This is a genomic window from Paraburkholderia phosphatilytica (assembly GCF_003443895.1).
Classification (GTDB): domain Bacteria; phylum Pseudomonadota; class Gammaproteobacteria; order Burkholderiales; family Burkholderiaceae; genus Paraburkholderia; species Paraburkholderia phosphatilytica.
In genome coordinates this window covers 1-43390 of sequence record NZ_QQOA01000055.1, presented here as the reverse complement: position 1 = coordinate 43390, position 43390 = coordinate 1, and the positions used below count along the sequence as shown (strand labels likewise).

General features: G+C 66.4%; 43 protein-coding genes. 12 read left to right on the top strand and 31 right to left on the bottom strand.

Annotation, left to right across the window (positions count from 1 at the left end):
* Positions 1-411: 411 nt before the first annotated feature.
* The 7 genes from DVS29_RS33565 to msuE all read right to left on the bottom strand — a co-directional run bounded on the left by DVS29_RS33565 (position 412) and on the right by msuE (position 7174).
* Positions 412-1191: an ABC transporter ATP-binding protein gene (locus tag DVS29_RS33565; protein ID WP_118185068.1), complete on the bottom strand. Its 780-nt coding sequence runs from the start codon at positions 1189-1191 to the stop codon at positions 412-414.
* Positions 1188-2564 carry an ABC transporter substrate-binding protein gene (locus DVS29_RS33560; RefSeq protein ID WP_118185066.1) on the bottom strand — a complete coding sequence of 459 codons (1377 nt, stop codon included), beginning with the start codon at positions 2562-2564 and terminating at the stop codon, positions 1188-1190. Before DVS29_RS33560 ends, DVS29_RS33565 begins: the two co-directional genes overlap by 4 nt.
* An 84-nt stretch (positions 2565-2648) precedes the next feature.
* On the bottom strand, positions 2649-3728 hold the full coding sequence (locus tag DVS29_RS33555; protein ID WP_118185064.1) for a branched-chain amino acid ABC transporter permease: 1080 nt from the start codon (positions 3726-3728) through the stop codon (positions 2649-2651).
* 8 nt (positions 3729-3736) lie between these two features.
* Complete coding sequence (locus DVS29_RS33550) at positions 3737-4618, bottom strand: branched-chain amino acid ABC transporter permease (RefSeq protein WP_118185062.1); 882 nt, start codon at positions 4616-4618, stop codon at positions 3737-3739.
* Positions 4619-4645: 27 nt separating this feature from the next.
* On the bottom strand, positions 4646-5431 hold the full coding sequence (locus DVS29_RS33545) for an ABC transporter ATP-binding protein (RefSeq protein ID WP_118185060.1): 786 nt from the start codon (positions 5429-5431) through the stop codon (positions 4646-4648).
* Complete coding sequence (gene sfnG, locus DVS29_RS33540; RefSeq protein WP_118185058.1) at positions 5428-6531, bottom strand: dimethylsulfone monooxygenase SfnG; 1104 nt, start codon at positions 6529-6531, stop codon at positions 5428-5430. Before sfnG ends, DVS29_RS33545 begins: the two co-directional genes overlap by 4 nt.
* Positions 6532-6580: 49 nt before the next feature.
* Positions 6581-7174, bottom strand: a complete 594-nt coding sequence (gene msuE / locus DVS29_RS33535) for an FMN reductase (protein ID WP_118185056.1) — start codon at positions 7172-7174, stop codon at positions 6581-6583.
* A 492-nt stretch (positions 7175-7666) separates the two neighbouring features.
* On the opposite strand from msuE, the gene DVS29_RS33530 reads away from it, so the two are divergent.
* Entirely contained in the window at positions 7667-8794 is a 1128-nt protein-coding gene (locus DVS29_RS33530; RefSeq protein ID WP_118185054.1) for a sigma-54 interaction domain-containing protein, read from the top strand.
* Between the two features lie 23 nt (positions 8795-8817).
* Here the strand turns inward: DVS29_RS33530 and DVS29_RS33525 are convergent, their stop codons facing one another.
* From DVS29_RS33525 to DVS29_RS33515, 3 genes are all read right to left on the bottom strand, one after another.
* Positions 8818-10068: an acyl-CoA dehydrogenase family protein gene (locus DVS29_RS33525; protein WP_118185051.1), complete on the bottom strand. Its 1251-nt coding sequence runs from the start codon at positions 10066-10068 to the stop codon at positions 8818-8820.
* 252 nt (positions 10069-10320) lie between these two features.
* Complete coding sequence (locus DVS29_RS33520; protein WP_118185049.1) at positions 10321-11307, bottom strand: zinc-dependent alcohol dehydrogenase family protein; 987 nt, start codon at positions 11305-11307, stop codon at positions 10321-10323.
* A 39-nt stretch (positions 11308-11346) separates the two neighbouring features.
* A complete protein-coding gene (locus DVS29_RS33515; RefSeq protein WP_118185047.1) occupies positions 11347-11847 on the bottom strand; it encodes a hypothetical protein in 501 nt (166 codons plus the stop codon).
* 288 nt (positions 11848-12135) lie between these two features.
* On the opposite strand from DVS29_RS33515, the gene DVS29_RS33510 reads away from it, so the two are divergent.
* The 3 genes from DVS29_RS33510 to trpS all read left to right on the top strand — a co-directional run bounded on the left by DVS29_RS33510 (position 12136) and on the right by trpS (position 15245).
* Positions 12136-13524, top strand: a complete 1389-nt coding sequence (locus DVS29_RS33510) for a PAS domain-containing sensor histidine kinase (RefSeq protein WP_118185045.1) — start codon at positions 12136-12138, stop codon at positions 13522-13524.
* Between the two features lie 131 nt (positions 13525-13655).
* A complete protein-coding gene (locus DVS29_RS33505; protein ID WP_118185043.1) occupies positions 13656-14171 on the top strand; it encodes a chemotaxis protein CheW in 516 nt (171 codons plus the stop codon).
* A 54-nt stretch (positions 14172-14225) separates the two neighbouring features.
* Positions 14226-15245 (top strand): tryptophan--tRNA ligase, encoded by a 1020-nt coding sequence (gene trpS / locus DVS29_RS33500; protein WP_118185041.1) that lies wholly within the window; start codon positions 14226-14228, stop codon positions 15243-15245.
* Positions 15246-15288: 43 nt separating this feature from the next.
* Here trpS and DVS29_RS33495 read toward each other — a convergent pair whose 3' ends face one another.
* From DVS29_RS33495 to DVS29_RS33450, 10 genes are all read right to left on the bottom strand, one after another.
* Complete coding sequence (locus DVS29_RS33495) at positions 15289-16569, bottom strand: type II toxin-antitoxin system HipA family toxin (RefSeq protein WP_118185039.1); 1281 nt, start codon at positions 16567-16569, stop codon at positions 15289-15291.
* Positions 16566-17054, bottom strand: a complete 489-nt coding sequence (locus tag DVS29_RS33490; protein WP_118185037.1) for a helix-turn-helix domain-containing protein — start codon at positions 17052-17054, stop codon at positions 16566-16568. The genes DVS29_RS33495 and DVS29_RS33490 overlap by 4 nt, the downstream gene beginning before the upstream one ends.
* Before the next feature lie 148 nt (positions 17055-17202).
* Entirely contained in the window at positions 17203-19248 is a 2046-nt protein-coding gene (locus tag DVS29_RS33485; RefSeq protein WP_118185036.1) for a family 2A encapsulin nanocompartment cargo protein cysteine desulfurase, read from the bottom strand.
* Positions 19223-20155 (bottom strand): family 2A encapsulin nanocompartment shell protein, encoded by a 933-nt coding sequence (locus tag DVS29_RS33480; protein WP_118185035.1) that lies wholly within the window; start codon positions 20153-20155, stop codon positions 19223-19225. The genes DVS29_RS33485 and DVS29_RS33480 overlap by 26 nt, the downstream gene beginning before the upstream one ends.
* A 143-nt stretch (positions 20156-20298) precedes the next feature.
* Positions 20299-20544: a helix-turn-helix domain-containing protein gene (locus DVS29_RS33475; RefSeq protein ID WP_118185033.1), complete on the bottom strand. Its 246-nt coding sequence runs from the start codon at positions 20542-20544 to the stop codon at positions 20299-20301.
* Positions 20541-21503: a serine O-acetyltransferase gene (locus DVS29_RS33470; protein WP_118185072.1), complete on the bottom strand. Its 963-nt coding sequence runs from the start codon at positions 21501-21503 to the stop codon at positions 20541-20543. The genes DVS29_RS33475 and DVS29_RS33470 overlap by 4 nt, the downstream gene beginning before the upstream one ends.
* 102 nt (positions 21504-21605) lie before the next feature.
* Positions 21606-22073 carry a rhodanese-like domain-containing protein gene (locus DVS29_RS33465; protein WP_118185031.1) on the bottom strand — a complete coding sequence of 156 codons (468 nt, stop codon included), beginning with the start codon at positions 22071-22073 and terminating at the stop codon, positions 21606-21608.
* A gap of 165 nt (positions 22074-22238) precedes the next feature.
* Positions 22239-22445, bottom strand: coding sequence for a hypothetical protein (locus DVS29_RS33460; RefSeq protein ID WP_118185029.1), 207 nt, complete (start codon positions 22443-22445; stop codon positions 22239-22241).
* Positions 22446-22458: 13 nt separating this feature from the next.
* Positions 22459-22806 carry a hypothetical protein gene (locus DVS29_RS33455; protein ID WP_118185027.1) on the bottom strand — a complete coding sequence of 116 codons (348 nt, stop codon included), beginning with the start codon at positions 22804-22806 and terminating at the stop codon, positions 22459-22461.
* Between the two features lie 156 nt (positions 22807-22962).
* On the bottom strand, positions 22963-26502 hold the full coding sequence (locus tag DVS29_RS33450) for an ABC transporter ATP-binding protein/permease (protein ID WP_118185025.1): 3540 nt from the start codon (positions 26500-26502) through the stop codon (positions 22963-22965).
* Positions 26503-26619: 117 nt separating this feature from the next.
* On the opposite strand from DVS29_RS33450, the gene DVS29_RS33445 reads away from it, so the two are divergent.
* Positions 26620-27570, top strand: a complete 951-nt coding sequence (locus DVS29_RS33445) for a LysR family transcriptional regulator (RefSeq protein ID WP_118185023.1) — start codon at positions 26620-26622, stop codon at positions 27568-27570.
* 43 nt (positions 27571-27613) lie between these two features.
* On the opposite strand, the gene DVS29_RS33440 is transcribed toward DVS29_RS33445, so the two are convergent.
* The 3 genes from DVS29_RS33440 to DVS29_RS33430 are packed head-to-tail and all read right to left on the bottom strand — an operon-like array spanning position 27614 to position 29992.
* On the bottom strand, positions 27614-28315 hold the full coding sequence (locus DVS29_RS33440) for an ABC transporter permease subunit (RefSeq protein ID WP_118185021.1): 702 nt from the start codon (positions 28313-28315) through the stop codon (positions 27614-27616).
* Positions 28315-29055: an amino acid ABC transporter permease gene (locus DVS29_RS33435; RefSeq protein ID WP_118185019.1), complete on the bottom strand. Its 741-nt coding sequence runs from the start codon at positions 29053-29055 to the stop codon at positions 28315-28317. Before DVS29_RS33435 ends, DVS29_RS33440 begins: the two co-directional genes overlap by 1 nt.
* A gap of 37 nt (positions 29056-29092) precedes the next feature.
* Positions 29093-29992: a glutamate/aspartate ABC transporter substrate-binding protein gene (locus DVS29_RS33430; RefSeq protein WP_118185017.1), complete on the bottom strand. Its 900-nt coding sequence runs from the start codon at positions 29990-29992 to the stop codon at positions 29093-29095.
* 327 nt (positions 29993-30319) lie between these two features.
* On the opposite strand from DVS29_RS33430, the gene DVS29_RS33425 reads away from it, so the two are divergent.
* Positions 30320-31147, top strand: a complete 828-nt coding sequence (locus tag DVS29_RS33425) for a MetQ/NlpA family lipoprotein (protein WP_118185015.1) — start codon at positions 30320-30322, stop codon at positions 31145-31147.
* Between the two features lie 56 nt (positions 31148-31203).
* On the opposite strand, the gene DVS29_RS33420 is transcribed toward DVS29_RS33425, so the two are convergent.
* The 3 genes from DVS29_RS33420 to DVS29_RS33410 all read right to left on the bottom strand — a co-directional run bounded on the left by DVS29_RS33420 (position 31204) and on the right by DVS29_RS33410 (position 32732).
* Positions 31204-31347: a hypothetical protein gene (locus DVS29_RS33420; RefSeq protein WP_205962571.1), complete on the bottom strand. Its 144-nt coding sequence runs from the start codon at positions 31345-31347 to the stop codon at positions 31204-31206.
* 13 nt (positions 31348-31360) lie between these two features.
* Positions 31361-31975, bottom strand: coding sequence for a type IV toxin-antitoxin system AbiEi family antitoxin domain-containing protein (locus DVS29_RS33415; RefSeq protein WP_118185012.1), 615 nt, complete (start codon positions 31973-31975; stop codon positions 31361-31363).
* A gap of 100 nt (positions 31976-32075) precedes the next feature.
* Complete coding sequence (locus DVS29_RS33410; protein WP_118185010.1) at positions 32076-32732, bottom strand: GntR family transcriptional regulator; 657 nt, start codon at positions 32730-32732, stop codon at positions 32076-32078.
* A gap of 32 nt (positions 32733-32764) precedes the next feature.
* Here DVS29_RS33410 and DVS29_RS33405 point away from each other — a divergent pair, with 32 nt between their 5' ends.
* Entirely contained in the window at positions 32765-33922 is a 1158-nt protein-coding gene (locus DVS29_RS33405; RefSeq protein ID WP_118185008.1) for a pyridoxal phosphate-dependent aminotransferase, read from the top strand.
* A 117-nt stretch (positions 33923-34039) separates the two neighbouring features.
* Entirely contained in the window at positions 34040-34402 is a 363-nt protein-coding gene (locus DVS29_RS33400) for a hypothetical protein (protein WP_240655948.1), read from the top strand.
* A gap of 18 nt (positions 34403-34420) precedes the next feature.
* Here DVS29_RS33400 and cynR read toward each other — a convergent pair whose 3' ends face one another.
* The gene (gene cynR / locus DVS29_RS33395; protein WP_240655947.1) at positions 34421-35347 is read right to left on the bottom strand and encodes a transcriptional regulator CynR; all 927 of its coding nucleotides are present in this window, start codon (positions 35345-35347) and stop codon (positions 34421-34423) included.
* A gap of 187 nt (positions 35348-35534) precedes the next feature.
* On the opposite strand from cynR, the gene DVS29_RS37100 reads away from it, so the two are divergent.
* Positions 35535-35846 carry a hypothetical protein gene (locus DVS29_RS37100; protein ID WP_124800749.1) on the top strand — a complete coding sequence of 104 codons (312 nt, stop codon included), beginning with the start codon at positions 35535-35537 and terminating at the stop codon, positions 35844-35846.
* A gap of 42 nt (positions 35847-35888) precedes the next feature.
* On the opposite strand, the gene DVS29_RS33390 is transcribed toward DVS29_RS37100, so the two are convergent.
* The 3 genes from DVS29_RS33390 to DVS29_RS33380 form a co-directional block, all read right to left on the bottom strand.
* Entirely contained in the window at positions 35889-36209 is a 321-nt protein-coding gene (locus DVS29_RS33390) for a DUF1840 domain-containing protein (protein WP_118185004.1), read from the bottom strand.
* A 141-nt stretch (positions 36210-36350) separates the two neighbouring features.
* The gene (locus tag DVS29_RS33385) at positions 36351-36782 is read right to left on the bottom strand and encodes a MarR family winged helix-turn-helix transcriptional regulator (RefSeq protein WP_118185002.1); all 432 of its coding nucleotides are present in this window, start codon (positions 36780-36782) and stop codon (positions 36351-36353) included.
* A 69-nt stretch (positions 36783-36851) separates the two neighbouring features.
* Positions 36852-37289, bottom strand: coding sequence for a universal stress protein (locus DVS29_RS33380; RefSeq protein WP_118185000.1), 438 nt, complete (start codon positions 37287-37289; stop codon positions 36852-36854).
* A 161-nt stretch (positions 37290-37450) separates the two neighbouring features.
* Between DVS29_RS33380 and DVS29_RS33375 the strand changes: the two genes are divergently transcribed.
* The 3 genes from DVS29_RS33375 to cysM all read left to right on the top strand — a co-directional run bounded on the left by DVS29_RS33375 (position 37451) and on the right by cysM (position 40800).
* Positions 37451-39247, top strand: coding sequence for a chloride channel protein (locus tag DVS29_RS33375; RefSeq protein ID WP_118184998.1), 1797 nt, complete (start codon positions 37451-37453; stop codon positions 39245-39247).
* A 112-nt stretch (positions 39248-39359) separates the two neighbouring features.
* Positions 39360-39821 (top strand): universal stress protein, encoded by a 462-nt coding sequence (locus DVS29_RS33370; RefSeq protein WP_118184995.1) that lies wholly within the window; start codon positions 39360-39362, stop codon positions 39819-39821.
* Positions 39822-39897: 76 nt separating this feature from the next.
* A complete protein-coding gene (gene cysM / locus DVS29_RS33365) occupies positions 39898-40800 on the top strand; it encodes a cysteine synthase CysM (RefSeq protein WP_118184993.1) in 903 nt (300 codons plus the stop codon).
* A 35-nt stretch (positions 40801-40835) separates the two neighbouring features.
* On the opposite strand, the gene DVS29_RS33360 is transcribed toward cysM, so the two are convergent.
* Positions 40836-43112: a two-partner secretion domain-containing protein gene (locus tag DVS29_RS33360; RefSeq protein ID WP_240655946.1), complete on the bottom strand. Its 2277-nt coding sequence runs from the start codon at positions 43110-43112 to the stop codon at positions 40836-40838.
* Positions 43113-43390 lie beyond the last annotated feature (278 nt).

Here is a 43390-nt window from a genome sequence, read left to right as displayed (position 1 = left end):
GGCGCCGAACAGCCAACCCGAGCCGATGATCGACCCGAGACCCGTCAACATCAGCGCGACCGGCCCGATGTTGCGTTGAATAGAACTTTTCACGTCGTCTCCTTCTAAATGGCGAACTCAACAACGTCGCTGCGTAGTTCTTTTATCGCTGCGACGTTGCGGTTGTCTCCCTCCAGGTGATAGCACCGCAGCGCAAGGTAAGGCAGTGCCCAGCCAGGCTTCGCTGCGGAGTGCGGATAGTCCTGTGAGGAGGCCTTGGGCGTCCAATGCCGATTGCGCATGGGGCCATACCGTTATGACATAACGGCAGGTGGAAGTAGACGAGACGGGAGATTCGGGGCGGCCGTCAGCGCAATCGCAGCGGCACGCCCTTCGCGTTTCCGTTCACGCGTGCGCGGCTTCGCGCCCAGCTCAAGCCGCGGTTTCGGCTTCGGCGAAAGCCCGCCCCGTGCCGCCAAGATATGCGTCACGCAACACGTCGGCACTGGACAGTTGCTGTGCGTCGCCCTCCGCGACCACCCGTCCGCTCTCCAGCACATAACCGTAATGCGCGTGCCGCAGCGCGACCATCGCGTTCTGTTCGGCCAGTAGCACGCTGAGGCCTTCGTCGCGATTCAGCGTCGCGACCACGTCGAATATCTCGTCGACGACAGCCGGCGCGAGTCCCATCGATGGTTCGTCGAGCAGGATCAGCGACGGCCGTGCGATCAACGCGCGGCCGAGCGCGACCATCTGCTGCTCGCCGCCCGACGTGTGTCCCGCGAGCGCGCGGCGCCGCTCCTTCAGGCGTGGGAAGATCGCATAGATGCGCTCCAGCTCGGCATCGAGTTCACTCCGTGCCGGCCTGCGCACGAACGCGCCGAGCCGCAGGTTGTCTTCCACCGTCAGATGCGCGAAACAGCGCCGCCCCTCCAGCACCTGCACGAGGCCGCGAGCGGCGAGCGTCCACGGATCCGCGCCGGTCACCGGCTCGCCCCGATAAACGATGCGGCCTGCGCTGAGTTCGCCGCGTTCGACGCGTAGCAGGTTCGAAATCGCCTTCAGCGTCGTCGTCTTGCCCGCGCCGTTACCACCCAGCAGCGCGACGATACCGCCCGCCGGAACCGTCAGCGATACGCCGCGCAGCGCCGGCACGAGCCCACCATAAGCCGCGTGGATCGCGTCGACCTCGAGAATCGACGCGGCACTCATGCGCCGGTGTCCTTGCTGCAGTCGCGCGGCGTGATGCCCTTCTCCTTCGCGTACGCATTCGCGGACTGCTCGATAATCGGCCGAAGCAGCGCGCGATCCGCCTGTACCCAGCCGCTCACCACCTTCCACTTCGTGCCGTCCCATTGCTGGAAGCGCACCGCGCCGCCGCCTTCGTGATCCGCGCACGACAGCTTCAGCGGCTGCACGAGCCCGTATGCGCCGAGCTGCTTCAGGCGCGCGTCGTCGAGATTCAGATGCTCGAAGCCCCAGCGCACCTGTTCGCCCGTCAGCGGCTTGTTGCCGAAGTGCGCCTGCGCGACGCGCACCGCCTCCACGTTGAGGATGCCGTTGACGACACCGAGGTTGTAGTACACCGTACCGAAGCGCGCCGGATCCTTCAGGTTGCCATTACCCGGCTTGATCACGTACTGGTCGATCGCCTGCAGCACCGGGAAGTCGGTGCCCGACGGATGCGTGGTGATCGAGATGAAACCCTTCGCCGCGTCGCCCGCGGGCCGCACGTCCTCTTCCGAATTGCTCCAGATGTTGCCGATGATGTGGTCGGCCGGGTAGCCCACTTTCTGCGCGGACTTCAGCGCCACCGGATTCATCACGCCCCAGCCGCGCAGGATCACCCAGTCCGGATTGATACGGTGAATCGTCAGCCACTGCGAGCCCTGCTCGTTGCCAGGGTGCGGCACCTCGATCTGCGTGAGTTCGAAGCCATACTTCTTCGAGAGAATGTCGAGCACCGGAATCGTCTCGCGTCCATACGGCGAACCGTGATAGAGCACGACGACCTTCTTGCCCTTCAGCGCGTTCAGTCCGCCCGACTGCCGGCCGATATAGTTGACGATCGCGGACACCTCGCTATACGGGTTCAGTTGAAGCGGGAACACGTACGGGAATACAGCGCCGTCCGTCGAATCGGTGCGGCCGTGGTTGATCGTGATGAGCGGCAGCTTGTCGGCCGTCGAACGGTCGATCGTCGCGTACGCGATGCCGACGGACAGCGGATTGGTCGCTGCCGCCGGCGCGCCGTTCAAGCCATGCTTGAGCCGCTCGTAGCATTCAACGCCCTTCTCGACCACGTATTCCGTTTCGCACTCGCTCCACGTCAGCTTGACGCCGTTCACGCCGCCGTCGCGCGCATTGATCAGCTGCAGATAGTCGATGAAGCCGCCGAAGAAGCCGCTGCCGCCCGCGGCATATGGGCCGACGCGATAACTCTGCAACGGGAAGTACTCTTCGCCTGCCGCATTTGCGTGCGGCGCTGAGCCGACTGCCAACGTGAGCCCGATGCCCACCGCCGCGAGCGCGTGAAAGAATCGCAAGCTGAAGCGACGTCGCCGGGAAGAAATGGTCTTTTCCATACCGTATGTAATCCTTATCTATCCAGATTCGAAAATTGATGTTTGAAGCGGTTTTTGGTTTGACTGTCAGTTAGAGCGCGATTGCTATCGCGTCGACCCAGCGCTCGCGCTGCTGGACCGCGACCGGGAGCGCAACAACACCGTCTGCACAAGTCGCGCGAGGCCATCCGGTTCGCGCACGAGAAATACGATGATCAGCGTGCCAAGCACGATCTTCTGCAGGTTCTGCAACTGTCCGGCTTCGATGCCGGCATGCGCGAACGCTCCAGCCGCGTTCGAGAGCAGGATCGGCAGCAGCACCATGAATGCAGCGCCGAGCAGATTGCCGACAACGCTGCCCATCCCGCCGATGATCACAATGAACAGCACCTGAAACGACAGATCGAGATCGAACCCGTGCGGCTCGACCGTGCCGAGGTAAGCGAACGCCCATAGCGCGCCCGCGATGCCGGTCACGAACGAACTCACTGCGAACGCAAGCAGACGCGAGCCCGCCACAGGAATGCCGATCACGCTCGCGGCCGTGTCCATGTCGCGCACGGCCATCCAGCGTCGCCCCAGTTCGCTGCGTACCACGCGCGCTGCGAATACGTACAGCAACGTGACCGTGCCGAGCGCGAACAGGTAGCGCGACGCGGGCGTGTCGATGGTCCAGTGACCGATCGCGAGACGCGGTGCGACCAGCACGCCGGAGGTATCGTCGTTCGAGAACCAGCTCACGCGCGTGAAGAGCCACTCCACGAAGAACTGCGCGGCGAGCGTCGAGACGATCAGATAGAAGCCCTTGATCCGAAGTGCGGTGATACCGAACAGCGCACCGGTCGCCCCCGCAACGAGCCCACCGCCCAGCAGCGCAATCGGCAACGGCAGCGCCGGAATACGCACAACGAGGTTGTAGGTCGCGTACGCACCCACCGCCATGAATGCGGCCGAACCGAGCGAAATCTGGCCGGCGTAGCCCGTGACGAGGTTGAGCCCGAGCGCTGCCGCGGACAGCACGAGAAACGGAATCAGCACCGCGCTCAGCCAGTATTCGCTCGCAAAGCGCGGTACGGCAACGAACAGGACCGCGGCAACGACGATCGCGCCAGCCACACGCAACGGATGCTGAAAGCCGGATGCAGACACCGGCGAACCAGGAGAAACCACAGGACGAGTCGACATGCGTCACCTCACACGCGTTCGACGGCGGGTTCGCCGAACAGCCCGACGGGACGCGCGAGCAGGCACAGCATCGCGAGCACGTACGGAAACCAGTTTTCGATACCGCCGCCCAGTGCAGTGCCCACGTACACTTCGGCGAGCTTCTCGGTACCACCCACCAGCAGCCCGCCGACGATCGCGCCGACGATCGAAGAAAAGCCACCGATGATCAGCACCGGCAGCGCCTTCAGCACGACCAGCGACAGCGAGAACTGCACGCCAAGCCGCGCGCCCCACAGCAGACCTGCGACGAGACTCGTGAAACCGGCGAGCGCCCACACCGTCGCCCAGATACGCGGCAGGCGCACGCCGATCGCGAGCGCGGCGAGCGGGTCGTCCGCCACCGCGCGTAGCGACAAACCGAAGCGCGTGGTTTTCGCGAGCAGCGCGAGCGCCGCGACCAGCACGCCAGCGGTTGCCGCCGCGAACAGATCGAACTGGCTGACCATCACGCCGGCGATCGCGAGCGGTTTGTCGTCGATGCCCAGATCGAGGCCGTGCACCTGCGCGCCCCACAGCAGTTGCGCCGCACCTTCGAGGATGTAGCTCAAGCCGAGCGTCGCCATGAACAGCACGATCGGCGCGCGGTTCACGAGCGGCCTCAACACCAGTTGCCCGACCGCGAGTGCGATCAGCACCAGCGCCGCGAGTGTGATCGCGAACGCGAGCCACGGCGCGATATGCCGTTCGACGAGACTCACGAACGTCAGCGCGCCGAACAGCACGAGCGCGCCGTGCGCGTAGTTGAACACGCCCGACGCCTTGTAGATCAGCACGAAGCCGATCGCGACGAGCGAATACATCACGCCGGCGAGCAAGCCGCCCACCAGCACTTCAAAAAAGAACTCCATCCGTTCAGTCCTCGTTTTGTGCTTCGCTCAATGACGTGTGCCGAGATACGCGGCGAGCACTGCGGGATCCGCGCGTACATCGTCAGGCGTTCCATCGGCGATCTTGCGGCCGTAGTCGAGCACCACCACGTGATCCGAGACGTCCATCACGACGCCGATGTCATGCTCGATCAGCACGATCGTCACGCCGAGCCGCGCGTTCGCATCGGCGATGAAACGCACCATCTCGCGTTTTTCCGCGGCGTTCATGCCGGCCATCGGTTCGTCAAGCAGCAGCAGTCGCGGCTCGGCCGCCAGCGCGCGAGCCAGCTCGACGCGCTTTTGCAGCCCATACGAGAGCGTGCCGACCGGCGTCGATCGATAGCGCGCGAGATCGAGCGCGTCGATCACGGCGTCCACCTGTTCGCGTTGCAGTGCATCGTCGCGTTTCGCCCGACCCACGCCGAAGGTCTGCTCGAGCCACGTGCTCCGCCGATGCAGGCTGCGCCCCGTCAGCACGTTGTCGAGCACGCTCATGCGGCGGAACAGCGCGATGTTCTGGAAGGTCCGCGCGATGCCCGCATGCGCGGTGCGATACGCATTCATGCGCCGGTACGCGTGCCCCGCGAAACGGACCGTTCCCTGCTGCGGCGCATACACGCCGTTGATCACGTTGAGCAGCGAGCTCTTGCCCGCGCCGTTCGGGCCGATCAGCGAGCAGATCGAACCTTGCGCGACGTCGAAGCTCAGGTCGGCGATCGCGCGCACGCCGTCGAACGACAGCGAGATGTGGTCGAGCGACAGCAGCGCGGGCGCGGGCAGACCCGTGCTCATGCCGGCTGCGCCGCACGTGCCGCTTCGAGCTCGCGCACGAGCGGCAGCACCTTCCTGCCGAAGTATTCGACCTCCTCGATGAAATGCAGAAAGCCGGCGAGCACGAGGTCGACGCCGATCGCTTTCAGTTCGACGATGCGCTCCGCGATCTGCTGCGGCGTGCCGATCAGGTTGGTCCGGAAGCCGTCGTTGTATTGCACGAGGTCCTCGAAGGTCGACTTCGCCCAGTTGCCCTCGCCTTCCGGCGAAGCCTGACCGGCCTGCTTCACCGCGCTGCCGAACGCGTTGACCGCCTCGACGTGCGCGTGACGGATGATGTCGTCGAGCACCGCCTTCGCTTCTTCCTCGGTGTCGCGCGCGATGATGAACGCGTTCACGCCGATCTTCACCGTGTGCTTGTTCTGCTTCGCCTTCGCCTGGATGTCGTCGATCTGCGCCTTCAGGTTCTCCGGCGTGTTGCCGTTCGTGAAGTACCAGTCCGACACGCTCGCCGCGTTGTCGCGCGCGGCGCGCGAGCTGCCGCCCTGGAAGATCTCCGGATGCGGCTTCTGCACCGGTTTCGGACTCAGCGTGTAGTCGTTGAAGCGGTAGAAGTCGCCCTTGAACGTGAAGCGGTCCTGCGTCCAGATGCCCTTGAGCGCGCGGATGAACTCGTTCGAGCGGCGGTAACGTTCATCGTGCTCGAGCCACGGTTCGCCAATCGCGGTGAATTCGTCCTTGAACCAGCCGCTCACCACGTTGATCGCCACGCGGCCGTTCGAGATATGGTCGATGGTCGCGAGCTGCTTCGCGACGACGGCCGGATTCCACGGGCCGGGCAGGATCGCGGCAAGCACTTTCAGCTTCGTCGTTGCGTGCAGCAATGCCTGGCTGAACGACACCGATTCGTGCTGATACTCGGCGCCGTAGCCGGCGGTGAAGCGGATCTGGCTCAGCGCATAGTCGAAGCCCGCGTCCTCGGCCGTGCGCGCGAGCTTCTGGTTGTACTCGAGGCTCCAGTCGGTGCGCTGCGCAATCGTGCTGACGACGAGCCCGCCGCTCACGTTCGGCACCCAGTAGGCGAATTTGACGGCATCGTCGCGGGAAACTGTGTCGGTCATCGAAATCCTCGTGATCGTGAAGGGCTATATCAAGGTGAAAAAAGACACGTCACGCGGCGGAAGCCTGCGCGACCTTGTGCTGAAGAGCCGAAGCGGACGACGCTTCGCGCGGTCGAACCCACGGCACCGCGCGCTCGATCGCAAGCGCGATCCGTTCGCGCAGCGCATCGCTGGCCGGCGCATGACCATCGAACTCGCGCTCGGACGCATAGACGCCGACGGGCCGCGTCAACGCCTGAAAAAAACTGAAGAGCGGACGCAGCTGAAGGTCGATCACAAGCGCATGACGGTCGCTGCCGCCGGTCGCGGCGAGCAGCACCGGCACGTCGATCAGCGCCTCGTGATGGACGAGATCGAACAGGTGCTTGAAGAGGCCCGTATACGACGCGCGATACACCGGGCTCGCCGCCACCAGCAGGTCCGCCGATTCGATCGCATCGAGATGCGCGCGCACGTCGTCGGGCACATGGCCGCGCGGTTCCGCCAGCGCGAGCCGCGGCGCGATTGCCGCGAGCTCGATCAGATGTGTGTCGGCCGGCAGTACGCGCGTGATGCCGTCGAGCAGTTGCTCCACCAACGCCAACGTGCGCGAGGGCCGCTGCAAGCTTCCTGACACCGCGACCACTTTCAGTCTCCTGCCCATCGATCGTGTTCCTCCGTTTCGTCCAGTCGATACTTCGCATTGCAGAACTATGCGAATACCATGCCAGACGGACACACGATCGATGCAGCGACGTGGCCCGCACCGCGTTCCACAGGCGACAAGGCAATCCGGTCAGGTGCGCGACGCATATCACGCATCGGCACATCCATATGCGCTGGATCGATGAACGCGGGTCAGCAGTTCCGCTGCGACGCTGCTGCGTGACGAGCAGTTCGGACGCAGCGCGCAACGTCCGCAACTCCGCTATAGCGCGCACATCGCTGCGCTCGCATCGCAAGTCAGGCAATCAAGCCACCGTCCGCACGCCGACACCGGCGCCATAGCAGCCAGCCGACTTTGTTTATCTGAACAAAATCGCTTCGACGCCGCTCGAGTTGTTCAGAATGTGCCGTTGCAGCCGCGCTTTTTCAGCCGGCTGCAACGTGCGCCGTCGCCCGAACGACGCATTCACTCCGTACCCCGTGTCCACTCATGACCCTGACCGTCGACTACGCACCGCCCCGCCGTTCAGGCACCTTGCCCGCCGAGGCGCCCCCGCTGATCACGCTGCCCGACGCACGCTCGCGGGTCGCGTCGATTCGCGCGACCGCGCAGGTGTTCGCCGATCCGCACTCGCTCGAACTGCTCGAACGCATCCGGCTGGTTGCGCCGAGCGACGCGAACGTGCTGATCGTCGGCGAAACGGGCACCGGCAAGGAACTGGTCGCGCGTCACGTGCATCAGTTGAGCCGTCGGCGCGACGCACCGTTCGTTGCGGTGAACTGCGGCGCGTTGCCGGAATCGCTCGCGGAGAGCGAGCTGTTCGGCCATGAGCGAGGCGCGTTCACGGGCGCAGTCAACGCGAGGCCCGGCTGGTTCGAGGCCGCGAACGGCGGCACGCTCTTTCTCGACGAGATCGGCGATCTGCCGCTGTCGATGCAGGTGAAGCTGCTGCGCGTGCTGCAGGAACGCGAGATCGTGCGGCTCGGCGCGCGCGCGGGCATCCCGATCGACGTGCGCGTGGTCGCCGCGACCAACGTGCATCTGCACGATGCAGTGAGCGCGGGCCACTTCCGCGAGGATCTGTACTATCGCCTGAACGTCGTGCATCTTGCCGTGCGGCCGCTGCGCGAACGGCCGGGCGATATCCTGCCGCTTGCGCGTCACTTCGTCGAAACCTACGGGCGCAGACTCGCGCGCGGCGCGACCGGCATCGACGACGCGGCGCAACGCAAGCTGCGCGAGCATGCCTGGCCCGGCAACATCCGCGAACTCGAAAACGCGATTCATCATGCGCTGCTCGTGTGCCGCGGCGACGTGGTGCGGGAAGCGGACCTGTACCTGTCGTCGTTCGACACGCAGCGCGTGCGCAACCTGCGGGACGTGCGGGACGAATCCGGCACCGCCCCGACATCGCAGCACGCATTCGAGCAGGCACTGCACGCGCTGTTCGACGACGGCGACGAGCGTCTCTTCGAACGCATCGAAGAGACGGTGATGCTCGCCGCGTTCGACTACTGCCATCGCAACCAGGTGCAGGCCGCGCGCCTGCTCGGCATCAGCCGCAACGTGCTGCGCGCGCGGCTGATCCGCGCGCGGGCGATCGACGCGCAGAAGTAACGAAGCCTCGCGCGCCATCGCGGTCAGCCCGCCGCGCCGGCGGAACGCACCGCGCCGATCTGCCACACGTACGGCGGCTCGGCGCGGTTGATCTCCCAGTCGCCGATGATGCGCTGCTTGTAGATCAGCGGATTGTGCGACGCCGCCGTCCGCACGTTGCGCCAGTGGCGATCGAGCAGCTTGCTGTCGCTGGTGCCCGACGCGCCGAGCGCGTTGAACAGATCGGTCGACGCGGCCAGCACCAGTTGCGCGACCACCACCTGCGCCTTCGCCGACTCCAGTTCAGCGTGCACGTTCGCGTCGTGCTCCGCCTGCGGGTCTGCAGCAAAGTGCGTGTCGTACGCGCGCTGCGCCGCTTCGGCCGCGCGCCACGCGGTGGCCTCCGCCGCATACACCCGCGCCGAGATTTCGCCGACTACCTGCTGCACCTGTGCATCGTCGCGCGCGGCGCCGGCATTGCCGTGGCTGTAGATGCGGTTGCGCCGGCGCACTTCGTCCGCGATATCGCGCACCACCGCGCGCCCGCTGCCCGCGATCACCGCGATCAGCACGAGCTGATAGAACGCGGTCTGGTATTTGAAGCGAGTCGAAAAGTCGATCACGTTTTCGTCCTCGACCACGGCGTTCTCGAAGATCGACGTGCCGCTGCCGGTGGTGCGCTGGCCGAAGCCGTCCCAGTCGTCGCTCTGCACGACGCCCGGCTGATGCGTGCTGACCGCCGCGATCACGTCGAGCCCGTCGTCACGGCGCGCATACACGTCGATCCAGTCCGCGAAGATACTGCCCGTGCTGTAGAACTTGCGGCCGTTGACGACCCAGCGGTCGGCGTCGCGCGACACGCGTGTGATCACGTCGCCGATCTTCACGTCGCCCACTTCGGTCCACGCATTGCCGACGAGGTCGCCCGCGACGAAGCGCTGCAGCCATACATCGCGCGCCGCACCCGGCGCGGCGTTGAGACGGTCCTCGACGAACGCGAAGTGGCCGCGCAGCGCCTGCGGCAACGCCGAATCGGCTTCCGCCAGTTCGATCAGCAGACGCACCAGTTGCGGCAGCGACGCGCCACCGCCGCCGTATTCGCGCGGCACGCGTACCGCGCCAAAGCCCGCGGACTTGAGCCACGCGATCGGTTCATAGGGCAGCGTGCGCGTGCGCTCGCGCTCGACGGCGCCCGCCGCGATACGCGCGAAGATCGGCCGCAAGCGTTCGGCGAGTGATTCGTAGTCGACGGATGCGGACGTGGAGAACGGTTCGGGTCGGGTGAGCTGGTTCATGTGCGGGACAGTGCCTGTGGAATGAAGGAACACGCAGAAAAAGGCGTGCGCCCTTCAAAGCACCGTCCGTGCCATTGTGTGCCGCTTGTGTGCCGCTTCGCTTTGCGGCCCGTGTGGGCTTGCTGCAAGTGGTCTGGAAGTGATCGCTGGTCGCGGCCAGACACCGATGGGCTCGCAACGATTCGTGCTGGTCCACACGCACGCATGCTGCCATGTTGCTGGCTGCGAAGCAGCGCGCAACCCATGCGCGGCTCAACGCATCGTCAGCACCGCCGCGCCGGAGACCTTGCCGTGGCGCAGATCGTCGAGCGCGCGATTCGCGTCTTTCAGCGCGTAGGCGGTCGCTTCGATGCGCAACGGCACGTCGCTCGCGGCGCTCATGAACGCCGCGCCATCGTCGCGCGTGAGATTCGCGACCGACACGATGCGCCGTTCGCCCCATAGCTGCCGATACGGAAACGACGGGATGTCGCTCATATGGATGCCGCCGCACACCACCGTGCCGCCCTTCACGACCGCTTCCAGCGCAGTGGGCACGAGCGCGCCGACGGGCGCGAAGATCAGCGCGGCGTCGAGCGGTTCCGGCGCGGTTTCGTCGCTGCCGCCCGCCCATACCGCGCCCAGCGAGCGCGCGAGCTGCTGCGCCTGTTCATCGCCGCGGCGGGTGAACGCGAACACGCGCCGCCCTTCGTGCGCCGCAATCTGCGCGACGATATGCGCCGCCGCGCCGAAACCGTAGAGGCCGACGTTGCGCGCATCGCTCGCCATCCGCAGCGTCCGGAAACCGATCAACCCCGCGCACAACAGCGGCGCCGCATGCAGATCGTCGTAGCGGTCAGGCAGATGCAGGCAGTAAGCGGCGCGCGCGACGGTTCGCTCCGCATAGCCGCCATCGAGCGTATAGCCGGTGAAGCCCGGCGCATCGCAGAGGTTTTCGCGGCCGCCGCGGCAATAGCGGCAGTGTCCGCAGGTCGCGCCGAGCCACGGCACGCCAACGCGATCGCCCACCTGAAATCCGTCGACGCCGTCGCCCAGCGCCGCCACCAGGCCGACGATCTCGTGGCCCGGTATCACCGGACGCTTCGGGTCGGCGAGCTCGCCGTCGACCACATGCAGATCCGTGCGGCACACACCGCACGCGTGCACGTCCACCAGCAGTTGACCCGGTCCGGGTCGCGGATCCGGGCACGCACGGCAGTCGAGTTCAGGACTCGCACCATCGAATACCATCGCCAGCATGGCACCTCCTTCGAGGCTTGCCGCGTCGCTGCATCGCCCTCAGTGATGACCGTACACCGAAGGCGCGCTACCCGATTCGCGCGCCAGATGGCGGCCGCGCAGCGGCACGGCGGACGCGGGCGGACGATGCCGCGCGAGGCTGTTGATGACCGCGGTATTGCGCCGGTCGTCCGCGCTCGCCTGTGCCTGTATCTGGGACTGCGCCTGCGCGCCCGACGCGGCGGGTGCGGACGACGCCACGGCGGCAGCGGATGCCGGTACGGACAACGCGGCCGTATCGGCGCTGTGTGAAAGGATTGCAGGCACCACCGCCCGCATCGACTGCCCGATGTTCAGATTATGCGTGGCGAGACGGTCGTACGCGCTCGCGACGATCATGCCGATCGCCGCCATCGTCATGAGCGAACCGACGAGCATGCTGAACCGCCTGCCGCGCTGCGGCGCGAGGCTTGCGGGTTGACGGCGCGACGACGCATCGGCGGCGCGCCGGCCAGCGGCGCCGGACCCGCCGCCGGGATGATGCCTGCTGGATGCGTGCATGGCGCTCCTGTTTTTTGCACCGAGAACGTGAACACAGCGAAGGAGCACACGGCGTGCCCGCTCTGTCTTGCTGTGGTCACAAACGGATTGCGGACCGACTGCGGACTCAGATTACCCCGATCGCCCGCACTCAAGTCAAGTCGGTCGGCCGCTGACCGGATCCTGCCGCGGTCCTTGCGATCCGATCAGGCCTCCAGAGCAATATCTGAAATGCCCTACGCGATTTTCAGTCGATCCTGACAAGGCGACTGCGCCGGTCGTGCCGCGCTTGCCTTAGTCTGACGTTTGATGCGCAACGCCCGTTCCGGGCACGCGCGACGCAACGACGACACCTATCAGCACATGGCGGCAACCTCCTCCGCCCGCTCGCGGAGCCGGAAGATACTCTTCGTCGGCGCCGGCGCGGGGCAATCTGTCTCGACGGTCGAACTTCTGCAGCAACTGGGCCTCGGCATCCGGCACGCGCCGGACCGTGCGTCGGCGCTACAGCACGCGCACGCCGCGCGGCCCGACCTCGTGATGATCGACGCCACCGACATTGGGCTCGACTGCGACGGCGTGCGTCGCGACTTCGAGGCCGACGCGAAGCTCGCCGGCGTGCCGGTGCTGCTGGTCGCGCATCCCGCCGCGATCGATCCCGACGCAAGCGAGCGCCAATGGCGCACGCTCGCGGAGAACCTGCCCGTTTCAATCATCCGCTACGACCTGGCCTGCCGGCCCACCTATCTGAGCGCGGCGTACGAGCAGCTCGCGGCAAACACCGCCGCCGATTCCGCCGGCACCGCGCCGCTCGTGCGCCCGGCGCTTTCGGCCGCGGACAGCACGCGCCTCGCGGCCAACGTGCGCGAGGTGCTGGCCTCGGGCGCGTCCGCCGAGTTCGAACTCAGCCCCGAAACCGATGGCGGCGCGAACTGGATCGCGGTCCGCATCGTTCCGGAATTCTGCCCGGCGGGACACGTGGTGAGCGCGCTCGTGATCGGCCAGGACATCTCCGCGCACCGGCAGATGGAGCAGGCATTGCGCGCGCTCGCGAACCGGCGCGAATCCGATCTCGAGGAAGAACGCCACCGCATTGCCCGCGAGCTGCACGACGAACTCGGCCAGCAGCTGGTCGGGCTGCGGATGAACGTCAACATGCTGCACATGCTGTCGGGCAAGAACGAAGTGCGCATGCACGAAGTGGCGGACACCATGCTCACGCTCGTCGACACGCTGATCCAGAGCACCCGCGACGTGTCCGCGTCGCTGCGGCCGACCATCCTCGACATGGGCCTGATTCCGGCGCTCGAATGGCTGACGTCGCGCTTCACGCGGCACACCGGCATCCGCTGCCAGCTGAAGGTCGACCAGATTGAAGCCGAGATGACCGCCGAGCAGGCCGTCGCGATCTTCCGCATCGCGCAGGAGTCGCTGACGAACGCCGCGACGCACTCGAAGGCCACCCGCATCAACGTCACGTTTCGCCGCGAGCCGGATGCGCTCGTCATCGAAATCAAGGACAACGGCACCGGCTTCGACGTGCAGAACGTCCGCAAGCCGAATGCGTTCGGTCTCGTCGGCATGCGCGAACGCGCGCTGGCAGCCGGCGGCGAAGCCGTAATCACCAGCACGCCGCGGCGCGGCACCGTCGTGCGGGCGCGCATTCCCGTCGCGCCCGGCGACCGCGGTTCGGCCTGAAGGGTCGAAACCGCGTTCAATACGCGGAAATACGGCTGAAATACGCGCGCCCCAGGCAACCCGCTACAATCGCGCAAGCCGCGACGCGTGGAGACGGGTCGCGCTCGCGAACCCCTACAACAACGACGACCATGACCAACACCCAGCAGTCCCGGAACACCGCGCGCAGAGCGGCCCGCGGCCGTTCGCACGAGTACCTGGCGTTCGCGCTCGGCGCGGAACATTACGCGATCGACATTCTCTGCGTGCAGGAAATCCGGGGCTACGGCAACGTCACGCACATCGCCAACGCACCGGCGCACATCAAGGGCATCGTGAACCTGCGCGGCACGATCGTGCCGATCCTCGACCTGCGCATCCGCTTCGGCCACGCGAACCCGACCTACAACGAACAGACCATCGTGATCGTGCTCAGCATTCTCGATCGCACGATCGGGCTCGTGGTCGACGCGGTGTCGGATGTGATCGAGATCGCAGCGGACGACATCATGCCCGCGCCGCAGTTCGGTTCGTCGGAACTCACCGCGCACATCGTGGGCGTCGCGACGCGCGACGAACGCATGATCATCGTGCTCGACATCGAGAAGGTGTTCTCCGACGACGACATCCAGCAGCTCGGCCTGATCGCGGCGGGCGGAACCGAGTGAGTTCCGCGGCCCGGTCCGGCGAGTCTGCCGCGCGCGGCCCGCTATACTGGCGCGATGAATACACAAGCGAAACCCCGCACCATCCTCACCGGCGACCGCACGACAGGTCCGCTGCATCTCGGCCACTACATCGGCTCGCTGCGCACCCGGGTCCAGCTGCAACATGAAGCGCGGCAGTTCCTGCTGCTTGCCGACACCCAGGCGCTGACCGACAACGTGGGGCGCCACCAGCGCGTCACGTCGAACGTGATCGAAGTCGCGATCGACTATCTCGCCGTGGGCATCGACCCTTCGAAGTCCACCATCTTCATCCAGTCGCAGGTGCCCGAGCTCGCCGAGCTGTCGCAATACCTGCTGAACCTCGTCACGGTGGCGCGCCTCGAACGCAATCCCACCATCAAGGAAGAGATCCGGCTGCGCGGTTTCGAGCGCGACATTCCGGCCGGCTTTCTGACCTATCCGGTGAGCCAGACCGCCGACATCACCGCGTTCAAGGCAACGCACGTTCCGGTCGGCGACGACCAGCTGCCGATGATCGAACAGACCAACGAGCTCGTGCGCCGCTTCAACAACACGGTCGAAGCGACGGTGCTGGTGGAATGCGAGGCCGTGCTGTCGCAGGTCACGCGTCTGCCCGGCATCGACGGCCGCGCGAAGATGAGCAAGTCGCTCGGCAACGCGATCGCGCTCGGCGCGACGCCGGACGAGATCACGAAGGCAGTGAAGGACATGTACACCGACCCGAACCATCTGCGCGTGAGCGACCCGGGCCAGGTGGAAGGCAACGTGGTGTTCGCGTTCCTCGACGCGTTCGAGCCGGATGTGGACAAGGTGAACGAACTCAAGGCGCACTACCGCCGCGGCGGCCTCGGCGACAGCGTCGTCAAACGCGTGCTGGACGAACAGCTGCAGGCGATCATCGAGCCGATCCGCGCGCGTCGCCGCGAACTGGAAAACGACCGCGGCGAAGTGCTGAACGTGCTGCGGCAAGGCACGATGCGCGCGCGGGAAGTGGCGGGCGCGACGGTGGCCGAGGTCAGGCGCGCGATGGGCCTGGTGTATTTCGAGGGGTGATGGATCGGGCGTACAACGATCCCGATCGCGAACCGGCGTTCAGTCACGAATCCGTTGCAAGGCGGAACGCACCTTCCATCTGCTGTTGTTCCCTGGCGGGAATCGCCAGAGCGTTCGCGAGCGTGGGCCACTGCGACACGACCTGACACTGGTTCGAGATGATGTCGCCGGCCTGTGCGACGGACACCCGGAAGTACGGCGCGACGGACCTTGCCAGCTCCAGGTCCATGTCGTTGTCCGTCTCGCTGATGTTGAGCTTGAGCCCGTGCGCATGCGGGACTGGATTCATGTCGAACGCCGGCGACAGCGCCCATCCGCGGCCCGGTTCCAGCAGGAAACCGTGATTGCGGAGATGGTCGTCGGTATTGGACACGAGCAGATTGAACACGATGCGCGACCATAACTCTTTCAGATGCGCATCGGTCGTTGCGCCGTCCGTCATCAGCACCTGGGCGATTTCCAGGTAGCTCACACCCGTCGACGCATCGTCGCCGTCGCGGTGGCCAGTCAGGTTCATCGCGGACGCGTAGTGTCGACGAAGACCGTCGGCTGTACGATCGAAGCGCTTGACGAGGAAGGTATGGTGCGCGCTTCCGAACCGGCGTACCAGCGCATCCGGCACCGAGAGCCCGCACGTCTTCGCCAGCGTGTAGACAACCATCTCCCACGCCCCCATGTCGACGTCATCCCGCACGCTTGGGAACTTGGCAATCCACAGGTGTCCCGCCGGATCCACCACGCTGGCCTTGGGCCTCGCTCCACCGAGGGAGCCGCCAGGAGCGATCAGCATGCGCAACCATTCGTCGGCTTCGCTCGCCGTGTTGTTCTCGTCGCGCTCCAGCGCGAGACTCGCAGCCTCGAGCGCGCGCAACTGCACGAACGGTGGATCGGCCAGATCGTGCTGATCGTCCAGAAACGGGCCTTCGTCATCCACCCGGAAGCGCAATGCACCGGCCCGGTATGCGTCGTGAACGCCGAGCAGATAGTCCGATTCGTAAAGCCGCGCCTTCGGGTCGACCCGCCCGGCACGCTGTGCCCGTTCGAGGCGACGACGCATCAGCACCCGCCCCCAGCGGTCCGGGCTTGCGTCGGCGAATGCGCCGAACGTCTCCTGTCCCGCCGGCGGATACTGTCGTCCCGCAAACCATCCCAGCCGTGGATCGAGCTTGAGTCCGGCCATGTCGGCACGCGCGAGCACGAGGCCATCGAATTCGAACTCGAAGATTTCGCGCGCGGCCACGCGACGCGCGTGCAGCCACCCTAGCCTTGCGGGCTGCCGAAGATGCGCCCAGTCGGCGTAGACGGCGATGCGCTCCGCGCTCATCGGCGTTCCGCCTTTTTCTTTGGCTTTGGAGCCTTGATCAGCGAACTCAGGTCACCGGTACTGACAAAGTCGCTGTCTGCCGCCCATTGTGCGGATTCGGATTCCTGCGGCTGCCGGGCTTCGGGAGGCTTGCGCGACCGCGGTACGACACGGCGCGACGCCGCCGCGCCGGCCCCCTGCTTCGATGCCGGGGCGCGTTGCATCAGTTCGGCATCCTGCAGATCCCTGCCTAGCGGATCGTCCTTCAACAGCAGATCGAACTGCGCGTCCACACCCAGAACCTGCATCACCGCAAGATAGGCGCCGATGGTCACGCCAGGGCCGCCATTCTCCAGGCTGCGAAGCGTGACGGGCGTCATGCCTGCCCGTTCGGCGACCTGCTTCGCCGTCAGACGACGACGCCGGCGCGCAAGGCGAATGCGCTCGCCGAACTGCCGCAGACGCAGTTCGGAAGCGGGGAGCAGCGCGGAGGTTCTCTGAGCCATGAGGATAATATTACATCCTTTTTTATGTAAAAAGGAAAGAATATTATTTTTTAAGGTATTAAATCTGGATACCCGCCGCGTCATAAAAAATGGGGCGGCCGCAGCATCACTGACGCCACGGCCGCCCCCCTTGCATCACGATCTCAACCTAGCGCCGCGCCGCGAGCCTCCGGATCACGTCGATAAACACATCGACTTCCTCGCACGTGTTGTAGAACGCGAGCGACGGCCGCACCGTCGCTTCGAGTCCGAAGCGACGCAGGATCGGCTGCGCGCAGTGATGTCCCGCGCGCACCGCGATGCCTTCCTGGTTCAGCGCCTGCCCCACCTCTTCCGTCGTGTAGCCCTTCAGCACGAACGACAGCACGCTCGCCTTGTCGCGCGCGGTGCCGACCGGCCGCACGCCCGGAACCGGCGTGAGCAGGCTCGTCGCATACGCGAGCAGATCGTGCTCGTAGCGCGCGATGTTTTCGATGCCGATGCGCATCACGTACTCCAGCGCGGCGGCGAGACCCACCGCATCCGCGATGTTGCCCGTGCCCGCTTCGAAACGGTTGGGCGGCGGCTGGAACACCGTGCGCTCGAAGGTCACGTCGGCGATCATATTGCCGCCGCCCTGCCACGGCGGCATGTCGTCGAGCACCTCGCGCTTGCCGTAGACCACGCCGATGCCGGTCGGCCCGAATATCTTGTGTCCGGAGAACACGAAGAAATCCGCGTCGAGCGACTGCACGTCCACCCGCATATGCGACACCGACTGCGCGCCGTCGACGAGCGCCCTCGCGCCGGCGCGATGCGCGATCGCGACGATGTCCGCGACCGGCACGACGGTGCCGAGCGCGTTCGACACCTGCGTGACCGCCACGATCTTCGTGCGGTCGTTCAGCAGCTTGCGGTATTCGTCGAGCAGCACCTGGCCCGAATCGTCGACGGGAATCACGCGCAGCTTCGCGCCCTTTCGCGACGCGAGCTGCTGCCACGGCACGATGTTCGCATGATGTTCGAGATGCGACACCACGATCTCGTCGCCTTCGCCCACGTTCTGCTCGCCCCAAGAATTCGCGATCAGGTTGATCGCTTCCGTGGTGCCGCGCACGAACACGATCTCGTCCGGCGACGATGCGCCGATGAAGCGCTGCACCGTCTCGCGCGCGTGTTCGTAGGCGTCCGTCGCGCGCCCGGCCAGTGCGTGCGCCGCGCGATGGATGTTCGAGTTCTCGTGCGCGTAGAAATACGCGAGCCGGTCGATCACGGCCTGCGGCTTGTGCGTCGTCGCGGCGTTGTCGAACCAGATCAGCGGCTTGCCGTTCACCCGCTCACTGAGGATCGGGAAATCGCGCCGCACCGCGTTGATGTCGAACGGCGGATGCGCGGACGCGAACGACGGCTCGCGTTTCGCTTCGCGCGGATGGGCGGCGGCGCGGGCATCGTCGAGCACGTAGAGCGAGCGCTGCCGCGCGGGCGTAGCTCCGGCACCGTCGGGGGTGAAGCGATGGAGCGGCAACAGCTCGCGCAGATCGCCTTCCGTTGGCAGCCCGAACGAACGCGGATCCGCCACGTTGCCCGCGAAGCCGCCGGGCACCGAGAGCGCGGGCGCGGTGTCGGGCATCTGACCACGCGTGTCCGCCAGAAAATAGTACGGCGGGACCGCCGCCTCGCGGCCTTGCGCACGCGCATCGTGCCCGGACGTCCGCACGCCGAGCGCGGCGCCGCCCACGCGCGGCTCGAGCGCGGGCGCGATCGTCACCACGTTGTCCGGCAGCCCGTTCTGCGCGGCCGCATGCGGCGCAAGCGCCGGCGCGCGGTTGCCGAGCGACAGGATATGCGTCGGCGCAGACGGCGCGAGATTGCCGCCCGGCACGCGGCCCTGCGGCAGCGAAGCGCCCGGCACGCCAGTGCCGAAGCCGCCCGGGCCCGCGAGCGGCGAACCTGCCGGCGCGGGGTTGCCGACCGACGCCAGAATCGGCGCCGCGGCAGGCAACGCCGACGGCACGCCGCCCACCGCGCCGCTGCCCGCGGCGACATCCGGCGCGACCGCGCGGCCCGGCGGCGCGCTGAAGAACTCGCTGGCGAGGCGCGCAAGTGCGGCCGGATCGGGCAGCCCCGCAGGCAGACCCGCAGGCAACACCGCGCCCGGCACGTCAGGCGACGTGCCTGCCACGGCGGGATTAGCGGTAGGTGTCTGCATAGTCATGGTACTTGCCGATCTCCACTTCATCGAGCACCGCGAGCGCGTCCGGCGAATGCACGGCGAGCGAACAGTACAGCGAGATCAGGTACGACGCGATTGCCTGATTGTTGATGCCCATGAAGCGAACCGACAGCCCCGGGCCCTGCTCGCCCGCCACACCCGGCTGATACAGGCCGACCACGCCCTGACGCTTGTCGCCGACGCGCAGCAGCAGGATCTTCGTCTTGCCGTCGGTAACCGGCACCTTGTCCGACGGAATCAGCGGAATGCCGCGCCACGTGATGAACTGCGAACCGAACAGGCTGACGGTGGGCGGCGGCACGCCGCGTCGCGTGCATTCGCGGCCGAACGCGGCGATCGCGAGCGGGTGCGTGAGAAAGAACGCGGGCTCTTTCCACACCTTCGTGAGGAGCTCGTCGAGATCGTCCGGCGTCGGCGCACCCGTCAGCGGAAGGAGCACTTGATCGTCCTCGACATTCGCAAGGAGTCCGTAATCCGGATTGTTGATCAGCTGGCTTTCCTGCAGTTCCTTGATCGTTTCGATCGTCAGGCGCAGCTGTTCCTTGATCTGGTCGTGCGGGCTGCTGTAGAGATCGGAGATTCGCGTATGCACGTCGAGCACGGTGCTGACCGCATTCAGGAAGTACTCGCGCGGCTGCTCTTCATACGGCACGAAGGTGCTCGGCAGCGTGGCTTCGTCTTCGCGCGCGGTGCAGGCGGCCCGCACCGCTTCCGGGTCCTTCACGCGGTTCAGCCGGTAGATGCCGGCTTCCACCGGCACCCACTGCAGCAGATGCGTGAGCCAGCGCGGCGTGATGGTGGAAAGCTGCGGAACGGTCTTGGTGGCGTTGGCTAGCTGGCGCGCTGCGTTATCGCCGAGTGCGGTCTGGCCGCTCACGATCGTGGACATGGACGGGACTCCGGTTCCTTAGAAAGAAAACAGCAATGCTTATGACGAAATGGAATTATCAGGACCGCCAGGCCACCGCTCAACATGCTATAGCCATCATTCGGAGCGGCATCGCGCGCTCGCGATCCTTGCTATGGATACGATCAGGGGTGAAGCGAAGCGTCGGACGCGTGCGAAGCTACCGCGGGCAGCAAGGTCGCGATCGGCACATTGAACGCGCGCGCGATCTTCTCGACCGTGACGATCGACGCGATCACGGTGCCCCGTTCGATCTCGCCGACGTACGAGCGGTTGAGTCCCGCGTGCTCCGCGAGCTGCTCCTGCGACCACGACTGGGCTTCGCGCAGCCCGCGCACGGTCGTGCCGAAGTGGCGAACCAGCGTGTTCATCGCAGCGCGTCGGCAATATCGGCGGTATCAGCGGCTTGCGCGAGCGGCGCGGTCGCGGAGCGCGTATCGTGCCGCGAGATCGCCTGCGTGACGTGCGCGCCGGGCGGCACGCTTTCCGTCAGCCACACATTGCCGCCGATCACCGCGCCGCGGCCCAGCGTAACGCGCCCGAGGATCGTCGCGCCTGCATAGATGACGACGTCGTCCTCGACGATCGGATGCCGCAGCAGGCCCTTTTCCAGATGTCCCGCCGCATCGCGCGGAAAGCGCTTCGCGCCGAGCGTGACCGCCTGGTAGACGCGCACGCGTTCGCCGATCATCGAAGTCGCGCCGATCACGACGCCCGTGCCGTGGTCGATGAAGAAGCCAGCGCCGATGGTCGCGCCGGGATGGATGTCGATGCCGGTCGCCGCATGCGCATGTTCGGACAGGATGCGGGCGAGCAGCGGCAAGCCGAGCCCGTGCAGTTCGTGCGCGATGCGGTAGTGGATCATCGCGAGTACGCCGGGGTAGCACAGCAGCACTTCGTCCACGCTGCCGGCCGCCGGATCGCCGTGAAACGCGGCGAGCACGTCGCTGTCCAGCACCGCGCGGATCGCGGGCAAACGCCCGGCGAACGCGTGGATCGCTTCGGCCGCCTGCGCATCGATGCTGACGGCATCGGGCGGCGCAAGGCGCGCCCTGTAGTGCAGTTCGAGCCTCGCCTGCGCGAGGAGCGCATGCAGCGCCGCATCGAGCGCGTGCCCGACGTAGAAGTCTTCGGTTTCCTGGCGCAGATCGAGCGGACCGAGCCGCATCGGGAACAGCACGCCTTTCAGCGTGTCGATCGCGTCGGCGAGCGCTTCGCGCGACGGCAGTTCGCGCCCGCCGGGCTCGAGCGAACGTTTCTGTTCTTCGCGCCAGCGCTGCCGCACGGTGTGCAGCTCGCCGACGATGGCGTCGATGTTGAAGACGGTCACGGCCCGCACTCCCCAAAGCGGTTGGGCGACACTTCTGTCAGCCGGATTTCGCGGCCGCGCCGCAAAGATCGGTTCGCCCCGCCAGCGGGCGGGGCGTCGTGGTCAGTCCTGAATCCACGGCAGGCCATGAAAGCGCCAGCCGTTGTGCGTGCCGCGCCGGCCGGCTTCGTCGAGGTCGCCCTCGAAGCCTTCGAGCATGTTGAACACGTTCGCGAAGCCCGCCCTGGCCGCCGCTTCCGCCGCCTGCGCGGAACGGTTGCCGCTGCGGCACAGCAGCACGATCGCGGCGTCCTTGCCCGCTTTCGCTTCCAGTTCGCGCACGAAACGCGGGTTGCGCGTGAAGCTCGTACCCGTCGCCCACGCCACGTGCAGCGTCTCCGGTACGTGGCCGACGAACTTGCGTTCTTCCGCGGTGCGCACGTCGACGAGCACGGCTTCACGGGCCGAATGCAGCGCCCACGCCGCTTGCGGCGTCACGCTGCCCGCGTACGGCAACCCGTTCGCCCGGCCGCTTTCGCGTGCCGCTTCCAGATCCGCATGCAGCGGCCTTTCCTGAACGTCCAGCGTCATTCGATGCCTCCATGAGTCGCGGCGGCAGCGTCTTCGCGCTGCTGCCTATAGCCATCACGACTCCACTATGAGATCGCCATGCGCCGATTCAAACCAATTAAAACTGCTATCCAAATGAGCAGCCGGATACGAAGGAATGCACGCTGCAATAGAGGGACATTGCGCCTATCTGCCCGTCAATCCAGTGCGACGTCCAGCGGCTGCGTTCGCGTCGTTGCGCGCGAGGTTCTGCTGGGTTCGCAACGCACCCGACGGCGCTGGACGCGCGCGCGTCCACCATGTCTCGGTGCAGACCAGCAGCACCGCGATGACGAACACGATCAGCGTCTTCGCGGGAGGCGAACTCGCGGACCACGGCTGCGCGCGTGACATGGACGTTGCCCGCTCAGCGACGCGCGAGCATCGCCAGCGCGCGATGCGCGTCGATCAAGCGGCCGTAGTCCGTCAGCGAGCCTTCGACGCGGCGCGTGACCGGAAAGGTGGCGACGGTGGTCAGTAGCTGCGTCGAGCCGTCGGCATCGTCCGGCGCGGGCGACGGCTCCTCTCGTGTCGAACAGAACGCCTGCTCGCGGCGCGCGTTGTAGCACGGCCGGAGCTTCCCTTCGGCGACGAGTTCGCGTAACGCCGAGTTCGACGCGTCGAGCGACGCGCCGTGCAGCCGTGCGAGATTCGAAGCGGTGTACGCGCGGCCAGCGCGCATGGTCAGAAGAAGGCTGGTGGCGAGTGGGCTCATGGCGGCAGCATCGATGGACCCGCGTCGTACTGCCCGCGGATCGTGATTTCGTTGCCCCTTGCGGGGGACTCTGCCGGCCAATCTAACAGCGATGACGCGCACTGCTAAGCAACGGTTTTTCATTTGGATATGCGGGCACGCCGCATACCCAAACCGCTACGCGGCGAACGCCCCCGCCTGATGCGCGACGAGCCGCGCGTACGCGCCTTGCCGGGCAATCAGCTCGTCGTGCCGTCCCGCTTCGATCACGCGGCCGTGCTCGATCACAAGGATCGCGTCCGCGTTGCGGATCGTCGAAAGCCGGTGCGCGATGATGATCGACGTGCGCTGCGTCATCAGTTCTTCCAGCGCGTCGCGGATCTGCTGTTCGCTGATCGTGTCGAGGTGCGAAGTCGCCTCGTCGAGGATGAGGATCGGCGCATCCTTCAGGAACGCGCGCGCGATCGCAACCCGCTGGCGCTGCCCGCCCGACAGCTGCACGCCGCGCTCGCCGACGCGGGTGGCGAGACCTTGCGGTAGTCGCGCAACGAAGTCGCCCAGCGCCGCGCGTTCGAGCGCGCGCATCACGTCCGTCGCCGATGCATCGCTGGCGGCGAGCCGGATGTTCGCTTCGAGCGTGTCGTTGAACAGATAGGTATCCTGTGCAACCAGCGCGATGTGCTGCCGCAGATCGTCGAGCCGCAAACGTCGCAGATCGACGCCGCCGAGCGTGATGCGGCCTTGCTGCGGATCCCAGAAACGCAGCAGCAGGCTCGCCACGGTCGACTTGCCCGCGCCGGACGCGCCGACCAGCGCGACCGTGCTGCCCTTCGGCACGTCGAAGCTGGCTTCGTCGATCGCGGGCACGCCGCGGCCGGGATACGTGAAGCTCGCGCGCTCGAAACGCACGGCCGGATTCGCCCGCACCGCGAGTTCGCCATCGACGACCGTCACCGGCTCCTTCTCCACCGCGCGCAGCCGGCGCGTCGATGCGATCGTGTCGGCAAGCTGGCGGGCCACCTGCGCGATTTCGCCGACCGGCATGAACGCCGCCACCGCGACCAGCACCAGCAGCGGCAGCGTCTCGTGCGCGAACCAGCCCTGCGCGCACAGCAGCGCGCCAAGCACCGCGACTGCAAGGCCGCCCAGGCCGCTCGCCAGCTCGAGCGCGGCGCCCTGCCGCGACAGGTCGTCGAGCAACCTCGCGCGGCGTTGCCGGTACGTTTCGACGTCAGCGACGAACGCCGCGCGGCGACGCTCGATGGCCTGAAACGCAATCAGCTCGGCAAGGCCCTGGATCGTCTCCGTCAGGTGCGCGCCGAGCAGGCCGAGCGCGTCGCGGGCGTCGCTGCCGAGGCGATCGATGTCCCGGCGTGCCAGCACAGGTGCGAGCCCCGCCCACAGCAGAAACGGCAGCAGCACGAGCGCGAGCGGCCATGCCACGGTTGCGAGCAGCACCAGCACACCGGCCGGTACCAGCACCGCGACGAACGCGGGCGCGAGCGTGTGCGCGTAGAAATACTCGACCGTCTCCACGTCCTGCGTCGCGAGCGCGACGAGATCGCCGGAGCGCCGGCGCAGCAGCCCCGCCGGCGCGAGACGTTCCAGCGTCGCGTACAGCGCAATGCGCATCTCCGCGAGGAGCCGATACGCCATGTCGTGCGCGAGCCACGATTCGAGCCAGTGCAGCACGGCCGCGAGTGGCGCCATGCACAGCAGCACCGCGACCAGCGCGGCGAACGGCCGCCCCGCCGAGACCGCGCCCACCGCCAGCGCGCCGATCATGCCCACGCCGATCATCCCGAGCACACGGCCGATGCCGCACAGCACGGTCCACGCGACCTGCCCTCGCCACGGCCGCACAAATCGCAGCAGCGTGCGCAGTGTTTCGGGCCAGCCGATGGCCGCGGCATCGTCGTTCAGCGGTTTGATTTCCGCACCCGACGACGCGTGCGCGGTAGCACCGGTAGCGGCTTCGCCGACGGCCGACTCCGCCACCGCGGCAAGCTGCGGCCCCATCAGCCGCCGGTACGGACCGTCACGCGCGATCAGCCTGGCATGCGTGCCTTCGTCGACCACGCGGCCATGATCCAGCACGAGGATGCGGTCGGCGCCGATCACGCTGGAGAGCCGATGCGCGAGGATCAGCGTCGTGCGGCCTTGCGTGAGCCGGTCGAGCGCCTGCTGGATCAACGCCTCGTTTTCGGCATCGACCGACGACAGCGCTTCGTCGAGCAGCAGGATCGGCGCGTCGCGCAGCAGCGCGCGAGCGATCGCGATGCGCTGGCGCTGGCCGCCCGACAACGTGAGCCCGCGCTCGCCGATGCGCGTGTCGTAGCCGTCGGGCAACGCGCAGATGAAGTCGTGCGCGTTGGCAGCGCGCGCGGCCGCGATCATCTCCGCATCGCTCGCGTCGGGCCGGCCGAGCCGCAGGTTGTCGGCGACGTTGCCGTCGAACAGCGTCGCGTCCTGCGCGACCACCGCGATCATCCCGCGCACCTGCGCGGCATCCAGCGCGCGAAGGTCATGGCCGCCGATGCGGATCGCGCCTGCCGTGACGTCGTGCTGCCGCAGCAGCAGCCGCACGATGGTCGACTTGCCCGCGCCGCTCGGACCGACGACAGCCACTGTCTCGCCCGCCCGGATCGTGAAGCTCAGGTCCGCATGCGCATCGGCGCGCCGGCCGGGGTACGCGAAGCTCACGCCATCGAACGCGATCTCGGCGCGCAGGTCCGCGACCTGAGGCGAGGCGCCCGCCGGCGCCTCGCCGCGCGCATCGAGCAACGCGTGAATCGCGGCCGCCGCGGACTGCCCGATCATCCCTTGATGCAGCACCGCGCGCAGGTCGCGCAGCGGCCGGAAAATCTCGCTGCCCGCCATCAGCACGATCAGCAGCGCTTCGAGGCTCATCTCGCCGTGACGCACCCGCCATGCGCCGACGGCGATCGCCGCAGCCGCGCCGAGGCCGGTGCCGAGATCGGTGAAGAAGCGCGTCAGCAGGCCGAGCGCGAGCACCCAGAAGGTGCTGCCGGACAATGCGCGAGCCTTGTCGGCGAGCTTCGCGCCGAATGCCGCGCTCTGACCGAAGGCTTTCAGCGTCGGCAGGCCCTGCACGGCGTCGAGGAATTCCTCGCCGAACGCCTTGAACGCGGCCGAACGCGCGAGCGCCGCGCGCCGGTCGGCCCGATGGATCAACTGCGGCAGCGCGAGCGTCACAAGCGCCGCGGCCAGCAGCACGGCCGCGGTCGGCACGTCCCACCACGCGAGCACCGCGAAGATCATCACCGGCGCGCACGCGGCGATCGCGACCTGCGGCAGATATGCACCAAAGAAGCTCTGCAGCTGCTCGACCCCATCGACGACGGCCAGCATCACGCCGCCCGTGCGCTCGCCGCTGAACCACGCGGGCCCGAGCGCCGCGATCCGGTCGAACAGCCGCGCGCGCAGTGCGGCCTGCACGCGGCCGGCGGTTCGTTGCGCGAGCACCGTGCGGCGATGTTCGAGCGCCGCGCGCACCAGCACGCACACGGCGGTCGCGGCGGCGGCCGTCGCGATGCTGCGCACGGGCGCGCCGGCAAACACCAGCGCCAGCACGCGGCCGAGAAACACGAAGCGCAGAATGCCGACGCCGAGCGCCAGCAGCCCGAGCGCAACCGCGACGCCCACCCGCCAGCGCAATCCCGCCATCATCGCCCACAGGCGTCTGTCGAAATACATGACCGCTTTCTCCTTGATCGTTCGCACGGTGCCTGGCGAATCAGAGGCTACGCGCGCCGGCTTTGCGCGGCAAAGGATGTTTTTTCACGGGGTGTTGAATAACCTACAATACCCCGCATGGCGACCCTTCCTCCCCTGAACGCGTTGCGCGCTTTCGAAGCCTCCGTCCGGCTCGGCGGGTTCGCGCGCGCGGCGGCGGAGCTGAACGTGTCGACCAGCGCGGTCAGCCATCAGATCCGTTCGCTCGAAGAAACACTCGGCGCGCGGCTGCTGGAACGCAGCACGGGCGTGGGCGGCATCCGCGTGACGCCCGCGGGCGCGCGCCTGCTGCCCGCCGTCAGCGACGCGCTGTCGCGTCTCGGCGATGCGTGCGCGGAGATCCGCGGCACGGCCACGCGGCTCACGGTGTCGGCCAATTCGCCGTTCTCGTCGATGTGGCTCGCGCGGCGGCTCGCCGAGTTCTCGTCGCTGCATCCCGATACGCCGCTGAACGCGGTCGTGATCGAGGGCGAACCCGATTTCGCGCGCGACGGCATCGATCTCGCGATCGTGCATGTGCCGCTGCGCCGGCTGAAACCCGACGACGACGTGCTGTTGCAGGAAAGCGTGTTTCCGGTGTGCAGCCCCGAGCTGTATCCGTTCGCGTCGCGCGCGGTGTGCCGCTGTCGCCTGTTGCAGGAGATGCACGAGAACAGCCCGGAGATCGACTGGCGCAACTGGGCCACGACGTTCGGTCTGCCCGACGACTTCGAGACGAAGATCGTCCGCTACAGCAGCTTCAGCCAGGTGATCGGCGCGGCGGTGGGCGGTGCGGGCATCGCGCTCGGCCGTGCGCCGCTGATCGACCCGGAGCTTGCGAGCGGCCGTCTCGTGCCGGTGTTCCCGGACCGCTCGCGCGCGGCGTCGTGGCGTTTCGTGCTGCGCCGCAATCCTGCCGGCCGGCACCGGCTGATCGATGCGCTGGCGACGTTCCTGCACGCCGAAGCGGGCACAGTGGAAACGTCCGCCGGAACGGCCGACGTGATGGCCCCCGTGATGCAGTCGCCGCGCAGCGTGCGCGACGTCTAGCCGCTCCGATCCTGTAGCCCCAACCCTGCCGGCATTCGAACGCTCACAACGCCATGCCGTCCGCGGCGACGCCCAGCCGCCGATGCAGCCGCCGCACCACCGCCGACATCGCCGTACCTACGCAGAAGTAGCACGCGCCGGCGAACAGGATCAGCTCGACAGTGGTGCCGTCTCGCGCACCGACGTTCGATGCGATCGTGAAGAAATCGCCGAGCCCGATCACGTAGACGAGCGACGTATCCTGAAACAGGATGATGGCCTGCGTCAGCAGCAGCGGCACCACCGCGCGCAACGCCTGCGGCAGCACGACGAGCAGCATGCCCTGCAGCGGCGTCATGCCGAGCGCGAGCGCGGCCTGGGTCTGCCCGCCCGGTACGCTGTTGATGCCCGCGCGAATGATCTCCGCGTAGTAGGCGGCCTCGAACAGCGAGAACGCGATCAATGCCGAGATTCGGCGGATATCGGTGCTCGCGGGAATATGCAGCCACGCCGTCAGCAGTTGCGGCACCACCAGAAAGAAGCCGAGCAGCACGACCAGCAGCGGCACCGCACGAAACGCGGTCACATAGCCGCGAGCGAGCGTGGCGAGCGGCCGCGAATGCGATAGCCGGCACAAGGTCAGCAGGACGCCGAGGCCGAAGCCCGCAACGAGCGCCACCGCCGTCACTTCCAGCGTGATGTGCAAGCCCTGGCTCAGTTCGGGCAGGTCCTTTGGAATCGCGGACCAGTCGAAGCGATACTGCATTAGCGCTTCCCTGCAGCCAGCGGCAGCCGGACCGATTGCTCGACACGCCGCCCGACGAACATGATGATGCCGGTCAGCAGCGCATAGCCCGCGACGATCGCGATGAACGACTCGTACGCCTGCGACGTGTAGTCGACCATCCGCTGCGCCTGCGCGGTGAGTTCGAGCACGCCGATCGTCGACGCAACCGCGGAGTTCTTGACGATGTTCACGAACTCCGACGTGAGCGGCGGCACGAGGTTGCGCGCCGCCACCGGCAGCAGCACGTAACCGTAGGTCTGGAACACGCCGAGCCCAAGCGACAGCGCCGCTGCCCGCTGTCCTGCCGGCAGTGCCTGCAGACCCGCGCGCACCTGCTCGCACACCCGCGCCGACGTGAACAGACCGAGGCAGATGACGGATGCGAGCGCGCCGGATTCCGCCGGCGGCAGATGCTTGATCGCCATACCGAGCTGTCGTGGCAGCAGTTCAGGCACCGCCCAGAACCACAGGAAGAACTGCACGATCAGCGGAATGTTACGAAACACCGCGACGTAAGCCGCCGACGTCCAGTGCAGCCATCGGCCGGGCAAGGTCCGCACGATCCCCATCGAGGTGCCCACCGTCAGCGCGATGATCCAGCCCGCGAGCGCGATGCCCACGGTCGTCTCCAGTCCGGCGACGATCCAGCCAAGGTACGTGACCGGCTCTCCGGTCGCGACGGGTTGCACGAAGACCGCCCAATCCCAGCGATAATTCATTCCTGCTCCACTTCAAGCGGTCACGCTTGCGCCGTGCTCAGCTGAGCGGCTTGTCGTCAGGAGACTTGAATAGCGCTTTCAGATCGTCGCTCTCCGGCAGATGCAGATTGAGCCCGTTCGGCGGAATCGCGCTGTCGAACCACTTTCTGTACAGCACATCGGCCTGCCCGGAGGTCTGCAGCCGCGCGACGGCGTCGTCGACGACCTGCCTGAAGTCCGGATCGTCCTTGCGGAACATGCATCCGTACGCTTCCTTCGACTGCGGCTTGCCGACGATCGCGTAGTCGTCCGGATCCGGCGATTTCGCGCGTTCGCCCGCGAGCATCGCGTCGTCGAGCATGAATGCGTCGGCGCGGCCCGTGGACAGCGCGAGGAACGATTCCGCCACGTCCTTCTGCGTGGTGATCGTCGCGCCGAGATGCTGCTCGTTGTTCAGCCGCTGCAGGATCTGCTCGGACGTCGAGCCGGCGTTGGTGACGACCGTGCGCCCTTTCAGATCGGCGAAGTCCTTGATGCCCGAGTCTTTCTTCGTCAGGAGACGCGTGCCGATCACGAAGATCGTGCTGGAAAACGCGGCCTGCTTCTGCCGCTCGGCGTTGTTCGTCGTGGTCGTGCATTCGATGTCGATCGTGCCGTTCTGCAGCAGCGGAATACGGTTCTGCGGCGTGATCGCGACGGTGCGCACCGCGAGGTTCGGCAGATTCAGCTTCTTGCGGATACCTTCGACGATCGCGAGCGCGACGTCCTGCGAGTAGCCGACCGGCTTCTGCTGCGCGTCGTAGTACGAGAACGGCACGACGGCCGGACGCACGCCGAGCACGACCGTGCCGCTTGCCTTGATCTTCTGCAGTGTGCCGGTGGTCTGCGCATGCGCGGCATGCGCTGCGATCAGCAGGGTCGCCAGCGCCAGCTGGAGCACATGTTGTCGAATTTTCATTGAGGGTCTCCAGGCGGGTACGGTTGCGCAGGCTTGAACCTGAGAAAGACACAATTCAGCGCTGCATGAGCCGGCGCATTTTTACCGACGCGCCGCGCATCGGCAACGATGCAAATCCGCTAACCATATGACCACGTCGAATAAGACGGTGCGACGCTGCAGCAGAGCCCGGCGCCGCTTCGCACGACATCCTGCGAAACGGAAAAGAAGCGCTGCGCGCGCTGTGAATATGACGCGCGCCGGCATATCGATCGAACGGAAAAGCGTTTGTCGGACGATGCAACGTTCACTAGCATCAGCGCATCTTCAACCTGTCGGACGTATCGCATGAACAAGAGAACATTGCTGGGAGCCGTGCTGGCCTCCATCGTGGTGGGCTGGGGTATCGCAGGCGCGCCGCTCGCGCTTGCCGCCGATCAGACCGTGCGCGTCGGCATCATGTCGGGCGAGGACGAGGACGTGTGGCGCGTCGTGTCCGCGAATGCCGCGAAGCACGGCATCACGGTCAAGGTGACGACCTTCTCCGACTACACGCAGCCGAACGAGGCGCTGTCCGAGCACGATCTCGATGCGAACTCGTTCCAGCACAAGCCGTATCTCGAGGCGCAGATCAAGGCGCGCGGCTACACGATCGTGCCGGTCGGCTTCACCTACGTGCAGCCGATCGGGCTCTACTCGCGCAAGGTGAAATCCGTCGCGGACCTGCCGCAGGGCGCGACCATCGGCGTGCCGAACGATCCGAGCAACGAGGGACGCTCGCTGTTGCTGCTGCAGGCGCAGGGGCTGATCGCGCTGCGTCCGGACGTCGGCCTGCTGCCCACCGCGCGCGACATCGCGAAGAACCCGAAGAACATCCACATCAAGGAACTCGACGCGGGCATCGTCGGCCGCGCGATCGACGACCTCGACGCGGCGGTCGTGAACACCGACTGGGCGATCAAGGCCGGCATCAGGATTCCTCAGGAACGGATCGCGCAGGAAAAGGTGACGGGCAACCCGTATCGCAACTTCATCGCGGTAAACGCGAAGGATGCGAACGCGCCGTGGGTGCATGCGCTCGTGGATAGTTACCAGCAGGCGAACGTCGCCGCGGAGATTCTGTCCGTGTATCACGGTGCGACGCTGCCGGCATGGAATGGGGCGCCGCAGCAGTAGGCGGAACTCCGCGTACTGCGCCAGCTAGTGAGGAAGGGGGAAGGTCTCCACAAGTGCTACAGGACAAAGCGGTCGTGGAAGCCCGACCGTCCGAGCCGGTACATCAGTCGTTCGAGCGCATAGCGCGTCAGCAATAGCTGGGAGTCGGTGCGTTCCGTACGGGACCGTTCGAGCAGGCGCGCGCGCACCGAAGCGCCCATGTTTCTTCGTGATTCATGTGCCATCCGCAATCAGTACCTCGACATAGGGCTTCATCGTCGCCCAGACCCGCGCCTCCTTTCCATATCGCCACAGCTGATCGATCGTGACGCTGCGCTGCCTCAGCCCTTCGCGCAGACCCTCGATCGCAACGTCGATACCCACCTTCGCCCGATAACGGAAGCAATCCACGATCGTTCGCGCCGGATCGGTGACCGCGACGTCGATACCGTCAATGCAATGCCGCTCGATACCCGCCGTGCGAGCCCACCCGGAGAAGCGCACGAACCGGGCAGGCGGGTACTGGATTGTCGGGCGCCAGGCGGTGCGGTCGATAGCTAGCCAGATGGCCGATGGCGTCTGCAGCGTCAGACCGTGGAATTGCAGCGCCGATATCAGGCTGACAATGCCCGCCGGTACAAGCGCGGACGCCTCGGCCAGCGCGTGCCGGGCGTCGACCGGCGCATCGGCCAGCTGATAAAGGCCCCGCGCAGGACGCACGACGACCTCGTCCCGGACCAGACGCGCGAGCGTCTCCGGTCCGATGCCATGAACGGCGAACTCCTTCAGCCGCATCAACGGGTGAATGCGGAGCAGTTCCAGCGTACGTGCTCTCTGCGTGTCGATCATGATGTCTGTGAAGTTTTCTCTGCTAATCTATCTTTTAGCCAATGTTTTATCACACTTTCACGCAGGACGGGATAACGTACGACGCCCCCCCGCCGCCGCCTCACCCCCGCCGCGCTTCGCGCAGCGCATCCCGCATCACGGCACCCGCCGCTTCGATATGCGCCTTCGTCAGGCGCTTCGCGGCGCGCCGGTCGCGCGCGAGCACCGCGTCGAGAATTGCGCGATGCTCGCCGAGCGAAGTCTGCTGATAGCGCTCGAGCTGCCACACGAGCCGCAGATAGCGGTCGGTCTTGCGCCAGATCGCCTCCAGCGTCTCCAGCAGATGCCGCTTGCCGCACGCCTGATAGATCGCGCGGTGAAACGCCCAGTTGTCGATCGACCAGTGCTCGACTTCGTGCGCGTTCTCGTCGCGTTCGAGAATCGCGCGGGCCGCGGCTTCGTCGTCCGCGCCGAATGCGTCGATCGCGGCGTCGAGCGCGAGCAGTTCGAGCGCGACCCGCATTTCCGTCAGTTCCGCGGCCTCGAACGTCGTCATCGCGGAAACGAACGCGCCGCGATTCGGCACGATCGTGACGAACCCGCTCGCCTGCAACTGCACGAACGCCTCCCGCACCGGGATATGGCTGGTGCCGAACTCCTTCGCGATCAGGTCCTGCCGCAGCTGCGTGCCCGGCACCCAGATGCCGTTCGCGATGCGCTCGCGCAGTCGCTCTGCAAGCGACAACGAGGACAGCTTGCCTTCTACGGATTTTTTCACTTTAATATATTAAAACAACCGTGGAGGCTTATGTGACGGTATCCAGATTGAGAAATATCCCCGGTATCGGCGTCGATCGGATGGGCGACGCCGCCGATTCGCTGCATGACGCAGCCATTCTACGGCTCGAGAATCTCGATACGGACCTGAGGCCGCCGCCGGAGGCGCTGGCGGACACGCACGCCGCGGTCGACGACGACGCGGCGAACAGCTACCTGCCCTTCACCGGCCAGGTCGCGCTGCGCGAGGCGGCGGCCGATCGGGTCGGCCGCGCCGCGGGCGTCGCGTACGATGCCGCGAGCGAATGCATCGTGTCCGCAGGCGGGCTCGCGGGCATTTTCAACGTGCTGCTGTCGATACTCGAACCCGGCGACGAGGTCGTGCTGACCGATCCCACCTACGCCGGGCTCATCAATCGCGTGCACCTCGCGGGCGGCGTGCCGAAGTTCGCGCGGCTCGAGCCGGGCGCCGACGGCTGGCGGCTCGACCTCGACAGTCTCGCTGCCGCGATCGGACCGCGCATCAAAGCACTCCTGATCATGTCGCCTTCGATGCCCGGCGGCTTCGTCGCGTCGCATGGCGAGTGGCGTGCGATCGCCGCGCATTGCGAGCGCCACGGCCTCTGGCTCGTGTATGACGCGGCGATGGAACGCATCCTGTTCGATGGACGCGAGGTCATTCACCCAGCCGGTCTGCCGGGCATGCGCGAACGCACCGTTACGGTCGGTGCGGTGTCGAAGGAGTACCGGATGATCGGCTGGCGCGTCGGCTGGATCGTCGGGCCTCAATCGATCATGCACGACGTGCGGCTCGTGAGCCTGTCGAACGTGGTGTGTCAGGTCGGCATCGCGATGCCGGGCGCCACGGCCGCGCTGACGGCGCGCGACGACGGCATCGCAGCGGCGGTAGCGGAATGGGAGCGCCGTCGCGATTTCCTGCTGGACGCGCTAGCCGACCTGCCGGTGATTCGCCCGCATGGCGGCTGGTCGATGCTCATCGATACGGGCAGCATTGGCCTCGAACCCGCGGAGGCGTCGAAGCTGCTGCTCGAACACGGCAAGGTCGCCGCCACGCCGATGACGAACTGGGGGCCGCAGGCGGATCGCTATCTGCGCTTCGTGTTCGCCAACGAATCCGTCGCGCGTCTGCATGACATTCGCGAACGCATCCGGCAGTCGTGGCGGTTATGACGGGCTCGCCAAGCCGCGGCATTTGCAGCGCCGCATGAGGGTTACTCCGATAGCGATGGGTCGTCGCCGCGAGACTAGACTTGAATGATCGCCATGACTCCGTCGATGGAGGTCATCATGCGTCGGACGATCTGCGCATCGCGCTGGCTGACGGCTGCGTTTTGGCTGTTGCTGAGCGCGGCAACGGCACCCGCCGCTCAACCGATACGGATCGAATCGGGCACGTACGGCGCGAATTGCGGTGCGCGTGCGGGCAACGTGACACAGGATCTGGCGGACCGATGCAACGCCCTCGCCACCTGCCGATATCCGGTTGCATCGCCAGTGGACTTCAGAGCGCGCAACGCGTGCGAAGCGGACCTCGTCGCGGAATGGTCGTGCGGCCCGGGCGAACGTCATCACGCGGTGGTTCGCGCGGCAACCGATGATGGCGGCACGCTGGTGCTGACCTGCGTGCCCTCTACCGGCGCTGGAAAATAGCGGGCCGGGCGCGGCGCATCACGCCGATGCGGGTATCGGTCTGTCGGCGGTCAGGTCCGTCAGCACGCCGTCCATCAGCATCGCCTGCAAGGTCGCCGCGAGTGCCAGCGACGCCGCCGTGCGATAACCGTTCTTCCTGCGCAGCAGTGCAACGGTACGCACCGGAAACGGCGGATCGAGATCGACGTAACCGAGCTCGCGATGCTCGCGCCGCATCGCATCGGGCAGCAGCGTCGCCACCGTACCGTCGCGCACGATCTTCAGCAGCGCGCTGATCGAATTGCCCTGCAGCACGATCGGCGGCTTGAGCCCATGCGCGTGGAAATAGCTGTCGGCGAAGTAGCGGGACACGAAGCCGCGCGTCAGCAACGCGAGCGGCAGCGTATCCAGTTCGGCCGCGGCGAGCGGTTTCGTGCGCGCCGCGAGCGGATGCGAGTCGCCCAGCACCAGCGTGAGACGCTCGGAGAATATCGGCGTGGTTTCGATCTCGTCCGAACGCACGTCGGCGAAGCCGATCGCAAGATCGATCTCGTCTGCTGCGAGCTGCGCCTCGATGTCTTCCAGCGACGCTTCCGTCAGCTCCACCTGGATGCGCGGATAGGTCTCGTGAAACTGCGCGATCAACGGCCCGATCAGGTATTCGGTGAAAGTCGGCGTATACGCGAGCCGCAAACGGCCCGCCGAAAGATCGCGCACGTCGTGCAGCGCGCGCTCGCCCGCTTCGAGATCGCGCAGCGCGCGGCGCGCGTGTTCGAGGTAGATGCGGCCGAAATCGGTGAGCGTCACCGCGCGGCCGCTGCGATCGAAAACCGGTCCGCCGAGTTCGCTTTCCAGCTGCCGGATCTGTTGCGACAGCGCCGGCTGCGACACGCGCATCGCGTCGGCGGCGCGCGTGAAATTGCGATGCTCGGCAACGGCAAGCAGGTAGCGGATCTGACGAAGCATCGCGGCGCACTCCATAAGCGTGGCTTATCGGGTCGATTCGAATCGTGTCTTGGACGGCGTCAACCGGCGTCGACATAATCGCTGGTACGACGTGTGCGTTGCGATCGATGCAATCGCACAGCGTCGAACGGGCAATTCCGTCGAATTGTATGTCGAATGCTGTTGACGCTGATTCGGGAGAACGTGCATGCCGTGGGTCTACGTAGCGATCGCTGCCACCTTCGTGCTGGGCATTGCCGCGACCTGTGCGTTCGCGTTGTGGCTGCCCGCCGAGGTGACCACCTGCAGCGAGCGCAACGGCCGTCACGCGTACATCGGTTCCGAAGAAGACCCTTCTCCCTGCCCGCCGGCCGGTTGGCCCGGCCGTGGACCATCGCGACATGCAGCCGGCAACCATGCGACCGGCACACCAGCCGCATGGCGCCCTCGCCTCGCGCGGCGGCGCCTTGCGCGACAGCTGGACTGGACCGCCGCGGCGCGCGACCCTGCATCGCGTTGAGCGCCTGAACAGGCGGCTCAACCCCAGCCGGTACAGCGCCAGTCAAACACCCCAGATGATGTCCGATTGCTGCCGGCTCGCTTCGCGCATCATGTCGAGCAGCGGCCACGCGCGCTGCGACAAACCGCTGCCGCTGTTACCGCGCTGCGATTCGCGCCCGAACTGCAGCGCGTCCAGCGCGACCTCCGCGTGTTCGTCTTCCCGGATCGCCGTTTCGAGGCGCGCGATCGCGTGCGGCAGATCTTCGTGAGTGATCACGCCGCGCGCGTCGAGCCGTTTGCCGACGAGCCCAAGCAGATATTGCGCGAGATCGCGCAGCATCACCACGTCCGGTGTGGCGGGAGAATGAAAAGTGACCATCATGATCGTTCCTCGCAAGTCTGGTTCCTGCCCGGCATCGTGGAAAGCATCATGCCATAGCATTCTCACCTCTATTTATATCATATCGTGATATATATGGGTGGATGCGGTCGAACGACGAACGCTGGATTGCCTCGCGGCTGATCAGTGAAGGTCCAGACGCGGGATCTCGAATTCGCCCGCCAGCGATTGCAGTTCGGCGCGGTGCAATTCCGCGAGCTTCGCGAGCATCCGCTCGCCCAGCTTCTGCAGATGCACTTCCACCTGGCGGCGATCGCTTTCGCTCGCTTTGCGGCGCACGAGGCCGAGCGCCTCGCAGCGCGTGACCAGCGCCACGACGCCGTGATGCTGTGCCTGCAGCCGTTCCGCGAGTTCACCCACGGTCGCCCATTCGCGCCCGGGATAGCCCTTGATGTGCAGCAGCAGCAGGTATTGCAGCGGCGTGATGCCCTCGTCCTGCGCGGCCTGCTCGGAAAAGCGCTCGAAGCAGCGCATCTGATAGCGAAACTCAGAGAGCTGCTCGAATTCGGCCTTGTTCGGCTCGCGTATCGAATCGTTCGATGATCGTTCTTTCATTGGCAACTCTGCGCTGCACACCTGTCGGCCCGACACGGGCAGATATACATGGGGTTCTTTCGCATCGGATCAGCTAAGGACTTCGAACAGCACGCCGCATGAAACGCGGTCGAGCAGCAACGCGTGATTCGATCCGTTCCACCAGCGCGAGAACACGCTGTGCGGATGATGGCCGATCACGATCAGGTCCGCCCGCAGCGACCTGGCATACGTCGCGATCTGGTCGACGGCGCTGCCCACCGCGCAATGCCCGGTCGCGGCAACGCCCCAGAAGCGCAGACGCTCGATGCCATCGTCGAGCGCCTTCTTTGCCGCCGCTTCGTCGAGATCGAAACCCAGCGACGACATCACACCGAACCCGACCGACCAGTACGACAGATCGAGCACCGACAGCAGGTGCGTTTCCGCATCCAGCTGGCGTGCCAGCATCGCGCCGCACCTCAGCGCCCGCATGCCTTCCGGTGACGCGTCGTAGCACAGCAGGATGCGGCCGAATGGAGCAAGCATGACTTTCGACGATCCTCAGCATCGACCGTTGAACCTCTTGCGTGCAAATGTATCACATTGTGATCTATAGTGTGTAGCGAAGGCTTTGGTTCCGTGGTTTTCGTGATCCGGCGGAACCGCTTGCCAGTGGCGCTTTCCCCTACCTGACGAGAGGACGCAACGTGACCGGCAACTCATCGAGAGGCGACTTCGCGGCGGACCCGCGGCTGTTGCGCATCACCGCGATCGCCGCGGCGAGCGGGATTCTCAGCACTGTCGCGGCAGACTTCCTACTGCACCTGATCCGCTTTTTCACCAACCTGTTTTTCTTCCAGATGTTCTCCTCCGAAAACCACTCGCCGTCCGGCAACACGCTGGGGTTATGGGTCATCGTCGCGCCTGTGGCGGGCGGGCTGATCGTCGGATTGATCGCTCGGTACGGCTCGGAGCAGATCCGCGGCCACGGCATTCCGGAAGCGATCGAAGCGATCCTGTTCGGCAAGAGCCGGATGTCGCCGAAAGTAGCGGTGCTGAAGCCGCTCGCATCGGCGATCGCGATCGGGAGCGGCGGCCCGTTCGGCGCGGAAGGGCCGATCATCATGACGGGCGGCGCGCTCGGTTCGCTGATCGCGCAAGGCTTCCATCTGACGAGCAGCGAGCGCAAGGCGCTGCTCGTCGCGGGTTCGGTCGCAGGGATGACCGCGGTGTTCGGCACGCCGGTGGCCGCGCTGCTGCTCGCGGTGGAATTGCTGCTGTTCGAACTGCGGCCGCGCAGCCTCCTGCCGTCGGCTATCGCGTGCGCGGTTGCCGGCTTCACGCGGCCGCTGCTGCTCGGCAGCGGCGCGCTGTTCCCGCTGCACACGGTGCCGCTCGATCCGCTCGGACTTGCATCGTGTGCGCTGGCCGGTCTGATCGCGGGCGGACTGTCGTGGGGATTGTCGACCCTGCTCTACGCAACCGAGGACGCGTTCGGCCGCCTGCCGTTCCACTGGATGTGGTGGCCCGCGCTCGGCGGCCTCGCGGTCGGCATCGGCGGCTATTTCGAGCCGCGCACGCTCGGCGTCGGCTACGACGTGATCGGCGATCTGCTCGCGAACCACATCGTCGCGACGGCGGTGCTCGCGATCGTGCTGGTGAAGGCCGTGATCTGGGTGATCGCGCTCGCGTCAGGCACGTCCGGCGGCGTGCTCGCGCCGCTGCTGATGATGGGCGCCGGCGTCGGTGCGCTGCTCGGCCCGGTGATGCCCGGCGGCGATCCCGCGATCTGGCCGCTGATCTTCATGTCGGCCGCGCTCGGCGGCATGATGCGCGCGCCGATCATGGCGACCGTGTTCGCGTTCGAACTTACCGGCGACGCGAACGCGCTGCTGCCGCTCCTGACCGCGGCGTCCGTTTCATACGGCTTCACGGTGCTGTTCATGCGCCGTTCGATCCTGACGGAAAAGATCGCGCGGCGCGGTTTTCACATCTACCGCGAGTATGGAATCGACCCGCTCGAACGCCATTACGTGGACGAAGTGATGACGCGCACGGTAAAGACCGTCGACGCCGGGCTTTCGGTCAGCGACGCGCTCGCGCAGCACTTCGGCCCGCAGCAGACGCACCGCGCGTACCCGGTGGTGCGCGACGGCGTGCTCACCGGCATCGTCGATCGCCAGATGCTCGTCGCCGCGGTCGAAACGGGACTCGCGAATCTGCCGATCAGCACACTGTGCGGCGATACGCGACCGGAAGTGGCAACGCCCGGGGAAACCTGCCGCCAGGTGGCGGCACGCCTCGCCGCGCTCGCGCTGGACCGCGTGCCCGTCGTCACGGATCTGGAGAGCTACCGGCTGGTCGGCATCGTGTCGCGGCACGATCTCGTGAAGCCGTCGCTGACGGTCTTCAACGAGGAGCGCGAACGCGAAACGTTCTGGCGCGTGTCGCTGTCGAGGAACCCGCGGGCACCGCTCACACGCGATCCGCCCGCGTCCCGATAAAGCCCGGAGACCTCAGCATAAGTCCCAATTGGGTGGGGATCCTCAGCCCTTCAATTAATATCATGTTGTGATATTATTAACGTATAGTGTCGATCGCAGGGAAGGCGAAATCATGATGTCATTTCATCGCGTGCTGCTCTGCTACGACGCGACCCGCGAAGGCCAGAAAGCGCTGCGCGAGGCCGCTGCGCTCGTCGAGCTGATCGGCTCGGAAACGCACGTGCTCTCCATCCTGAACGACGCCGCGTGGCTGCACGGTACCGACGTCACGGCCGCCGAACCGTTCGACACCGCGATGGAAGCCGCGCAGGCGCTGCTGAAGGAAGGTCTCGCAAAGCTCGAGGCGCGCGGCATTCACGCGACGGGCCACTTCGCCGTGGGCGATCCGATGGAGCGCATCCCCGCTTTTGCGAAAGAACTCGACGTGGACCTGCTCGTAGTCGGGCATCGGCACAGCAGTCCGCTTGCGCGATGGTGGGCCGGCAGGAACGACGGCCGTCTGCTGGACAAGGTCTCGTGCAGCGTCCTCGTGACGACCAGCACGAAAGCCGACGCAGCACCTGCACCTGCCTGACTTGCTGACTGAACGCCAGGCAGTACGGATCCCACTCCCGTTAATCCCTCACCACGCCAGCGCAGCTCGCGTCGCCATGGAAAACCAGCGCATCGATACCGTCATCGGCAACACTCCGCTCGTCGAACTGCTCCGACTGCCGGAGGCCACCGCCCGCGCGCGCAACAACGTCGTGCTGGCCAAGCTCGAAGGCAACAACCCGGCCGGTTCGGTCAAGGATCGCGCGGCGCTTTCGATGATCGTCGGCGCCGAACGGCGCGGAGCGATCCGCAGCGGCGATACGCTGATCGAAGCGACGAGCGGCAACACCGGCATCGCGCTCGCGATGGTGGCCGCGATGCGCGGCTACAGGATGGTGCTCGTGATGCCGGAAGACGTCTCCGTCGAACGGCGCCAGACGATGGCGGTGTACGGCGCCGAGATCGTCCTCACGCCGGCGCACGGCGGCATGGAATGCGCGCGCGACGCAGCCGCCAGGATGCAGCGCGAAGGCAGCGGCGTGATCCTCGACCAGTTCGCGAACCCCGACAATCCACGCGCGCACTACGAAGGCACCGGCCCCGAGATCTGGCGCCAGACCGAAGGGCGCATCACGCATTTCGTCTCGGCGATGGGCACGACGGGCACGATCATGGGCGTCAGCCGCTTTCTGAAGGAACAGAACGACCGTGTGCAGATCGTCGGTGCACAGCCCGAACCGGGCTCGCGCATTCCGGGCATCCGCAAATGGCCGGAAGCGTATCTGCCGGCGTTCTACGAAGCGTCGCGAATCGATCGTATCGAGCCGGTGAGCCAGGCTAATGCGGAAGCCACGGCGCGCCGGCTCGCAGCGGTGGAAGGCATTTTCTGCGGCATCTCGTCGGGCGGCGCGTGCTCGGTCGCGCTGCGGCTCGCGCAGGAACTCGACAACGCGACCATCGTGTTCGTGGTGTGCGACCGTGGCGACCGGTATCTGTCGACGGGCGTGTTTCCCGCCTGAACACGAACTCCCGCGCGCGTACCGTCAACTTCTTCTCAAGGTTCAAGCTGCCAGCGCAGCACCGGATAGCTGTAGCCCGCAGGCAGCGCCCACGCACCAGACGGACCGAAGTCCCATGTCGCGCTGTAGCTTTGCGTCTCGGCCATCTGCGCGCTCGTCAGCCCGCTCGCGGGCGATGCGGGCGTGCCGGTGCCCACTGAAGCGGGCGCGCCCGAGGTCGTCGTGTTCCAGTACACGTCCGTGGCGATGGTGCCTTCGTTCTCGCCGGCAATGCCGCCCGGCGGAATCGGCGTAGGCCCGGCAGGTCCAACCGGCGATGCGGTATACGACTGCTCGATCAGCCCGGAGTTGAGCCCGACGAGACCACCGCGCAGCATTTCGCCTGATACCGTGCCCGTCGAATACGACTGGTCGATCGTGCCTGTGTTGTTGCCCACGAGACCGCCGACCTCGCTATGCGAGCCGCCCGTCGCGTTGCCGAGCGCGTAGGACTGCACGATGGTGCCGTCGTTCTCGCCGACAAGGCCGCCCATCTCGCCCTGGCTGAACAGGTTCGCACCGCTCCACGAGCGTTCGATCGTGCCGCGGTTCACGCCGACGAGGCCGCCGAGCGACGTGCCGTCCTCCGCGTCCATTTCCACCGTGCCGGTGGTCCCGACCTTCGCGACCGTGCCGTCGTTCTCGCCGGCGAGCAGACCGACCGGACTCAGCGATGACGATGCAAAACCATCCGTAATATCGAAGTTGCGCACAACGCCCTGTGCACCGATGGTCGCGAAGAGACCGGTGTTTGCCGTCGTCGAATCGGTGACGGTATTGAACACGGAGAGCCCGCTGAGCACGTTGCCCATGCCGTCGAACTGACCGGTGAACGCCGTGCCGCTTGCGCCGCCGATCGGCGTGAACGCATTCGGCGGCCCGCTGAGATTGATGCTTCTGCCGAGCGCATAGTTGCCCGAAAGATTGTGGTTGATCGCGTTCAGGTCCGCGATCGAATTGACCAGCTGGTACGCGGTCACCTGCGTGACGAGCCCGCTGAACGGCGCGGTGCTCCACGCCGTGTTGCTGTCGATCGTGCCCACGGCATACGTGCCGTTCATGTCGTACATCGTCGACACAATGCCGGTGCTGCGCGACCAGTCGATGGTGCCGCCGTTGCCGACGCTGCCCGCGTTGTCGATGCCGGTCGCGTCCGCGCGCAGCGTGAGGTTCCCCGCACCGGTGTTCGCGATGGTCGTGCCCGGTGCGATCGAGATCGAGCGATACGCGTTGAGCGCGAGCGAAGACGCACCATTCCACCGAACGCTGGATTGCACGCCGATGTCGCCGCTCGCGCCGTTGGCGCCGGTGGTGTTCACCGCGATCGATGTGCCGTTCGAGAGGTTCGCGGCGAATGCATTGGCGGTCGGCGTATCGATCGTGAAAACGGGCGCGGTGAGATTCCACTGCGCCGCGCTCACCTGTACGTTGTCGACGCGGATGCTGTCCGCGTTCATGTCGACGGCGCCGCCGCTGCCATCCGCGTTGTGCGCGGCGATCGTCGCGCCGCGCGCGTCGATGCTGCCGCCTGTCGCGACGAGCCACACATGGCCGTCGCGCTTCGCGGTGCCGGTGGCGCGCAGCACGCTGTGATTGCCTGCGAGCGCGTAGACGTTGCCATCGGCCGCCTGCAGGCTGATCTGCGCGGCCTCGATCGTGCCCGCGTTGAGCACCTGGCCGCCGCTGCCCGCCTGCACCGCGACCTGCGCGCCGCCCCAATTGTCGGTAAGCAGAATCTGGCTGCCGGTCACCAGTTCGGCAGTACCGTTGAGCGCGTCGATGGTGCCGAGATTGCCGACCGCCCTGTTCGCGACGAGGAACACGTCGCCGCCGGCTGAGCTGATCTTGCCGAGGTTGACTACGACAGCCTTCGATGTACCGCTCAGACCGATCAGGTCGCTGCCCTGCATGAAGCGGGTGTTGTCCGTATCGAGCGTCGACGCGACGAAGCGGCCGCCCGTGGCAATCACGCCGCCCGGACCGACGAGCACGCCGTTCGGGTTGATCAGATACGCGCTGCCGGTGGCGCTAAGGGTGCCGGCGATCTGCGACATCGCATTGCCGGTGACGCGGTTCAGCGTCGCGCCGGAACCGTTGCTGATCGACACCGTGCGCCCCGCGCCGATCGAAAAACTGGTCCAGTCGATGATGCCGCGATTGCTGGACTGGCTGATGTTCAGATTCGGGCCGCTACGCGTGATGCTCCCTTCGCCGCCGACGAACTGACCGTTCTGCGGCAGAGGCGGCGCGGCCCATGAAACGGAGCAGGACATACCGAAGGCTAACGCAACCAGATCAACGATAAGTGGACGCCGGAATGACACGCCAACGCGACTGACAACGTGGGACGGGACGACCTTCAGGTCACCCAGACGGATATGCCGCATACCCACCTCCGATGCAGGTCCCCGTTCGATGTTTTCATTTTGCTTATCGAATGCCGCGGAAGCGGAGTCTAGGGAAGCGCTGATCAATGAGCCCGCCGCCGGTGATCCCGCGCATACGGCTCGCGATTTTTGAAACGGGAAGCCCGTCGAGACATATTTTGGGT

Coding starts and splice junctions, on each gene's coding strand:
- DVS29_RS33565 (WP_118185068.1), bottom strand. CDS start 1,191: ATGAGTGCCGCGTCGATTCTCGAGGTCGACGCGATCCACGCGGCTTAT.
- DVS29_RS33560 (WP_118185066.1), bottom strand. CDS start 2,564: ATGGAAAAGACCATTTCTTCCCGGCGACGTCGCTTCAGCTTGCGATTC.
- DVS29_RS33555 (WP_118185064.1), bottom strand. CDS start 3,728: ATGTCGACTCGTCCTGTGGTTTCTCCTGGTTCGCCGGTGTCTGCATCC.
- DVS29_RS33550 (WP_118185062.1), bottom strand. CDS start 4,618: ATGGAGTTCTTTTTTGAAGTGCTGGTGGGCGGCTTGCTCGCCGGCGTG.
- DVS29_RS33545 (WP_118185060.1), bottom strand. CDS start 5,431: ATGAGCACGGGTCTGCCCGCGCCCGCGCTGCTGTCGCTCGACCACATC.
- sfnG (WP_118185058.1), bottom strand. CDS start 6,531: ATGACCGACACAGTTTCCCGCGACGATGCCGTCAAATTCGCCTACTGG.
- msuE (WP_118185056.1), bottom strand. CDS start 7,174: ATGGGCAGGAGACTGAAAGTGGTCGCGGTGTCAGGAAGCTTGCAGCGG.
- DVS29_RS33530 (WP_118185054.1), top strand. CDS start 7,667: ATGACCCTGACCGTCGACTACGCACCGCCCCGCCGTTCAGGCACCTTG.
- DVS29_RS33525 (WP_118185051.1), bottom strand. CDS start 10,068: ATGAACCAGCTCACCCGACCCGAACCGTTCTCCACGTCCGCATCCGTC.
- DVS29_RS33520 (WP_118185049.1), bottom strand. CDS start 11,307: ATGCTGGCGATGGTATTCGATGGTGCGAGTCCTGAACTCGACTGCCGT.
- DVS29_RS33515 (WP_118185047.1), bottom strand. CDS start 11,847: ATGCACGCATCCAGCAGGCATCATCCCGGCGGCGGGTCCGGCGCCGCT.
- DVS29_RS33510 (WP_118185045.1), top strand. CDS start 12,136: ATGCGCAACGCCCGTTCCGGGCACGCGCGACGCAACGACGACACCTAT.
- DVS29_RS33505 (WP_118185043.1), top strand. CDS start 13,656: ATGACCAACACCCAGCAGTCCCGGAACACCGCGCGCAGAGCGGCCCGC.
- trpS (WP_118185041.1), top strand. CDS start 14,226: ATGAATACACAAGCGAAACCCCGCACCATCCTCACCGGCGACCGCACG.
- DVS29_RS33495 (WP_118185039.1), bottom strand. CDS start 16,569: ATGAGCGCGGAGCGCATCGCCGTCTACGCCGACTGGGCGCATCTTCGG.
- DVS29_RS33490 (WP_118185037.1), bottom strand. CDS start 17,054: ATGGCTCAGAGAACCTCCGCGCTGCTCCCCGCTTCCGAACTGCGTCTG.
- DVS29_RS33485 (WP_118185036.1), bottom strand. CDS start 19,248: ATGACTATGCAGACACCTACCGCTAATCCCGCCGTGGCAGGCACGTCG.
- DVS29_RS33480 (WP_118185035.1), bottom strand. CDS start 20,155: ATGTCCACGATCGTGAGCGGCCAGACCGCACTCGGCGATAACGCAGCG.
- DVS29_RS33475 (WP_118185033.1), bottom strand. CDS start 20,544: ATGAACACGCTGGTTCGCCACTTCGGCACGACCGTGCGCGGGCTGCGC.
- DVS29_RS33465 (WP_118185031.1), bottom strand. CDS start 22,073: ATGACGCTGGACGTTCAGGAAAGGCCGCTGCATGCGGATCTGGAAGCG.
- DVS29_RS33460 (WP_118185029.1), bottom strand. CDS start 22,445: ATGTCACGCGCGCAGCCGTGGTCCGCGAGTTCGCCTCCCGCGAAGACG.
- DVS29_RS33455 (WP_118185027.1), bottom strand. CDS start 22,806: ATGAGCCCACTCGCCACCAGCCTTCTTCTGACCATGCGCGCTGGCCGC.
- DVS29_RS33450 (WP_118185025.1), bottom strand. CDS start 26,502: ATGTATTTCGACAGACGCCTGTGGGCGATGATGGCGGGATTGCGCTGG.
- DVS29_RS33445 (WP_118185023.1), top strand. CDS start 26,620: ATGGCGACCCTTCCTCCCCTGAACGCGTTGCGCGCTTTCGAAGCCTCC.
- DVS29_RS33440 (WP_118185021.1), bottom strand. CDS start 28,315: ATGCAGTATCGCTTCGACTGGTCCGCGATTCCAAAGGACCTGCCCGAA.
- DVS29_RS33435 (WP_118185019.1), bottom strand. CDS start 29,055: ATGAATTATCGCTGGGATTGGGCGGTCTTCGTGCAACCCGTCGCGACC.
- DVS29_RS33430 (WP_118185017.1), bottom strand. CDS start 29,992: ATGAAAATTCGACAACATGTGCTCCAGCTGGCGCTGGCGACCCTGCTG.
- DVS29_RS33425 (WP_118185015.1), top strand. CDS start 30,320: ATGAACAAGAGAACATTGCTGGGAGCCGTGCTGGCCTCCATCGTGGTG.
- DVS29_RS33420 (WP_205962571.1), bottom strand. CDS start 31,347: ATGGGCGCTTCGGTGCGCGCGCGCCTGCTCGAACGGTCCCGTACGGAA.
- DVS29_RS33415 (WP_118185012.1), bottom strand. CDS start 31,975: ATGATCGACACGCAGAGAGCACGTACGCTGGAACTGCTCCGCATTCAC.
- DVS29_RS33400 (WP_240655948.1), top strand. CDS start 34,040: ATGCGTCGGACGATCTGCGCATCGCGCTGGCTGACGGCTGCGTTTTGG.
- cynR (WP_240655947.1), bottom strand. CDS start 35,347: ATGCTTCGTCAGATCCGCTACCTGCTTGCCGTTGCCGAGCATCGCAAT.
- DVS29_RS37100 (WP_124800749.1), top strand. CDS start 35,535: ATGCCGTGGGTCTACGTAGCGATCGCTGCCACCTTCGTGCTGGGCATT.
- DVS29_RS33390 (WP_118185004.1), bottom strand. CDS start 36,209: ATGATGGTCACTTTTCATTCTCCCGCCACACCGGACGTGGTGATGCTG.
- DVS29_RS33385 (WP_118185002.1), bottom strand. CDS start 36,782: ATGAAAGAACGATCATCGAACGATTCGATACGCGAGCCGAACAAGGCC.
- DVS29_RS33380 (WP_118185000.1), bottom strand. CDS start 37,289: ATGCTTGCTCCATTCGGCCGCATCCTGCTGTGCTACGACGCGTCACCG.
- DVS29_RS33370 (WP_118184995.1), top strand. CDS start 39,360: ATGATGTCATTTCATCGCGTGCTGCTCTGCTACGACGCGACCCGCGAA.
- cysM (WP_118184993.1), top strand. CDS start 39,898: ATGGAAAACCAGCGCATCGATACCGTCATCGGCAACACTCCGCTCGTC.
- DVS29_RS33360 (WP_240655946.1), bottom strand. CDS start 43,112: ATGTCCTGCTCCGTTTCATGGGCCGCGCCGCCTCTGCCGCAGAACGGT.